This window comes from Pseudophaeobacter sp. A-200-2, assembly GCF_041008815.1.
Classification (GTDB): Bacteria; Pseudomonadota; Alphaproteobacteria; order Rhodobacterales; family Rhodobacteraceae; genus Phycobacter; species Phycobacter gallaeciensis_A.
In genome coordinates this window covers 1-57,671 of the sequence record NZ_JAXGFU010000001.1, presented here as the reverse complement: position 1 = coordinate 57,671, position 57,671 = coordinate 1, and the positions used below count along the sequence as shown (strand labels likewise).

Annotated in this window: 53 protein-coding genes and 1 pseudogene (1 of these 54 running past the window's edge); 32 read left to right on the top strand and 22 right to left on the bottom strand. The window is 58.4% G+C overall.

All coding sequences use genetic code 11. The features are described from left to right. The 7 genes from SM766_RS00270 to SM766_RS00240 all read left to right on the top strand — a co-directional run. Positions 1 to 1,161: the 3' portion of an ABC transporter substrate-binding protein gene (locus SM766_RS00270; RefSeq protein ID WP_368946535.1), read on the top strand. It extends 435 nt beyond the left edge of the window; 1,161 of the gene's 1,596 nt are visible here — the last part of the coding sequence; its start codon lies off the left edge, out of view; its stop codon occupies positions 1,159 to 1,161. Beyond that, positions 1,162 to 2,220, top strand: a complete 1,059-nt coding sequence (locus SM766_RS00265; protein ID WP_065270360.1) for an ABC transporter permease — start codon at positions 1,162 to 1,164, stop codon at positions 2,218 to 2,220. Further along, positions 2,217 to 3,134 carry an ABC transporter permease gene (locus SM766_RS00260; protein ID WP_065270361.1) on the top strand — a complete coding sequence of 306 codons (918 nt, stop codon included), beginning with the start codon at positions 2,217 to 2,219 and terminating at the stop codon, positions 3,132 to 3,134. The genes SM766_RS00265 and SM766_RS00260 overlap by 4 nt, the downstream gene beginning before the upstream one ends. Beyond that, a complete protein-coding gene (locus SM766_RS00255) occupies positions 3,131 to 3,988 on the top strand; it encodes an ABC transporter ATP-binding protein (protein ID WP_368946534.1) in 858 nt (285 codons plus the stop codon). The genes SM766_RS00260 and SM766_RS00255 overlap by 4 nt, the downstream gene beginning before the upstream one ends. Further along, on the top strand, positions 3,985 to 4,755 hold the full coding sequence (locus tag SM766_RS00250) for an ABC transporter ATP-binding protein (RefSeq protein WP_274866489.1): 771 nt from the start codon (positions 3,985 to 3,987) through the stop codon (positions 4,753 to 4,755). The genes SM766_RS00255 and SM766_RS00250 overlap by 4 nt, the downstream gene beginning before the upstream one ends. 5 nt (positions 4,756 to 4,760) lie before the next feature. After that, the gene (locus SM766_RS00245; protein WP_368946533.1) at positions 4,761 to 5,546 is read left to right on the top strand and encodes an N-acyl homoserine lactonase family protein; all 786 of its coding nucleotides are present in this window, start codon (positions 4,761 to 4,763) and stop codon (positions 5,544 to 5,546) included. 139 nt (positions 5,547 to 5,685) lie between these two features. Continuing rightward, positions 5,686 to 7,434 (top strand): sugar phosphorylase, encoded by a 1,749-nt coding sequence (locus SM766_RS00240; protein ID WP_368946532.1) that lies wholly within the window; start codon positions 5,686 to 5,688, stop codon positions 7,432 to 7,434. 21 nt (positions 7,435 to 7,455) lie between these two features. On the opposite strand, the gene SM766_RS00235 is transcribed toward SM766_RS00240, so the two are convergent. The 3 genes from SM766_RS00235 to SM766_RS00225 are packed head-to-tail and all read right to left on the bottom strand — an operon-like array spanning position 7,456 to position 10,452. After that, positions 7,456 to 8,676, bottom strand: coding sequence for a glycosyltransferase family protein (locus SM766_RS00235; protein ID WP_065270366.1), 1,221 nt, complete (start codon positions 8,674 to 8,676; stop codon positions 7,456 to 7,458). A gap of 14 nt (positions 8,677 to 8,690) precedes the next feature. Next, a complete protein-coding gene (locus SM766_RS00230) occupies positions 8,691 to 9,464 on the bottom strand; it encodes an HAD-IIB family hydrolase (RefSeq protein WP_368946531.1) in 774 nt (257 codons plus the stop codon). A gap of 13 nt (positions 9,465 to 9,477) precedes the next feature. Beyond that, positions 9,478 to 10,452 carry a DUF808 domain-containing protein gene (locus tag SM766_RS00225; protein ID WP_368946530.1) on the bottom strand — a complete coding sequence of 325 codons (975 nt, stop codon included), beginning with the start codon at positions 10,450 to 10,452 and terminating at the stop codon, positions 9,478 to 9,480. Positions 10,453 to 10,714: 262 nt separating this feature from the next. Between SM766_RS00225 and gap the strand changes: the two genes are divergently transcribed. Then, a complete protein-coding gene (gap, locus tag SM766_RS00220; protein ID WP_368946529.1) occupies positions 10,715 to 11,716 on the top strand; it encodes a type I glyceraldehyde-3-phosphate dehydrogenase in 1,002 nt (333 codons plus the stop codon). Positions 11,717 to 11,789: 73 nt separating this feature from the next. After that, positions 11,790 to 11,933 (top strand): hypothetical protein, encoded by a 144-nt coding sequence (locus SM766_RS00215; protein WP_165832660.1) that lies wholly within the window; start codon positions 11,790 to 11,792, stop codon positions 11,931 to 11,933. A 127-nt stretch (positions 11,934 to 12,060) separates the two neighbouring features. Here SM766_RS00215 and coaD read toward each other — a convergent pair whose 3' ends face one another. From coaD to SM766_RS00200, 3 genes are all read right to left on the bottom strand, one after another. Further along, positions 12,061 to 12,555 (bottom strand): pantetheine-phosphate adenylyltransferase, encoded by a 495-nt coding sequence (coaD, locus tag SM766_RS00210; RefSeq protein WP_065270370.1) that lies wholly within the window; start codon positions 12,553 to 12,555, stop codon positions 12,061 to 12,063. Positions 12,556 to 12,682: 127 nt separating this feature from the next. After that, positions 12,683 to 13,117 carry a CBS domain-containing protein gene (locus tag SM766_RS00205; protein WP_274829256.1) on the bottom strand — a complete coding sequence of 145 codons (435 nt, stop codon included), beginning with the start codon at positions 13,115 to 13,117 and terminating at the stop codon, positions 12,683 to 12,685. Positions 13,118 to 13,291: 174 nt separating this feature from the next. Beyond that, complete coding sequence (locus SM766_RS00200; RefSeq protein WP_065270372.1) at positions 13,292 to 14,188, bottom strand: LysR family transcriptional regulator; 897 nt, start codon at positions 14,186 to 14,188, stop codon at positions 13,292 to 13,294. A gap of 148 nt (positions 14,189 to 14,336) precedes the next feature. Here SM766_RS00200 and SM766_RS00195 point away from each other — a divergent pair, with 148 nt between their 5' ends. Together SM766_RS00195 and SM766_RS00190 are read left to right on the top strand one after the other, a co-directional pair. Further along, positions 14,337 to 15,836 (top strand): CoA-acylating methylmalonate-semialdehyde dehydrogenase, encoded by a 1,500-nt coding sequence (locus SM766_RS00195; protein ID WP_274833708.1) that lies wholly within the window; start codon positions 14,337 to 14,339, stop codon positions 15,834 to 15,836. A 255-nt stretch (positions 15,837 to 16,091) separates the two neighbouring features. Next, entirely contained in the window at positions 16,092 to 16,688 is a 597-nt protein-coding gene (locus SM766_RS00190; RefSeq protein ID WP_065270374.1) for a L,D-transpeptidase, read from the top strand. 20 nt (positions 16,689 to 16,708) lie between these two features. On the opposite strand, the gene SM766_RS00185 is transcribed toward SM766_RS00190, so the two are convergent. Then, on the bottom strand, positions 16,709 to 18,502 hold the full coding sequence (locus SM766_RS00185) for an O-linked N-acetylglucosamine transferase, SPINDLY family protein (RefSeq protein ID WP_368946528.1): 1,794 nt from the start codon (positions 18,500 to 18,502) through the stop codon (positions 16,709 to 16,711). A 236-nt stretch (positions 18,503 to 18,738) separates the two neighbouring features. Between SM766_RS00185 and SM766_RS00180 the strand changes: the two genes are divergently transcribed. The 5 genes from SM766_RS00180 to SM766_RS00160 all read left to right on the top strand — a co-directional run bounded on the left by SM766_RS00180 (position 18,739) and on the right by SM766_RS00160 (position 22,641). After that, positions 18,739 to 19,884, top strand: coding sequence for an acyl-CoA dehydrogenase family protein (locus SM766_RS00180; RefSeq protein WP_368946527.1), 1,146 nt, complete (start codon positions 18,739 to 18,741; stop codon positions 19,882 to 19,884). A gap of 8 nt (positions 19,885 to 19,892) precedes the next feature. Next, on the top strand, positions 19,893 to 20,933 hold the full coding sequence (locus tag SM766_RS00175; protein ID WP_368946526.1) for an enoyl-CoA hydratase/isomerase family protein: 1,041 nt from the start codon (positions 19,893 to 19,895) through the stop codon (positions 20,931 to 20,933). A 3-nt stretch (positions 20,934 to 20,936) separates the two neighbouring features. Continuing rightward, the gene (mmsB, locus tag SM766_RS00170; protein ID WP_274833716.1) at positions 20,937 to 21,809 is read left to right on the top strand and encodes a 3-hydroxyisobutyrate dehydrogenase; all 873 of its coding nucleotides are present in this window, start codon (positions 20,937 to 20,939) and stop codon (positions 21,807 to 21,809) included. Between the two features lie 134 nt (positions 21,810 to 21,943). After that, positions 21,944 to 22,135, top strand: coding sequence for a YgaP family membrane protein (locus SM766_RS00165; RefSeq protein ID WP_065270379.1), 192 nt, complete (start codon positions 21,944 to 21,946; stop codon positions 22,133 to 22,135). A 191-nt stretch (positions 22,136 to 22,326) separates the two neighbouring features. Beyond that, positions 22,327 to 22,641: an excinuclease ABC subunit A gene (locus SM766_RS00160; protein WP_274833718.1), complete on the top strand. Its 315-nt coding sequence runs from the start codon at positions 22,327 to 22,329 to the stop codon at positions 22,639 to 22,641. 30 nt (positions 22,642 to 22,671) lie between these two features. On the opposite strand, the gene uvrA is transcribed toward SM766_RS00160, so the two are convergent. The 7 genes from uvrA to SM766_RS00125 form a co-directional block, all read right to left on the bottom strand. After that, positions 22,672 to 25,533 carry an excinuclease ABC subunit UvrA gene (gene uvrA, locus SM766_RS00155; RefSeq protein WP_274829247.1) on the bottom strand — a complete coding sequence of 954 codons (2,862 nt, stop codon included), beginning with the start codon at positions 25,531 to 25,533 and terminating at the stop codon, positions 22,672 to 22,674. Positions 25,534 to 25,627: 94 nt separating this feature from the next. Next, complete coding sequence (locus tag SM766_RS00150; protein ID WP_274837127.1) at positions 25,628 to 26,803, bottom strand: MFS transporter; 1,176 nt, start codon at positions 26,801 to 26,803, stop codon at positions 25,628 to 25,630. A gap of 142 nt (positions 26,804 to 26,945) precedes the next feature. Further along, complete coding sequence (gene lpdA / locus SM766_RS00145) at positions 26,946 to 28,340, bottom strand: dihydrolipoyl dehydrogenase (RefSeq protein ID WP_368946525.1); 1,395 nt, start codon at positions 28,338 to 28,340, stop codon at positions 26,946 to 26,948. A gap of 374 nt (positions 28,341 to 28,714) precedes the next feature. Then, complete coding sequence (locus SM766_RS00140) at positions 28,715 to 29,293, bottom strand: DUF924 family protein (protein WP_368946524.1); 579 nt, start codon at positions 29,291 to 29,293, stop codon at positions 28,715 to 28,717. A 139-nt stretch (positions 29,294 to 29,432) separates the two neighbouring features. After that, complete coding sequence (locus tag SM766_RS00135; RefSeq protein ID WP_065270385.1) at positions 29,433 to 30,707, bottom strand: MFS transporter; 1,275 nt, start codon at positions 30,705 to 30,707, stop codon at positions 29,433 to 29,435. Between the two features lie 205 nt (positions 30,708 to 30,912). Further along, a complete protein-coding gene (gene queA, locus SM766_RS00130; protein WP_368946523.1) occupies positions 30,913 to 31,983 on the bottom strand; it encodes a tRNA preQ1(34) S-adenosylmethionine ribosyltransferase-isomerase QueA in 1,071 nt (356 codons plus the stop codon). A 65-nt stretch (positions 31,984 to 32,048) separates the two neighbouring features. Further along, a complete protein-coding gene (locus SM766_RS00125; RefSeq protein ID WP_368946522.1) occupies positions 32,049 to 35,564 on the bottom strand; it encodes a YhdP family protein in 3,516 nt (1,171 codons plus the stop codon). 47 nt (positions 35,565 to 35,611) lie between these two features. Here SM766_RS00125 and SM766_RS00120 point away from each other — a divergent pair, with 47 nt between their 5' ends. The 5 genes from SM766_RS00120 to SM766_RS00100 all read left to right on the top strand — a co-directional run bounded on the left by SM766_RS00120 (position 35,612) and on the right by SM766_RS00100 (position 40,718). After that, entirely contained in the window at positions 35,612 to 36,073 is a 462-nt protein-coding gene (locus SM766_RS00120; protein WP_368946521.1) for a peroxiredoxin, read from the top strand. Between the two features lie 192 nt (positions 36,074 to 36,265). Further along, positions 36,266 to 37,120, top strand: coding sequence for a ferritin-like domain-containing protein (locus SM766_RS00115; RefSeq protein ID WP_368946520.1), 855 nt, complete (start codon positions 36,266 to 36,268; stop codon positions 37,118 to 37,120). 215 nt (positions 37,121 to 37,335) lie between these two features. Further along, positions 37,336 to 38,670, top strand: a complete 1,335-nt coding sequence (locus SM766_RS00110; protein ID WP_065273469.1) for a M23 family metallopeptidase — start codon at positions 37,336 to 37,338, stop codon at positions 38,668 to 38,670. Beyond that, a complete protein-coding gene (locus SM766_RS00105) occupies positions 38,660 to 39,196 on the top strand; it encodes a bactofilin family protein (RefSeq protein WP_065270389.1) in 537 nt (178 codons plus the stop codon). Before SM766_RS00110 ends, SM766_RS00105 begins: the two co-directional genes overlap by 11 nt. Positions 39,197 to 39,455: 259 nt before the next feature. Further along, positions 39,456 to 40,718 (top strand): calcium-binding protein, encoded by a 1,263-nt coding sequence (locus SM766_RS00100; RefSeq protein ID WP_368946519.1) that lies wholly within the window; start codon positions 39,456 to 39,458, stop codon positions 40,716 to 40,718. 104 nt (positions 40,719 to 40,822) lie between these two features. On the opposite strand, the gene SM766_RS00095 is transcribed toward SM766_RS00100, so the two are convergent. Both SM766_RS00095 and SM766_RS00090 read right to left on the bottom strand, forming a co-directional pair. After that, a complete protein-coding gene (locus tag SM766_RS00095) occupies positions 40,823 to 41,371 on the bottom strand; it encodes a peptidylprolyl isomerase (protein ID WP_368946518.1) in 549 nt (182 codons plus the stop codon). After that, positions 41,364 to 41,870 (bottom strand): peptidylprolyl isomerase, encoded by a 507-nt coding sequence (locus tag SM766_RS00090; protein ID WP_368946517.1) that lies wholly within the window; start codon positions 41,868 to 41,870, stop codon positions 41,364 to 41,366. Before SM766_RS00090 ends, SM766_RS00095 begins: the two co-directional genes overlap by 8 nt. Positions 41,871 to 42,006: 136 nt before the next feature. Here SM766_RS00090 and SM766_RS00085 point away from each other — a divergent pair, with 136 nt between their 5' ends. The 3 genes from SM766_RS00085 (at position 42,007) to SM766_RS00075 (ending at position 45,929) form a co-directional block, all read left to right on the top strand. Then, positions 42,007 to 43,200: a phosphoglycerate kinase gene (locus SM766_RS00085; RefSeq protein WP_368946516.1), complete on the top strand. Its 1,194-nt coding sequence runs from the start codon at positions 42,007 to 42,009 to the stop codon at positions 43,198 to 43,200. 223 nt (positions 43,201 to 43,423) lie between these two features. After that, positions 43,424 to 45,262, top strand: coding sequence for a methyl-accepting chemotaxis protein (locus SM766_RS00080; RefSeq protein ID WP_368946515.1), 1,839 nt, complete (start codon positions 43,424 to 43,426; stop codon positions 45,260 to 45,262). Between the two features lie 367 nt (positions 45,263 to 45,629). Continuing rightward, the gene (locus SM766_RS00075) at positions 45,630 to 45,929 is read left to right on the top strand and encodes an FtsB family cell division protein (protein WP_368946802.1); all 300 of its coding nucleotides are present in this window, start codon (positions 45,630 to 45,632) and stop codon (positions 45,927 to 45,929) included. Positions 45,930 to 46,130: 201 nt separating this feature from the next. Here SM766_RS00075 and SM766_RS00070 read toward each other — a convergent pair whose 3' ends face one another. Both SM766_RS00070 and SM766_RS00065 read right to left on the bottom strand, forming a co-directional pair. Continuing rightward, entirely contained in the window at positions 46,131 to 46,859 is a 729-nt protein-coding gene (locus SM766_RS00070; RefSeq protein WP_368946514.1) for a hypothetical protein, read from the bottom strand. Positions 46,860 to 46,928: 69 nt separating this feature from the next. Further along, complete coding sequence (locus SM766_RS00065; RefSeq protein WP_368946513.1) at positions 46,929 to 47,435, bottom strand: hypothetical protein; 507 nt, start codon at positions 47,433 to 47,435, stop codon at positions 46,929 to 46,931. A gap of 219 nt (positions 47,436 to 47,654) precedes the next feature. Between SM766_RS00065 and SM766_RS00060 the strand changes: the two genes are divergently transcribed. The 5 genes from SM766_RS00060 to SM766_RS00040 all read left to right on the top strand — a co-directional run bounded on the left by SM766_RS00060 (position 47,655) and on the right by SM766_RS00040 (position 51,874). After that, entirely contained in the window at positions 47,655 to 48,518 is an 864-nt protein-coding gene (locus tag SM766_RS00060; RefSeq protein ID WP_368946512.1) for a hypothetical protein, read from the top strand. 137 nt (positions 48,519 to 48,655) lie between these two features. After that, positions 48,656 to 49,471 carry a hypothetical protein gene (locus SM766_RS00055; RefSeq protein WP_368946511.1) on the top strand — a complete coding sequence of 272 codons (816 nt, stop codon included), beginning with the start codon at positions 48,656 to 48,658 and terminating at the stop codon, positions 49,469 to 49,471. Between the two features lie 148 nt (positions 49,472 to 49,619). Further along, positions 49,620 to 50,183, top strand: a complete 564-nt coding sequence (locus tag SM766_RS00050) for a hypothetical protein (protein WP_368946510.1) — start codon at positions 49,620 to 49,622, stop codon at positions 50,181 to 50,183. A 481-nt stretch (positions 50,184 to 50,664) separates the two neighbouring features. Beyond that, positions 50,665 to 51,087, top strand: a complete 423-nt coding sequence (locus SM766_RS00045; RefSeq protein ID WP_368946509.1) for a hypothetical protein — start codon at positions 50,665 to 50,667, stop codon at positions 51,085 to 51,087. Position 51,088: 1 nt separating this feature from the next. After that, positions 51,089 to 51,874, top strand: coding sequence for a hypothetical protein (locus SM766_RS00040; RefSeq protein WP_368946508.1), 786 nt, complete (start codon positions 51,089 to 51,091; stop codon positions 51,872 to 51,874). Positions 51,875 to 52,167: 293 nt separating this feature from the next. Here the strand turns inward: SM766_RS00040 and SM766_RS00035 are convergent, their stop codons facing one another. Continuing rightward, the gene (locus tag SM766_RS00035) at positions 52,168 to 53,115 is read right to left on the bottom strand and encodes a hypothetical protein (RefSeq protein ID WP_368946507.1); all 948 of its coding nucleotides are present in this window, start codon (positions 53,113 to 53,115) and stop codon (positions 52,168 to 52,170) included. Beyond that, complete coding sequence (locus SM766_RS00030) at positions 53,063 to 53,473, bottom strand: hypothetical protein (protein WP_368946506.1); 411 nt, start codon at positions 53,471 to 53,473, stop codon at positions 53,063 to 53,065. The genes SM766_RS00035 and SM766_RS00030 overlap by 53 nt, the downstream gene beginning before the upstream one ends. Positions 53,474 to 53,884: 411 nt before the next feature. Between SM766_RS00030 and SM766_RS00025 the strand changes: the two genes are divergently transcribed. After that, positions 53,885 to 54,967 (top strand): FRG domain-containing protein, encoded by a 1,083-nt coding sequence (locus SM766_RS00025; RefSeq protein ID WP_368946505.1) that lies wholly within the window; start codon positions 53,885 to 53,887, stop codon positions 54,965 to 54,967. A gap of 547 nt (positions 54,968 to 55,514) precedes the next feature. Next, positions 55,515 to 56,075 (top strand): recombinase family protein, encoded by a 561-nt coding sequence (locus SM766_RS00020; protein ID WP_368946504.1) that lies wholly within the window; start codon positions 55,515 to 55,517, stop codon positions 56,073 to 56,075. 64 nt (positions 56,076 to 56,139) lie between these two features. Here the strand turns inward: SM766_RS00020 and SM766_RS00015 are convergent, their stop codons facing one another. Continuing rightward, positions 56,140 to 56,427: a hypothetical protein gene (locus SM766_RS00015; protein ID WP_368946503.1), complete on the bottom strand. Its 288-nt coding sequence runs from the start codon at positions 56,425 to 56,427 to the stop codon at positions 56,140 to 56,142. Positions 56,428 to 56,496: 69 nt separating this feature from the next. Continuing rightward, on the bottom strand, positions 56,497 to 56,979 hold the full coding sequence (locus SM766_RS00010) for a hypothetical protein (protein WP_368946502.1): 483 nt from the start codon (positions 56,977 to 56,979) through the stop codon (positions 56,497 to 56,499). Between the two features lie 20 nt (positions 56,980 to 56,999). Between SM766_RS00010 and SM766_RS00005 the strand changes: the two are divergent. Further along, positions 57,000 to 57,671, top strand: a pseudogene (locus SM766_RS00005) (transposase); the annotation flags it as partial.

Here is a 57,671-nt window from a genome sequence, read left to right as displayed (position 1 = left end):
GAAACGATCAAGGTGGACGGCAACACCGTCTCCATCACCACTGACAAGCGCTACGCGACCTCCTTTGTGCTGAACTGTCTGACCGCAACCATCGGCGCCATCGTTGACGAGAAAACCGTCATGGCCAACGAGGTCGACGGCGATATGGGCAACACCTGGCTGGCGACCAACTCTGCCGGTTCCGGCCCCTACACCCTGACCAGCTGGAAACCGAAGGAAAGCGTCACCCTGACCGCGAACCCCGATTTTTACGGCGGCGAACCGGCCATGAAGCGGGTGATCGTCCGCCACGTGCAGGAAAGCGCCACCCAGCGCCTGATGCTGGAACGCGGTGACATCGACGTGGCCCGCAACCTGAACCCCTCTGATGTCGAAGGCGTACGCGCCGCGGATGGTGTTGAAATCCTCGAAGAGATGCGCGGTCGTCTGATGTATATCTCGATGAACCAGAAGCACCCGGAGCTGTCCAAACCCGAAGTCCGTCAGGCGCTGAAATACCTGATCGACTATAAAGGCATGGAAAGCAGCTTCCTGAAGGGCGCCTATGTGGTGCATCAGAACTTCCTGCCGAAAACCTATCTTGGCTCGGTCAACGAAAACCCCTTCTCACTGGATCTCGACAAGGCCAAGGCCCTGCTGGCCGAGGCAGGCGTTGATGGCATGGAGCTGACCGTGGGCGTGCGCGAAGCGCAGGAACGTCTGGAAATCGGCCAATCGCTGCAGAACACCTTTGCTCAGGCCGGGATCACGCTGAACCTCGAAGTCGGCACCGGCAAGCAGGTGCTGGGCAAGTACCGCGCGCGCGAGCTGGACATCTACCTGGGCGCATGGGGCCCGGACTATCCCGACCCCCATACCAATGCAGGCACCTTTGCCTACAACCCGGACAATTCGGATGAGGCAAACGCCACCGGTCTTCTGGCCTGGCGTAACGCCTGGGATACCGCTGGTCTAACCGAGAAAACGGCTGCCGCCGTGGTCGAAGGCGATACCGAGAAACGCGCCGAAATGTATCACGAGATCCAGGCCGAGTTCCGCGACAAGTCGCCCTTTGCGGTGATGTTCCAGAAGGTGGAGCAAGCCGGTGTGGCCGAGAACGTCGAAGGTCTCAGCCTTGGCGGCGCCATCACCGCGGTGTCCTACTGGTCCGTGACCAAGTAAATGACCACGTCGAACACCTATGTGAAGAGGCAGCCACGGCTGCCTCTTCCGGCATGGCTGCGGGGCGTGCTGGTCACCCTTCTGTCCATTTCCATCACCATGCTCGGGCTGTTGTTCGTGACCTTTGTTATTGGTCGCGTGATGCCCATTGATCCGGTTCTTGCGGTGGTCGGCGAACGCGCCACCGAGGCGCAATACGATGCCGTCTTTATTGAACTTGGGCTGGATAAGCCCCTGATCGTACAGTTTTTCTACTATGTCTCCGATGTACTGCGCGGCGATTTCGGCACCTCGCTGCTGACCGCACGGCCGGTTGCCGATGATATCGTCCGCGTCTTTCCGGCGACCTTTGAACTCGCCACCATCGGCATTCTCTTCGGCTGCCTTCTGGGCGTGCCGCTGGGCGTCGTAGCCGCGGTGAAGCGCGGCAGCTGGATCGACCAGATCGCCCGGGTTGTGGCGCTTGTGGGCTATTCGATGCCGATCTTCTGGCTGGGCCTGATGGGCCTGTTGCTGTTCTACGGCATTCTGGGTTGGGTCGGCGGACCCGGGCGTCAGGGCATCTTCTACGAGGACATGATCCCCGTCGTCACGGGCATGATCCTCTTGGATTCTGTTCTTGCCGGGGACTGGGGCGCTTTCTGGGATGCCTTTTCCCATATCGTTCTGCCTGCCTCGATCCTGGGTTATTACAGCCTCGCCTATATCAGCCGCATGACGCGCTCTTTCATGCTGGAGCAGCTATCGGCCGAATATGTCACCACCGCCCGCGTCAAAGGCATGAGCGAATGGGCCGTGGTCTGGCACCACGCCTTCCGCAACATCCGGGTGCAGTTGATCACGGTGATCGCGCTGAGCTATGCCAACCTTCTTGAAGGGTCGGTGCTGACCGAGATCATCTTCTCCTGGCCGGGCATTGGCAGTTATATCACCACCGCGCTGCTGTCTGCGGATATGAACGCTGTTCTGGGCGGAACCGTCGTGGTGGGCCTCGTGTTCATCTGCTTGAACGTGTTTTCCGACCTTCTCTACAAAGTCTTTGATCCGAGGTCCAAATGAGCAGTCAAACCGGAACGCTGCGCGACTGGCTTCTGTCAGATACGCCAACCTCGCGTCGGCAGGCCCGCTGGGCCGCCGTATACAAAGGCTGGCTGACGCTGAAATCCAACCATATGGCCATGGCGGGCCTTGCCATTATCGTAGCCCTGATCGCGCTGGCGATCTTTGCGCCGCTCATCGCCCCGCATGATCCTTTCGTTCAGGATCTTGGCAACCGCCTGCAACCGCTGGGCAGCGAGGGGCACCTTCTGGGGACGGATTCCCTTGGCCGCGATATCCTCAGCCGGTTGATCTGGGGCGCCCGGATCACCCTTTATATCGTTGCGCTGGTGGCGCTGATCGCGCCCATCGCCGGGCTTCTGGTGGGCACCGTGTCGGGCTATGCCGGGGGCTGGGTCGATGTGATCCTAATGCGGATCACCGATATCTTCCTCGCCTTTCCCCGTCTGGTTCTGGCGCTGGCCTTTGTCGCCGCGCTGGGTGCGGGCATCGAAAACGCCGTGCTCGCCATCAGCCTCACGGCCTGGCCGCCCTATGCACGCATGGCGCGCGCCGAGACGCTGACGATCCGCTCCTCGGATTATATCAGCGCCATTCGTCTGCAAGGCGCAGGCCCCTTGCGGATCATTATCAAACACATCTGGCCGCTGTGTATTTCTTCGCTGATCGTGCGGGTGACACTGGATATGGCCGGGATCATCCTGGCCGCTGCCGGCCTTGGCTTTCTGGGCCTTGGCGCACAGCCGCCCAGCCCGGAATGGGGCGCGATGATCTCCGAAGGGCGCCGGTTCATTCTGGATCACTGGTGGGTTGCCACCATGCCAGGCCTTGCCATTTTCACCGTCTCGCTTGCCTTCAACCTTCTGGGTGATGGCCTGCGCGATGTACTCGACCCAAAGGACAGCGCCTCATGAGCACGCTTCTGGACGTAAAGAACCTCTGGGTGAAATTCCCCACCCGCAACGGCGTGGTCGAAGCTGTGCGCGGCATCTCCTTCTCGCTGGGCAAGGAACGGCTTGGCATCGTTGGCGAAAGCGGCTCGGGAAAGTCCATGACCGGCCGCGCCATCCTGCGCCTGATCCGCCCGCCTGGGGTGATCGAGGCTGACCATATTTCCCTTCATGGTCAGAATCTTATGGATCTGAGCGAAAGCAAGATGCGCGCAGTGCGCGGGCAAAAAATCTCGATGGTGATGCAGGATCCCAAGTTCTCGCTGAACCCGGTCATGACCATTGGCGATCAGATCATCGAAGCCCACCGTCTGCACGCGAAATCCTCGCGCAGCGAGGCGCGCGCGAAGGCCATCGAGATGCTGGAGGCGGTGTCGATCCGCGATCCCGAACGGGTAATGAAAGCTTACCCGCATGAGATGTCCGGCGGCATGGGGCAGCGCATCATGATCGCCATGATGCTGATCCCGAACCCGGAAATCCTGATCGCGGATGAACCGACCTCGGCGCTCGACGTCTCGGTTCAGGGGCAGGTTCTGTCGATCATGGACAAGCTGGTGAAGGACCGCGGCATGGGGCTGATCTTCATCAGCCACGATCTGAACCTTGTGTCGCAATTCTGCGACCGGGTGCTAATCATGTATGCCGGGCGCATTGTCGAGGTCTGCGATGCCGACAAGCTGCACGAGGCGCAACACCCCTATACCCGGGGGCTGCTTGGCTCCCTGCCCCGGTTCGATGCGCCCCGCGCGCGGCTGGACGTGTTGCAACGGGATCCCGCCTGGCGCGATGCCCCCAGCGTGGAGGCCCGCGCATGAGCACCCCTTCCAAAGACATCGCGCTGAAGATTGAGGACCTGAACGTTTATTTCGGCGATCACCACGACCTGTTTCAGGCGGTCAAATCCGCCAGTTTTACCGTTGAAAAGGGCGCCAGTTTCGGTCTTGTCGGCGAAAGCGGGTCGGGCAAATCGACCATCCTGAAGGCGCTGACCGGTCTTGCTCCGCAGTGGGAAGGACATATGCATGTCGCCGGGCAGGATCTGGGCCGCAAGCGCGACCGGACCTTCTATCGGACCGTGCAGATGGTTTTTCAGGACCCCTATGCCTCTTTGCATCCGCGCCAGTCGGTGGATCAGGTTCTGTCAGAAACGCTGCACCTGCACGGGTTCACGGATATCGACGACCGGGTGGATCAGTTGCTGCGGGATGTGGGTCTTGGCCCGGCCTTCCGCTTTCGCTATCCGCACCAGCTGTCCGGTGGTCAGCGCCAGCGTGTGGCCATTGCCCGCGCCCTGGCGCCAGAGCCGCAGATCCTGCTTCTGGACGAGCCGACCTCGGCGCTGGATGTGTCAGTTCAGGCTGAAATCCTAAACCTTCTGAGTGACTTGCGCAAGGAGCATCACCTAACCTACATCATGGTCTCTCATGATCTGGCGGTGGTGGCTCATATGTGTGACAGGGCCGCGGTGATGCAAAACGGCGAGATAGTCGAGATCCTCAGCATCGACGACATGCGGAACGACCGCTCCAGTCACGACTATACGCGGCACTTGCTGGCGGCCTCAGCCAACCGGGTGGCCTGACGACCATGGCGGAAATCGGAACTGTTGAACCCATCGCACAGGGCGGCCTGCTGAAAGGCCGCCCTGTGCGGCTGTATGTGCTCGATTTCGGGCTGTTCCGGGTCCATTCAAACGGGCGCAAGATCGGCATCTGTGGCTATCTGATCCAGACAGATGCGGGCGAGAACGTGCTGATCGATTCAGGGTTTCCCGCCAAATACGCCACGGACCCTGCGCAGGCGAGCGAGGAGGATCGGCTTTATGAGTTCGGCGAGGTGCTTGATTGTCAGCCGCACCACCTGCCCGCCGCGCAACTGGCCCTCGTCGACGTGCAGCCCAAGGACATTGACCTCTTCGTGCTGACCCACACTCATATCGACCATATCGGTGGCATCTCTGATTTCCTGCAGGCGCCGATGGTGATTTCGAAACGGGAACGCGACCTGCCGCAACCGCTTTACTGGGGAAACCAACGCCCGCTGGACTGGCCGGACCGTCGCTACCTTACGCTGACCGAAGATACCAAGGTCGGACCGGGCTTTGAGCTGCTGATGGCGCCCGGCCATGCACCGGGGCAAATCGCGGCGCTTCTGTCCCTGCCTGAGAGCGGCGACGTCCTGCTGACTTCGGATGCGATATCCCGCCCGGCCGAAGTTGATGAAGGCTTTGATACCGCACCTGATCCGCAGCTGGCCACGCAAAGCGCCCGTCGCCTGCTGGACCTTGCCACAGCACGCGATGCGATGGTGATTTATGGACATTGCCCGACCCAATGGCCCGACCTGAAAAAGGCGCCGTATTACTTTGCCTGACGGCGATTTTCACGCACGCAAAACATCGCACACGGGCTGCTGAAAAATTGGACGCCCCGCGCAGGGCGCGCCTGTTTTCCGGGCCTGCCAATCTGGATAGGCTTGGCCTTGCAGGCTGCAACATGTTTGACTGCCTGTCATGACAGAACCCACCCGATCCCTACATCGCGCAATCAGCAGCCGCATCGCGCGGATCTATCCCGGTCTCAACGCGGATAATCTTGCCACGCAGATCAACCAGGCCTTCTGGCCGGATCCGTTCAAACGCCGCAAACGCGCCCGCACCCCGGGCAACCGGATGTGGAGCGAAGCGGACGCGCTGGTCATCACCTATGGCAATTCCATCGTGGACGGGCAGCACAAGCCGCTGGATCTGCTGAATGATTTCCTGCGCCGCTATTGTGACGGCTGGCTCAACAGCGTGCATATCCTACCGTTCTTTCCCTATACCTCGGATGATGGCTTCGCGGTGTCGGATTTCTGCAGCGTCAATCCGCAGCTGGGCGACTGGAGCGATATCAACCGGATCGCAGATGAGTTCACTCTGATGTCGGATCTGGTGCTCAACCATGTCTCCAGCCAGGGCGCGTGGTTCAACGCCTACAGGCAAGGACAGGCGCCCTATGACAAGTACTTTTTCGAGGCCAGTCCAGAGGATGATCTGAGCGCCGTAGTCCGCCCACGCACCACGCCGCTGCTGCAGGAGGTCGAGACAAGCAACGGGACGCGTCACGTCTGGTGCACCTTCTCACACGACCAGATCGATCTGGATTTCCGTAACCCGGAGGTTCTGCTGGAATTCCTGCGTATCATTCGCCTGCATCTGGACAATGGCGTGCGGATGATCCGGCTCGACGCGGTGGCCTTCCTGTGGAAGGAGGTCGGCACCCCCTCAATCCACCTGCCCCAGACTCATGAGATCATCAAACTGATCCGGCTTTTGTGCGACAACACCGCGGAAAAGGTGGTGCTGATCACCGAAACCAACGTGCCCAAATCGGAGAACCTCAGCTATTTCGGCGCCCGTGATGAGGCGCATATGATCTACAACTTCCCGCTGCCGCCGCTGATCCTGCACGCGATGATGGCCGGGGATGCCACCCATCTGGTGCAGTGGCAAAAAGCGATGCCACCAGCGCCGCTGGGATGCGCCTATTTCAACTTTACCGCCAGCCATGACGGCATCGGCATGCGCCCCGCCGAAGGATTGCTGAGCCACGAGGAACAGGCGCGGATGATCGAAACGGTGCGCCACGCGGGAGGGATGGTTTCGATGCGGGCGCTGCCTTGTGGCGGCGAGTCCCCCTATGAGCTCAACACCACATTCTACGAGGCGCTCACAGAAACCTTTGACGGGCCGGATGCCTTTCATTTTGAACGGTTTATCTGCTCTCAGACCATCGTGATGTCGCTGGAGGGTATTCCCGCCTTCTATATTCACTCCCTGCTGGCGACGCCAAATGATCACGAGGCGGTGAAGAAACGCGGCATGAACCGGGCGATCAATCGGCACCGCTGGGACTACACCGAGCTGCGCGGCCTTCTGGACGATGAAACCAGCCTGCAGGCCCGCGTGATGCGAGAATTGCGCGCGCGGCTGGAACTGCGCAAGATGCAGTCCGCCTTTCATCCTAATGCCACGCAATTCACGCTCAATTCGGGGGATGACCGGGTCTTTACCCTGTGGCGGCAAAGCCTTGATCGCGGACAGTCCATGTTTGCCCTGCACAACGTCAGCAAGGATGAAATCGCGCTGCCATCCTACCATCTGAACCTGATCGAGGATGACACCTGGGTCGACATTCTGACAGGCGAGCATCTGGCGATGATGGATGGCACCATCACCCTCGCGCCCTATCAGTGCCGCTGGATTACAAACGTCAACTAACGCCCTGCAACCACGGCAATATCACTGAAATTCCGCCGTGTCCTGCGCCGCTGCGGCATGCATGTCCCGCAGGAAGGCCGGGTCTGCGGCATGCACCCGGCTCCATGTCGGGATGAAGGGCGTCTCATGCGGATTATCGAGAAAGAACTGCCCGGCCCGCATGATGTTCTCGGCAAAGAGCTCGATCGAGCGTTCCTCGCTGTGGCGGTCGATGCTGAGACCGTTCATCTTGGCATCGGCGTAATAGGCCTCTAGCAGGTCAAGCGCGCTGCGGTAATAGGTGGCTTTCAGGGTGCGGAAGACATTGGTGGTAAAGACCGTGCCATCCGCCGCCAGTTTGCGGAAGATCGATTTGCAGATATCCACCGACATCCGGTTCAGCCCTGCCTCAGCGTCTTCCGGGCTCAGCTCCTGATGTTTGTGATCATAGGAATCGGCGATTTCGACCTGACAGACGGCCTTGGGCGCCAGGTTGCGCCAGGCCTCGGAGAGCACTCCAATCTCCAGCCCCCAGTCCGAGGGGATCCGGAGATCCGGCAGAATGCTGGTGCGCATCGCGAATTCCCCGGACAAGGGATAGCGGAAGCTGCGCAGGTAATCGATGTAGTCGCGGTCCCCGATCACCCGTTTAAGCGCGATCAGCAGCGGGCTGACCAGAAGGCGCGTCACCCGCCCGTTCAGCCGGTCCTGTCCGACGCGGGCATAAAACCCTTTGGCCACCTGATAGGGAAAGTTGGGGTTCGCCACCGGGTAAACCAGCCGCGCCAAAAGCTCGTTCGTGTAGGTCAGGATATCGCAGTCGTGAATTGCCATGACCGAGCTGTCTTCGCAGCTCATCAGATAGCCAAGCGACGACCAGACGTTCTTGCCCTTACCCTGCTCGGTCGGAGCTAGACCCATCGCCTCCAGCCGCGCGCCAAGCGCCTTCATCCGAGGGCTGTCGTTCCAGATCACCACGTGGTTCTGGTTCAGATCCTTGAAGAACTTCTGGGCATGGCGAAACTGCGCCTCATCGGCCCGGTCCAGCCCCACCACGATGCGGTGCAGGTAACGGACCTTGGACAGCTCGGCCACGATATTGGGCATCGCCTCAGTTTCCAGCTCGGAATAGAGACAGGGCAGGATTAGGGAAATTTTTCGTGATTGGGCAAAGGTTTCCAACTCATAGTTCATTTCCTCCAGCGATCGGGTCCGCAGATTGTGCAGCGTCGTGATATTCCCGTTCTGATGAAAATCTACCATGCGGATGTCCGTTCCTATGCCTTGGTTTCTAGCCGGTTCAACAGGTCCATCATGGCCCTGTTCCAGCCCGAAGGCCCAGCCTCTTTTGTTCGAATTATGCGGCCTGTGCGCTCTGTGGCCAAGGGCGGCAATGCCGCACGATGCGGATTGGCGATGATGACGCCGAATTCTGCGGCTTCCAGCATCTCGACATCGTTTGGCGCATCCCCCAACGCCACAGTGTGCCGGGCAGGATAGCGTGACAGGACCTCGGCCATCTGGTCCGCCTTGGTGCCCCCAAAGGACAGGGTCAGGAACCGCCCGCCATATCGCGCAGAAACACCGAGATCCGCCAACGCTGTTTCAAACTGCGCCCGCTCCGCCTCGGTGCCGCTCCAGATCCCCGGTTCGGAAAACAGCCGCTCGGCAGCACGGGCAGCATCTGCCTGCGGCAGGCCGGTGATCTTTGCAATCTCCGCCACGGACATATCGCCAAACCCCCGGAACTTCTGGCGCAGGTCATCTGGAACCCGATCCAGCGCCGCGCGCAGATCACCATAGATCGGCAGGTCGTTCTGCCCCAGCAAGCCAGCGCCGTTTTCAACGATCGCGGGCCAGCTTGAAAGACCCATTTTCCGTTGTAAAACAGTTATTTCCGATGCAGTCTTGCTGCTGGCCAGAACCACAGCCGCGCCCATTTTCGCCAGTCGATCAAGGGCGGGAACAGCGGCCTGCCAGGAATAGCTGTCATGATCCAGAAGCGTCCCATCCAGATCGGAAAACACGACCAATGGCAGCGGTTCTTGCATCGGCTCCACTATCCTAGTGTCCGGCAGGCGATTTGCCGGTCACAGCCGCCAACAACGGCGCAATCACCTTGGTCGCCACAGGGATCAGCACCATGCCCAGAGCCACGCCAAAGACCCCGTCCATCGCGGCCTTTGCCGACCATTCCACTGCCCCGGTCCAGCCTGCAGGCACCGCGTGACCAATGGCATAGGCCCAGTCGTGGATCAGATGCCCCACCCCGCCAAAGCCAAGCTCCTCCAGCCCATGAATAACGATGGAGCCGCCCACCCAGAGCATTGCAGCGGTCCCCACGATAGTCAGCAGCTTCATGAAGCCGGGCATAGCGTGGACCAGACCGCGCCCCAGCGCCTGCGTCAGGCCCAGACGCCCATTCTGCGCCATGTAAAGCCCCACATCGTCTGCCTTCACGATCAGCGCGACCGAGCCATAGACGGCCACGGTAATACCAAGGCCCACCAGCGCCAGCGTCGCCGCCTCCATCCAGATCGTTCCCTCCGGAATGGCCGAAAGGGCGATGGTCATGATCTCAGCCGAGAGGATAAAATCGGTCTTGATTGCACCAGCGGCCTTTTCTTCTTCGAGATGCGCCGGATCGCCCGGCTTATCCTCGGGGAAGACATGGGTTTCGTCATGGGGCACAAGGGCATGATAGATCTTCTCGGCGCCTTCAAAACAAAGATAGGCACCGCCAAGCATCAACAGTGGCGAAATCAACCAGGGCGCCAGATTGGCCAGCAGCAGGCCGATGGGCAACAGGATCACCAGCTTGTTCTTGACCGAGCCCTTGGCGATCCTCCAGATGATCGGCAATTCGCGTTCGGCGGCAAAGCCATGCACGTATTTCGGAGTCACCGCGGCATCGTCGATCACCGCCCCGGCAGCCTTGGCGCCCGCCTTGGCTGCCTGCGCCGCAACATCGTCGACCGAGGCCGCCGCCACCTTGGCAATGCCTGCCACATCATCCAGCAGCGCCAGCAAACCGCTCATCGAACATCCCCTCGTAAACCTGCCTTTATTTGCACCCTATCCGATCCACCAGCACAGGCAAGCCGAAGCCCGGGCACGACAGCCCGGGGATTCCCGGCGCATGGCGGCCTGCCCAAATCGTTATCGCCACCGGTCGAAAACCGTTAACGCCACCGGTCTAGTTTTGCGCTAACATGCTGTCATTTCGGCCTTTTTGCCTCTTTAGGGATTTACATAACGGGTCTATATCCGGCGCAAGTTTTGCTCGCCAGGAGACACAGGAATGACCATCAAAGTCGGGATCAACGGTTTTGGCCGCATCGGCCGCTGCACCCTGTCACACATCGCAGCCTCGGGCCGTGACGACATCGAAGTGATCAAGGTCAACGCGACCGGTCCGCTGGAAACCGCAGCCCACCTGATCAAGTACGACTCCGTGCATGGCCGTTTCCCCGGCGAGGTCAGCATTGGCGACGGCACCATGAACCTGGGCCGCGGCGACATGCAGATGTTCTCGACCTACGACATGAATGAGCTGGACTGGGACGGCTGCGACGTCGTTCTGGAATGCACCGGCAAATTCAACGACGGTGAAAAAGCCAAGGCGCACCTGGAGCGCGGCGCAGGCAAGGTGCTGCTCTCCGCCCCCGGCAAGAACGTCGACAAGACCATCGTCTATGGCGTCAACAGCGACCAGCTGACCGCCGCGGACCGCATGGTGTCGAACGGCTCCTGCACCACCAACTGCCTAGCCCCGATCGCCAAGGTCCTGGACGAAGGTGTCGGCATCGAAAGCGGCATCATGACCACGATCCACGCCTATACAGGCGACCAGCCGACGCTGGACCGCCGCCACAAGGATCTGTACCGCGCCCGCGCGGCAGCCATGTCGATGATCCCCACCTCCACCGGTGCAGCCAAGGCTCTGGGTGAGGTTCTTCCCAACCTCAAAGGCCGCCTGGACGGTTCCGCCATCCGCGTGCCCACGCCGAATGTTTCCGCCGTGGACCTGACCTTCCGCGCTGCCAAGGAAGTGACCGCCGAGGAAATCAACGCGCTGGTCGCCGAAGCCTCCAAGGGTGCGATGGCCGGTGTTCTGGGCTATGAGCCCGCGCCGCTGGTCTCCACCGACTTCAACCACTCCAGCGAAAGCTCAATCTTCGCACCGGATCAGACCCGCGTGGTCGAAGGCCGCATGGTGCGCGTCCTGTGCTGGTACGACAACGAATGGGGCTTCTCGGTACGTATGGCTGACGTGGCAACCGCGATGGGCCGCCTTAGCTAAGCCCCGTCACGGACTTGAGATTTAGCGCCCGGTCAGGCATATCTGACCGGGCGTTTCTTTTTGGCGGACAGCTATGACCAATCAAATTGCTATTGTCATGGGGATTATCCTGACAGCCGCCATCGCCATCGACGTGGCGCTGTTCGGCAGCGAGCACATGGTGTTTCTCGGCAAGAAGCTGTTCGAACTGATCGACTGGGTTGCGTTCTGGCGCTAAGGCGCGCGTCACCCGCTGCACAGCATTTGACCCATTGGCCCAATAGAAAAAGCCGGGCGAGGCGCCCGGCTTTGTAATTTCGCGGCGGAGCAATGCCCCATGCCCTATCAGAAAACTTCAGACCAGCCTATTTCGAAAGCCGCTTACGAAGTTCGTCGTTGACCTGGGGCGTTACGAATTTCGACACATCGCCATCCAGCCGCGCGATTTCCTTCACCAGTTTCGAGGCAATCGCCTGATGACGCGCCTCGGCCATCAGGAAGACCGTTTCAATCGAGCTGTCCAGGGCCCGGTTCATGCCAACCATCTGGAATTCATACTCAAAGTCCGCAACCGCCCGCAGGCCCCGCACGATGATCTGCGCGCCAACATCGCGGGCGCAGTGGATCAGCAGGTTCTCAAACGGGTGCGCGACGATCTCGGTGCCGGTTTCCTCTGACAGGGAGGCACATTCGGCCTCGATCATGGCAACACGCTCTTCCAGATCGAAAAGCGGTCCCTTGTCCCGGTTGATCGCCACACCGATCACCAGTTTGTCCACCAATGCGCTGGCGCGGCGGATGATGTCGATATGGCCCAAAGTGATCGGATCAAATGTGCCGGGGTACAAGCCTATACGCATTGGGGGCCCTCCTGCCTCCTCAGAACTCGCGCGCACGCAAACATATTTGCGCCTGTCCTGACAAGAGGGGGAAAATACGGAAACACCAGTTCCGGCACGTCATCTGGCAAGAAAATTTCGCCGAGGCTTAATGCCCCATGATCATGCCTTCCAGAGCGTCCTTTTCCATCGCGACTTCGGCCAGCTTGGCCTTCACCACATCGCCCAGCGAAATCAGACCGACCATCTTGCCGCCTTCGACCACAGGCATGTGGCGGAACCGGCCCTCGGTCATCTGCTGCAGGATATCTTCGACATTGGATTCGCTGGTGCAGGTCACCAGCTTGCTGGTCATGTAGTCCTTGACTTTGCAGGTCAGGCAGCCAGACCCACTTTTGCCTAGCTCACGCACGATATCGCGCTCGGACAGGATCCCCTCAGCCGTCTCATTGTCGGAAGACACCACCACGGTCCCGATGCCTTTCTCCGCCAATAGCTTGGCCGCGTCAGAAACCGGAGCCTCAGGAGAAATCGTTACCACCCCGGCGCTTGCCTTGGATTTCAAAATCGATTGAACCAGCATAAATTCTCCTCCACTCGTAATTTTCTTGCGTAAATACAAGCGTTGCCGCAATGCAGATCCAAGTCAAGAACATGTCCAGTCAGTTTTGGAAATAGCTGCGACAATTTGGCAGGAAAGCCGCGGCAGATCCAGCGTCAGGGCAGCAGATCCAGCGTCAGGTCAGCAGATCCAGCGTCAGGTCAGTGCCTCCAGCCGCGCGACCTCGTCGCGGATCCCCTTGGACAGCGCCTGCGCAAACCGGTTCAGACGCTCGCTGCGCTGATCACCCTGATGGCGCACCAGATAGAAACTGCGCGACAGGCTGATCTTGTCGGTCAGCACCTTACGCAAGACCCTATGCGCAGGCAGTGAAAAATCATGCGCCACACAAAGCGCAGTGCCCTCGGCCGCCAGTTTGATTTGTACCGAGACCGAGTTGGAGGCCAGCGCCACCCGCTCCACACCCAGATCGCTGAGGTAATCCAGCTCCCGGTCAAAGATCATGTCCGGGATATAGCCGATCATCCGGTGCCCCTTCAGATCCTCAAGTTTTTCCAGCGGCGGGTGCTCACGCAGATAGTGACGCGACCCCACAAGATGAAGTTTGTAATCCGTGATCTTCTGAACCAGCAGCTGCCCGGCAGTGGGCGCGCTGACGGTCACGGCCATATCCGCCTCGCGGCGCGACAGGTTGATGACCCGCGGCAAGGCAACGATCTGAATATCGAGATCGGGGTTTTCGGCGCCAATCGCGGCGCAGACCTGCGGCAGGATATAATTGGCGCTGCCATCCGGCGCCCCGATGCGGATCTGCCCCGACAGCGTGTCGCTGGGACCGCTCAGCGCCTCCTGCCCGGCGCGCATCGCCTGTTCGGCGGTCTCTGCATGGGTCAGCAACCGGTCCCCAGCCGCACTCAGCGCATAACCCTGCGGGGATTTGACGAACAATGGGGTGTCCAATGCAGCCTCGAACCGGGCGATACGCCGCCCGACGGTCGCGGGGTCCATCTTGAGCACCCGCCCGGCACCGGACAGGCTGGCCTCGCGCGCGACCGCGAGAAACACTTTCATATCATCCCATTGTGGGTCCATGCCGGGATCCTCCTCGACGTTCCTGTACCTTATGTTCTTGCCCTGCGATTAACACTTGCGTTCTTGCAAAGCCTTTTTGAAATCTTTCCCCTTTTCCGGTGTTTTTTGCAAGTCTATGTTGCCGCCAAAGCGTATAGGGAGGAATCCGATGCAAGAACTCACCCATTATATCAACGGCGAACACGTCAAAGGCACGTCCGGCCGTTTTGCAGATGTCTTCAACCCGGCAACCGGTGAAGTGCAGGCCAAGGTGCCGCTGGCCTCCAAGGACGAGATGGAACAGGCCGTGGCCATCGCAGCCGCCGCACAGCCCGCATGGGCCGCCGTCAACCCGCAGCGCCGCGCTCGCGTCATGATGAAATTCGTCGGCCTGCTGAACCGCGACATGGACAAGCTTGCCGAAGCGCTGAGCCGCGAGCACGGCAAGACCCTGCCCGATGCGGCTGGTGATGTGCAGCGTGGTCTGGAAGTGGTCGAATACTGCATCGGCGCGCCGGAGCTGCTGAAAGGTGACTACACCGACAGCGCCGGGCCGGGCATCGACATGTACTCCATGCGTCAGGCCCTGGGCGTCACCGCGGGTATCACCCCGTTCAACTTCCCGGCGATGATCCCGATGTGGATGTTTGCCCCGGCCATCGCCTGCGGCAACGCCTTCATCCTGAAACCGTCCGAGCGTGATCCCTCCGTTCCGCTGATGCTGGCAGAACTGATGGAAGAAGCTGGTCTGCCCAAGGGCATCCTGCAGGTCGTCAACGGCGACAAGGAAGCCGTGGACGCGATCCTTTACAACGACACCATCCAGTCGGTCGGGTTCGTGGGGTCCACCCCGATTGCCGAATACATCTACGGCACCGGCTGTGCCCAAGGTAAGCGCGTACAGTGCTTTGGCGGCGCCAAGAACCACATGATCATTATGCCCGATGCGGACATGGATCAGGCCGCAGACGCGCTGATCGGCGCAGGCTACGGTGCTGCTGGTGAACGCTGCATGGCAATCTCGGTTGCGGTTCCTGTCGGTGAAGAAACCGCCGACCGCCTGATCGACAAGCTGGTTCCGCGTATCGAAAAGCTGAAAGTCGGCCCCTACACCGCAGGCAACGATGTGGACTATGGTCCCGTTGTCACCGCCGCCGCCAAGGAAAACATCCTGCGGCTGGTAGAATCCGGTGTCGAGCAAGGCGCAAAGCTGGTGGTCGATGGTCGTGACTTCAACCTGCAGGGTTATGAAGACGGCTTCTTTGTCGGCCCGCACCTGTTCGACAACGTCACCACCGACATGGATATCTACAAGAAAGAGATCTTTGGCCCGGTTCTGTCCACCGTGCGCGCCAAGACCTACGAAGAGGCGCTTGGCTATGCCATGGACCACGAGTACGGCAACGGCACCGCGATCTTTACCCGCGACGGCGACACCGCGCGTGATTTCGCCAACCGGATCAACATCGGCATGGTCGGCATCAACGTGCCGATCCCGGTTCCGCTGGCCTATCACACCTTTGGTGGCTGGAAGAAATCCGCATTCGGCGACCTGAACCAGCACGGCCCGGACGCGTTCAAGTTCTACACCCGGACCAAGACCATCACCTCGCGCTGGCCCTCGGGCATTCGCGAAGGCGGCGAGTTCAACTTCAAGCCAATGGACTGATCTAGGATCTCATACCGACATGCAAAGCCCTGGCCGAAACGCCGGGGCTTTGTTTTTTGCTTTCCTCCACGGGAGTGCCGCGATATCGGGCAGCGGCAAGCAATTGTTGCGCCAGGCCCCGGACCGCATGAACACAAATTCGTGAGGCCACCAAAACCCTCCGGAAACCACTGGCCAAATTCGCTGAAGTGAATATGTTCCCGGACAGACCCCGAACGAAACCGAGCAGTTTCGAAACAGAATACAGGAGGCACCATGACACAACGGATCACCCGCCGGAGCACAATCCTTGGGCTGGCAGGGGCTTTGGCGACCCCGACACTCCTACGCGCGCAATCCACTGATGCCTTCCCCGCCGATGAGGCACCGATCCGCGATCAGACAGCGGTAAAAAGGAACATCTCGGCCTTTACGCAGCAAAACTGGCAGGATCATTTCGACGAGCTAGGTGTGGGCTGCCTACTGGCGGATGTTGCCTCGCGTGCGGTGCATTACTGGGGCGGGGACGGCGAAAGTTACCGTCTCTTCCCCTCTTCCGTGCCGATGAGCGACGAACTGACCAAGCGCGGCTATACCAAGGTCGTGCGCAAGGCAAAGAATCCCGGCTGGACCCCGACCGCCAATATGCGCGAACGCGACCCCACTCTGCCCCGATATATGGAAGGCGGCCCAGGCAACCCGCTGGGCACCCGCGCCATGTATCTGACTTGGCCGGCCTATCTGGTGCATGGCACCCATGACACCCGCAAGATCGGGCGCCAAAGCTCATCCGGCTGTATCGGTCTTTACAACCAGCACGTCGAGGAGCTCTACGAACTGGTTGAGATCGGAACGCAGGTGCGGATCCTTTAGGATCCGCACAGCGGCCTCTGTCAGTTCAGGGACAGGTGCTTGGGCTTGTATCCTTCCTCATAGCGCAGGATTGCCTTTTCCATCAGGTTCTCGAAGTCGCGAACATACTGCTCCGAGTCATACAGCGGAGTTGTCCACAGATTGTCCTTGAGACGCTGTTTAATCGCGTTCAGAGCCTCACGATCCGTCGCTAGTTTGTACGCGAGGTCGTAGTACTCCTCTTTTGTCTCGGTCACCAGATCCGGGCACCCTATTGCGGTGACGATGCTGGCTGCGACACGTGCAGCGAACTGTTTGCCAGCCTTGGTCACGATTGGCAGCCCGGACCAGACCGCCTCACTTGCGGTGGTATGGGCGTTACAGTTGAACGCATCCAGGAACAGATCTGCCCGCCCCATCCGGCTCACGTGTTCTACCATGGAAACCCTTGCCGCAAACACCAGCCGTTCGGGTCCGATCCCGCGTGCTTTCGCTTCCCGTAGCAGGTTCTCCTGAATGGTGATGGTCGGCGCAAAAAGCCAAAGCACACTGTCCGGCACTTTGTGGAGAAGCTTCGTCCAGACATCGAACTCGGCCGGTGTGACCTTGTTCGGGTTGTTAAGGCTGCAAAACACAAACGCATCTTCCGGAAGCCCCAGTTCAGCGCGAGTAGGCATATCCGGCGAATGCTCCCTTGTGTTGTCATTCACCTGATAACAGTTGGGCATATAGAGAATTTTTTCACTGAAGTGCTGACGCAGCGATGGCGGCACCGTAATTTCATCCCCAATGAAATAGTCCATCGTCGGCAAGCCGCTCGTTCCCGGATAGCCGAGGAAAGCAACCTGAACCGGCGCCACCCGCTCTGCAAATGCAGCCAGCCTGGCGCCTTTCGTATAGGTTTTCATGTCGATTGCGATGTCGACGCCATCCTTGCGCGCCAATTCAGCCATTTCATGATCACTGATATCGCGCACGTTGTGATAGATATCCGCGCTCTCTTCCACTTGCAGTCGCACGGCACTATTTCCCGAACTGCCATAGTCATAGATGATAACCTCAAAGCGCTCACGATCTATTAGATCAAAGAACCGTCCCATCAGGAGCATTGTGGCGTGATCCCTGAAGTCGTCGGAAAAGAAACCGATCCGGATTTTCCGTCCGTGAACGCTGGTCCGGGAGAAACGCTTGTTTTCCTTAATCCGTTTCATCAAATCTCGACACCGCGCTTTGACGCGCACCTTGTGCAACGCCGGATCGTCCGTCAGACCCAAAAGCGTAAATGGCTGCACATCCAGGGGACACCTATCGCCCAAGCGCAAAATCTGCGGCAGCCGGTCAAAGAAACTCCAGTCGCTGTCCTTCATACTGTTATGAGCCCAGTTATAACCAGAATAGGCATCACTCGGATCGGTATTATGTGCTGCCTGGAAAAAACCTTTGGCATCGTGGGAGTTCCCCATGAGCCCCAGCAGGCTTCCGATCGAGTTCAACACTTGAGTGTCCAGAGGGTTGACACCCATTGCAGTCATGTAGGTTAAAAGCGCGTTATCCCTATCATCCTGCTGCAGGTAAACATCGCCTGAAAGCCGAAGAAGGACGATGTCTTCGGGATAGATCGACAGAGCCTCGTCAAGCATGGCACGTGCGGCGTTGTAGTCGAGCGAGACCACCAGATCCATCGCGTCGTCAATGTACTTCCGCGCAGTTTTTACCGTGCCAGCCTGACTGCCTTGCTGAATTCCAGCCTTCTTTTGCGTTTCGAACATCGCCAACCCTGCTGTTACCGACTGATTCGACGCGTTTTTCTGAAATTGGAAATCGAATTTTGACATGGATCTCTTCCGAAGTTCTGACAGTTCTATGATACCGTTCGCCGGCACATGGGCTTGACTGCACTCTATGGCCGCGGTTCCTAAGAATTGGTTTCCGAAATCAAAATTCGCCTTAAAGGTGTGCCGCCGCCATTCCTGCAGCACGGCTTTGCAATTGCACAGCTTGCTCTGAGAGGCGCCTGCGGATAAGTAAATAAACAACCGTTCAATTCACACCGCGCCAGGGAGGACACGACGTGGATTTCGCTTTGACAGAAGAACAGACCGCCATTTTTGACATGGCTCATGCCTTTGGTCAGGACAACATCGCCCCCTTTGCCCGCCAGTGGGAAGCTGAAGGCACCATTCCCAAGGATCTGTGGCCCAAGGTCGGTGAGTTGGGCTTTGGTGGGCTTTACGTCAGCGAAGAAGGCGGCGGATCCGCTCTGACGCGTCTTGACGCCACGCTGGTGTTTGAGGCGCTGTCGATGGCCTGCCCCTCGGTCGCGGCCTTCCTGTCGATCCACAACATGTGCGCCAAGATGCTGGACACCTTTGCCAGCGACGAAATGAAGGCCCGCGTGATGCCCGACGTTCTGACCCTCAACACGGTGCTCTCCTACTGCCTGACGGAACCCGGTTCCGGTTCCGACGCGGCCGCGCTGAAGACCCGCGCTGAAAAGACCAACGAAGGCTACACGCTGAACGGCACCAAGGCGTTCATCTCGGGCGGCGGCTATTCCGATGCCTATGTCTGCATGGTGCGCACTGGCGGGGATGGTCCCAAGGGGATCTCTACCGTCTATGTCGAGGACGGTACGCCAGGCCTGTCCTTTGGTGGGCTTGAGGACAAGATGGGCTGGAAAAGCCAGCCAACCGCGCAGGTTCAGTTCGACGATTGCAAGATCCCCGCGAACAACCTTGTCGGCGAAGAAGGCAAGGGGTTCAAATACGCCATGATGGGCCTTGATGGCGGACGTCTGAACATTGCGTCTTGCTCGCTCGGTGCAGCGCAGACCGCGCTCAACATGACCCTGCAATACATGAGCGAGCGTAAAGCCTTTGGCCAGTCGATCGACCAGTTTCAGGGCCTTCAGTTCCGCCTTGCGGATATGGAGATTGAACTGCAAGCCGCGCGCACCTTCCTGCGTCAGGCGGCCTGGAAGCTGGACCAGGGCGCACCGGATGCGACCAAGTTCTGCGCCATGGCCAAGAAATTCGTCACCGAAGCGGGATCGAAGATCGTCGATCAGTGCCTGCAACTGCACGGTGGTTATGGCTATCTGGCGGATTACGGCATCGAGAAACTGGTGCGTGATCTGCGGGTGCATCAGATCCTTGAGGGCACCAATGAGATCATGCGCGTGATCGTGGCCCGCCACATGCTGTCTGAAAACCGCTGAGGTCTGGGATGAGCGATATCGACATTCGCGTGACCGGCTCAGCGGGCCGGATCACCCTCTCCCGCGAAAAGGCCCTGAACGCCCTGTCCTATGACATGTGCATGGCCATTGATGCGGCATTGAAGGACTGGGCAACCAATGATGCGGTCAAAATCGTCGTCATCGATGCAAGCGGCGAAAAGGCCTTTTGCGCCGGTGGTGACATTGCCGAGCTTTATGTCACCGGCACCAAGGGCGATTACGGCTATGGGCGCACCTTCTGGCGCGATGAATACCGCCTGAATGCGCGGATCTTTGAATACCCGAAGCCGGTGGTCAGCTTCCTGCAGGGCTTCACCATGGGCGGCGGCGTCGGCATCGGCTGCCACGGCACCCATCGCATCGTCTGCGAGAGCAGCCAGATCTCCATGCCCGAGACTGGCATCGGCCTGATCCCCGACGTGGGCGGCACGCTGATCCTGGCGCTGGCGCCGGGGCGCTTAGGCGAATACCTCGGTCTGACTGCGGGCCGGATGAAGGCCGCCGACGCGATCTACGCCGGTTTTGCCGACCACTATATCCCGCAGGAGAAATGGCCTGGGCTAATCACCGCGCTGGAGCAGGACGGCAACCCTGATATTCTGGCCAACGCCGCCGACGCCGCGCCCGATGGCACACTGGAGGCCAAGCAGGGTGATATCGACCGGCTGTTTGCCGGGGAAACCCTGAGTGACATCCTGACCGTCCTTGAACAGGACGGCTCGGAGTTCGCCGCCACCGCGCAAAAGCCGCTGATGCGCAATTCGCCGCTGTCCATGGCCGCGACTGTGGAAATCCTTCACCGGCTGCGGGGCGCGACCCTGACCATCCGCAAGGCGCTGGATCTAGAGTATCGCTTTACCTACCGGTCGATGGAAAAAGGCGACTTTCTGGAAGGCATCCGGGCCCAGATCATTGACAAGGACCGCCAGCCCAAGTGGCAATACGCGGACCGCTCCGTGCCAGCCGTTGCCGTCAGCCAGATGCTGATGCCGCTGGGCGCAGACGCACTGACATTTGAGGAGGAGTAACCCATGAAGATCGGATTTATCGGCCTTGGCAATATGGGCGGCCCGATGGCGGCCAACCTTGCCGCTGCAGGCCATGATGTCACCGGCTTTGACATGGCAGAGGTCAAGGTCGAGGGCGTCACCATGGCCCCATCTGGGGCCGAAGCCGCCAAGGACGCCGACGTGGTCATCACCATGCTACCCAACGGCCAGATCCTGCGCAGCGTTGCGGATGAGATCATCCCGGCGATGAAAGCGGGCGCGGCCTTCGTGGACTGTTCTACCGTGGACGTGGATTCCGCCCGCGCCGTAGCAGAGCAAGCCGCCGCGGCAGGCCTGTTGCCCGTGGATGCGCCGGTTTCGGGCGGCATCGGCGGCGCCGCGGGCGGTACGCTGACCTTCATGGCTGGCGGCTCGGCTGAGGCCTTCGAGAAGGCAAAGCCGCTGTTTGACATCATGGGGCAGAAGGCCGTGCATTGCGGCGATGCGGGCGCCGGTCAGGCGGCCAAGATCTGCAACAACATGATCCTTGGCGTCACCATGATCGCCACCTGCGAAGCCTTTGCACTCGCCGACAAGCTGGGGCTGGACCGGCAGAAAATGTTCGATGTGGTCTCCACGTCCTCGGGTTACAGCTGGACCATGAACGCCTATTGCCCGGCGCCGGGCGTCGGCCCGCAATCGCCCGCCGACAACGATTACAAGCCCGGTTTCGCGGCCGAGTTGATGCTGAAAGACCTGCGCTTGTCGCAGCAAGCTGCAGACAGCGCCGATGCGGACACACCGATGGGCCAGCTCGCACAGGCGCTTTATGCGCAATTCGTCGAGAACGAGGACGGCATGGGCATGGATTTCTCGGCCATGCTGCCCCGGTTCGAAAAACGCAGCCGCGACTAGGGCACAGCAACAGATCAGTTGCCGATCAAATACAGGGGCGGACCGGATGGTACCGCCCCTTTTCATTGACCCACATCATGTTCGACGGTCCAGACGCCGGGTATTCTCTGCCCATAACGAGGAAAGGACATGCCATGTTTGCAAACAACGTTGGGGGTCTGGACAAGATCCTGCGCATCGTCATCGGCGCATTGCTGATCGTAGGCGCGCTGATGGGCTATGGCTGGTGGATGTGGATCGGCGTGGTGCCGCTGGTGACGGGTCTGCTCGGGACCTGCCCTCTGTATTCCATCCTTGGCGTCAATACCTGCCCGATGAAGAAATAGCGACCGCTGGGGATTAGGTCGACTGGTCGCCCGGATTTGGCTGCAATCTGCCGCTTTGATCCAGCCAATCGGCAAGATCAGGCTGAACAGATGCGCCCAGATGGTTTCGCAAGGAAGGCACCGGCTTGGAGCGCTATCCTTTGCGCTGACCGCCAATCAACGATTGGCACAAAGCACAGGAAAGGAGCGTCATGCGTTTCATCATCACTGCTGTCATTCTCGGCCTCAGCCTCCCCGCCGCCAGTTTCGCCGCGCCGAAGGGCTGCCCGCCGGGGCTGGCCAAGAAATCCGTTCCCTGCGTGCCCCCGGGTCAGGTGGGCAAGCACCGTGGCCCGTACGCGGTGGGGGACAGACTGATGAACTACATCATTCTGCGCGACCCCAAGCGGTACAGGCTGGACCCGAGGTACACCTATTACCGCAGCGACGGCTACCTCTATCGGGTCGATCCTGAAACCCGCAAGGTTCTGAACCTGATCGGTGCGGTTGCGGACATCCTTGAATAGTCTGAGCCGCGCCCACAGGGAGAGGCTGCCTTACTCGGCAGCCACCCTGCCCGCTTGCTCCAGCATCGGTTTCAGATAACGCCCCGTATGGCTGCGCGGTTCTGCGGCCACCTGTTCCGGCGTGCCGGTGGCGACGATTTCCCCGCCACCATCACCGCCTTCTGGACCGATATCGATGATATGATCGGCGGTCTTGATGACGTCGAGGTTGTGTTCGATCACCACCACGGAGTTACCCTGATCCACCAGTTCGTGCAGCACTTCGAGCAGCTTTTTCACGTCTTCGAAATGCAGACCGGTGGTGGGTTCGTCCAAGATATAGAGTGTCCGACCAGTGGAGCGTTTCGATAGCTCCTTGGACAGCTTCACCCGCTGCGCCTCACCGCCTGACAGGGTGGTCGCCTGCTGGCCCACCTTGATATAGCCAAGACCAACCCGCATCAGCGCGTCCATCTTGTCACGGATCGAGGGCACCGCAGCAAAGAACTGCTGCGCTTCCTCGACGGTCATATCCAGCACATCCGCGATGCTCTTGCCCTTGAATGTGACTTCAAGTGTTTCGCGGTTATAGCGCTTGCCCTTGCAGGTCTCGCATTCCACGTAAACGTCCGGCAGGAAGTGCATCTCGATCTTGATGACCCCATCGCCCTGGCAGGCCTCGCAGCGCCCACCCTTGACGTTGAAGGAGAACCGCCCCGGTTTGTAGCCGCGCGTCTTGGCCTCGGGTAGGCCCGCGAACCAGTCGCGGATCGGGGTAAAGGCACCGGTATAGGTCGCCGGGTTCGAACGCGGTGTGCGCCCGATGGGGCGCTGATCGATGTCGATCACCTTGTCCAGGTGCTCCAGCCCCTTGATGGTCTCACACGGCGCCGGGGTCTGCCGCGCCCCGTTGAGGCGCATCGAGGCGGTCTTGAACAGGGTTTCAATCGTCAGGGTGGATTTACCGCCCCCGGATACGCCGGATACGCAGACAAATTTGCCAAGCGGGAATTCGGCTGTCACCTCTTTCAGGTTGTTGCCGGTCGCCTTGACCACTTTGATTTTCTTCTTGTTGCCCTTGCGCCGTTTGGCGGGGATTTCGATTTCCCGCACGCCTGACAAATACTGCCCGGTGACCGAAGCCGCATCTGCAGCGATCTGCTGCGGCGTCCCGTGGCTCACCACCTGCCCGCCATGCACCCCGGCACCGGGGCCGATATCGAACACATAGTCGGCCTGACGGATCATATCCTCGTCATGCTCGACCACGATCACCGTATTGCCCTGATCACGCAAGTTTTTCAGGGTCGTTATCAGCCGGTCGTTGTCGCGCTGATGCAGGCCAATGGACGGCTCATCCAGAACATAGAGGACTCCGGTCAGGCCTGAACCAATCTGGCTGGCCAGTCGGATCCGCTGGCTCTCGCCGCCCGAGAGCGTGCCGGAATTCCGGCTGAGCGTTAGATATTCAAGGCCGACGTTGTTGAGGAAACCCAGCCGTTCGCGGATTTCCTTGACGATGGCGCGGGCGATTTCCTGTTTCTGGGTGCTGAGGTGATCCGGCACCTCCTCGATCCAGGCGAGTGCCTCGCGGATGGATTTCTGCACCACTTGACCGACGTGGATATCGGCGATCCGCACCGCCAGCGCCTCTTCTCGCAGGCGGTAGCCGCCGCAGGCACCACAGGGGCGGTTGTTCTGGTAGCGTTCGAATTCTTCGCGGATCCAATTGCTGTCCGTCTCGCGATAGCGGCGTTCCATATTGGGAATGACGCCTTCGAAAACGCGGGTCACGTTGTAAACCCGGCCGCCTTCGTCATAGCGGAACGGGATTTCCTCATCGCCCGAGCCATAAAGGAACACCTGCTTCACATGGGCAGGCAGATCCTTCCACGGGGTGTTCTTGTCGAACTCATAGTGCTTGGCAATCGCCTCGATGGTTTGCAGGAAATAGGGAGATTTTCCCTTGCGCCAGGGCGCCAGCGCACCATCATAAACCTTGAGGCTCTGATCCGGCACCACCAGACGTTCGTCAAAGAACAGCTCCATTCCCAGCCCGTCACATTCCGGACAGGCCCCAAAGGGCGCGTTGAAGGAGAACAGGCGCGGCTCGATCTCGGGGATAGTAAAGCCACTGACCGGGCAGGCAAAGTTTTCCGAGAAGGTAATGCGTTCGGGATCGCCTTCGCGCGGGGCGGTTTCCAGAATGGCGATGCCATCGGCCAGATCCAGCGCGGTGCGCAAGCTGTCCGCCAGCCGGGTTTCCAGCCCTTCGCGTACAACGATCCGATCAACTACAACGTCGATGTCATGGCGGAACTTCTTGTCCAGCGTCGGCGGTTCGTCCAGCTCATAGAATTCGCCGTCCACCTTGACCCGCTGGAAGCCCTGCTTCCGAAGTTCAAGGAATTCCTTTTTGTACTCGCCCTTGCGATCCCGCACGATGGGCGCCAGCAGGTAGCCGCGCGTGCCCTCCTCCAGCGTCATGACACGGTCGACCATATCCTGCACCTGCTGCGCCTCGATCGGCAGGCCGGTCGCCGGGCTGTAGGGCGTCCCTGCCCGCGCGAACAACAGGCGCAGGTAGTCGTAGATTTCGGTCACGGTGCCAACGGTAGACCGCGGGTTTTTCGAGGTGGTCTTCTGCTCGATGGAGATCGCCGGAGATAGGCCGCTGATGTGATCCACATCGGGTTTTTCCATCATGTCGAGGAACTGGCGCGCATAGGCCGAGAGCGATTCCACATAGCGGCGCTGCCCTTCGGCATAGATGGTATCAAAGGCGAGCGACGACTTGCCCGAGCCGCTAAGGCCGGTGATCACCACCAATTCGTCGCGCGGAATGTCCACGTCGATGTTTTTCAGGTTGTGTTCGCGCGCGCCGCGCACCTCGATGGACTTCAGCTCAGCCATGGAACCCCCGTTATCCGCGCCCCGGCCTGCACCGGTCGCCCGACCCTACAGATAGGCAAAGCTTTCCGAGTCTCCAACCCAAAATCGAGAACGTTCAGCGAACATTTGATTTTCTGCGCAGTGCCGCCAGCCAGCCATGCACCAAACATCCGCAGATGAACACAATGACGCCGGTCACGATCATGCCATTATAGCCCGCCAGCCCCAGCACCCAGACCATCAGCGGCGTGCCGATGGTATTGCCAAGATTACCGGCCATGGCGAGGGCGCCATTGGAGCTGGCCTGATCGACCGCCCCGGAATTGAGCTGCGCCACCGAGGCAAAACTCGGTCCCTGCACCAGCCCCAGCGCCCCGGCCAGCGCCAGACAGGCCAGCGGCGCGCCGGGATCGGCCCACATCCAGACCAGCGCCAGCGCGCTGAGCGCAAAGCCCGCCTGGATCAGTGGCACGGCATGGATCCGCCGCAGCAGGAACACCCCCAGCGTCATCGACACCGCGATGCTGGTCAGCGGCATCGCACCCATCACAAAGCCACGCACCTGCGGCGCCAGATAGGGCGGCAGGACGGTCAGGATCGCAACGAAACAGATGGTGTAGAACAGCCAGCCCGCCGCAGGTGCCGCCAGCCAGGGAGAGCGGAAAATCTCCAGATGCAGACGCGGTAGATCGGCGAACCGGGGTAGCGGCTGGCGCGGCGGCACCGGCACATCGCGCAGCACCCGCAGCAGCAACAAAGCCAGCGCTGCCATGATCACGGCGTGGGTGGCAAACAGCGCCTGAACCCCAGCCATCCGTGCCAGCGGAACGCCAAACCACGAAAGGAACGCAAAGGCTACCGCGAAAAACGTGCTCCACAGCGTCAGCGCCGCGCCCCGGTGCCGATTGGAACTGATCTGGGCAATCAGGGTCGGTGCCGCCACCACCACGCCCAGATGCGACAGGCCTTCGATCACGCGGGTGGCCAGAAACAGCGAGAAAGGAAGATCTAGGCTTTGCAGGGCGGACATCGCAGCGCCGCTGGCCAGGGCCGCCACAAGCGTGCGACGGAAGCCGAAAGAGGCCACCACCATGCCCGCAATGACACCCAGCCCGATCCCGAGGAACCCAACCAGCGACACCGTGAATCCGATGGCGCTGCCCGCATCGGGAAACAGCTCGGCCATCTCAGCGAAGACCACGCTCACCTTGCCATATTGCGCTGCAGCGCCAAGGCCAGCGCCCCAGATCAGAAGGATCACACTCCAGCGGGTGTCCTGGCTCGGTGTCATGCTGAAATCCCGTCTGAATAGGTCATGATAAATATGCCTCGCCGCAATACCCCGAAACAATTGCAGCGACCAGCCGCTCAATAAAAAACCGCCCAAAGCCGCGAATGGCTCTGGGCGGTGCGTGTGTCACATATCGCAGCGCTTAGAAGTGAATGGTGCGATCAAAGGCGTTCAGGACGCTTTCATGCATCATCTCGCTCAGCGTCGGATGCGGGAAGACGGTGTTCATCAGGTCTTCCTCGGTGGTTTCCAGCTGGCGGCCCACCACATAGCCCTGAATGAGCTCCGTCACCTCGGCGCCGATCATATGCGCGCCCAGCAGTTCACCCGTCTTTGCGTCAAAGATGGTTTTGACCAGCCCTTCGGGTTCGCCAAGCGCGATGGCCTTGCCGTTGCCGACAAAGGGGAAACGACCAACCTTGATGTCGTACCCAAGCTCCTTGGCTTTCGCCTCGCTATAGCCGACCGAAGCCACCTGCGGATGGCAATAGGTGCAGCCCGCGATGCTTTCTGGTTTGACCGGATGGGCGTGTTTGCCTGCGATCAGCTCTGCCACCATAACGCCTTCGTGGCTGGCCTTATGCGCCAGCCAGGGCGCACCGGCGATATCCCCGATGGCATAAAGCCCCTCGACGCCGGTGCGGCAGAATTTATCGGTCACCACATGGGTGCGGTCAACGTTGACGCCAAGCGCCTCCAGACCCAGCCCTTCGGTATTGCCAACGATGCCAACGGCCGAGATCACCGTGTCGAATTCCATCTTCTGGACCTTGCCGCCAGCCTCAATATGAGCGGTGACCTTGCCTTTTGCACGATCCAGCTGCTTGACCATGGATTTCTCCATGATCTTCATGCCCTGCTTCTCAAAGGCCTTCCTGGCCATGCCGGAAATCTCGGCATCCTCGACCGGCAGCACCCGGTCCATCACCTCGACCACGGTGGTATCGGCGCCCAGCGTGTTGAAGAAGCTGGCAAATTCGATGCCGATGGCGCCAGATCCGATGACCAGCAGCTTTTTCGGCATCCGCGGTGCGGTCAGCGCGTGCCGGTAGGTCCAGACCAGATCACCGTCTGCCTCCAGCCCCGGCAGCTCCCGAGCGCGGGCGCCGGTGGCCAGGATGATATTCTTGGCCGCCAGATCCTCGGTGCCCTTGTCGGTCTTGACCGAGACCTTGCCCTTGGCGGGGATCGTCGCCTCGCCCATGATCACGGTGACCTTGTTCTTCTTCAGCAGATGAGCGACGCCCGAAGACAGCTGTTTTGCCACCCCGCGCGAGCGTTTCACCACCGCGTCCAGATCGTAGCCGATGCCATCGGCGCTGAGCCCGAATTCCTTGGCCCGGTGCATCAGGTGGAACACTTCGGAGGAACGCAGCATCGCCTTGGTCGGGATGCAGCCCCAGTTGAGGCAAATACCGCCCAAGTTCTCACGCTCGATGACCGCGGTCTTGAGCCCCAGCTGGGCCGCGCGGATGGCAGCCACATAGCCGCCGGGGCCTGCGCCGATTACGATCACGTCATAGGTTTGTGCGGCCATGATATCCCTCGCCAAACTGGATCTGAAACTAGTTTACCGTTAAACCAATTTTTTGCACGCCGCAATCTCGCAGTGAGAAAAGCCTTTGGGAACGTGGTGGGCATTTTCACCGACCGGTATCCACCGCGAGACCTGCGCGCTGGAACAACCATATGCACAGTCCCTGCTACAGGCCACAGAAAATCCCGCTCCAGCACAGTCATCCCGCGACGACCGTTTCAAGAAGATGTGATCACGGCTGGCCGCATAGGGGGATGGTAAAGGGATTGTCTGGGGCCGAAAGCCCGACACAGAAAAGGCGCCGTCCGACCGGCCAGACAGCGCCTTTAGAATGTCAGTGTCGGGGATGCCCCCGGATAGTCGCTCTCCTCGGTTCAGCTGGCTTGCTGGAAGGTCCGGATCGTGGCGCCATAACCACCGGCTTCGACATAGTCGCGCTCCGGCTCGGTGCTGTGGCGCAATAGCGCCTCGTTGCGATAAGGGAAGCGGCCGAATTTGCGGATCACGTCGCGATGGGCGCGCGCGTGCAGCAGATTGGACGCACCATATTCCGGCATCCGTTCCTTCAGCAGGCGCACGCAGCGCTCCTGATCGCACAGGTTTTCCGAATGCATCAGCGGCAGATAAAAGAACTGCCGCGCCGGTTCATCGATCTTCAGATCCCATTTCTTGTTCAGCGCGTTCTTGGCCACTGCCAGCGCAATCTCATCCGAGGCAAAGGCCTGACCTTCGCCGCGGAACATATTGCGCGGGAACTGGTCCATCAGGATGATATAGGCAAGGGTTCCGCTGGGATAGGTCAGCCAAAGCGAGAACTTGCCCTCGCAAGCCTCCTCCCAGGCCTTTCCAAAACGTCTGCGGATAGTCTCGTCCAGATCATCATCCTGCAGATACCAGCCCTTTTCTCCGACCTCGTCGAGCCAGAATTCAAGGATTTCTTCGGGGCCAACCATCCCATTTACTCCACATGTGTTGCCTACCCCCAAGTTCAGAGGATTTTACCCCCTCATGGCAAGTCATAGAACCGTCACAAATTGCAACAGGAGCGGCAATTGGTGAAATATTGCTCACGTTTCCTGCAGGTTAGCGCAATCACCCCGCCTCATGCGCGGCTTCCTGCTCTTCCATCTCGGTTTCGATGACGTATTCCTGTGCAAATTCGACCGCCACGGGCGAGCCTGTCGGCGCCATCGGCGCGAAGGTGCCCGAATCTTCGGCTGCGATCGAGGCGCGCTGCGTCGTCCGGTAAAGCGCGTATGCCGCCAGCGCAAAGGTCAGCACCGCCATGATCAGGAAGAATCCCGGCGGGCCAAAGACGCTTTCGCCCATAAGCCAACCGGTGATCAGTGGCCCGGTAATGGCGCCAAGGCCGTTGATGAAGACCAGCCCGCCCGAGGCCGCCGCCATATCGTCGTAATCCAGATAGTCGTTGGTATGGGCGATCAGAAGCGAGTAAAGCGGGTTGGTCATCCCGCCGATAAAAAAGGCCGCCAGCAGCAGCATCCAGAAATTCGCGCCCATCGCCATACCCAGAACCGCCGCCGCGCCACTGAAGGCCGCCGCGAACAGGATCACCACGCGCCGGTCCATGCGGTCGGAAATCCATCCCAGCGGATATTGCAGCACCAGCGCGCCGACATAGAAGGTCGCGACGAACAGCGAAATCTGCGGCAAGGTCAGCCCGGCCGAAGCCGCGTAGACTGCGCTCATCCCGAACTGGGCCGAGAAGACGCCGCCCAGCAGAAACATACCCACGCAGCCCAGAGGCGATGCATCCATCAGCTGGCGCAAGGTCATCGGTTTCGTAGTGTCAAAGGCAGGCGTCGGCGAAATCGACAGCAAAATTGGCGCAAAGGACACCGAAATCACAACCGAGGCAATGACGAAGGTTTCATAGCCCGACGGATTACCAAGCAGCATCAGCGCCTGCGCCGAGACGATGCCCAGCATCTGTACCAGCATGTAAAGCGACAGTGCCTTGCCGCGGTTGGCATTGTCTGCCGCATTGTTCAGCCAGCTTTCAGCGGTGACATACACGCCGGAAAAGCAAAACCCGATCAGCACCCGCCCGGCCATCCAGGCAAAGGGATTGGTGATCGCGGGATAGAGAATCATCACTGCAGAAATCAGCGAGGCCAGCGCCGCAAAGACGCGGACATGGCCGACCCGCCGGATCATCTCCGGCGCCATCCGCGAGCCGCCCAGAAAGCCGACGAAATAGGCGGACATGACAAAGGACATCTGCAACGTCGAGAACCCTTCAAGGTCGCCGCGCACCCCAAGAATGGTGCCCTGAAGACCGTTCCCGATCATCAGCATTCCCATCCCCAGAAGCAGCGCCCATGCGCTTGAGAGTACCTGCAGCATTGCCCGTATCCTTTTGCATCCGCCGCCTGCCCCCGGTTTTGGATCCGGCAGGCGGTGTTTCATTTCGCATCTTCCGCCCTTATCTGCGGATGCGGTGTGTGGAAAGAACTATCGCAGATCGCAGAGACGATTTCATCCCGCCGTCACGTTTACAGCGGAATTCTCTGCATTTTCTGAAGGTCTGGCGCTGGCGATCTGGCGGGGCTCAGCTCTGCCGCGATCCCGCGCCAGAGGGTATCAGAAGCGACGCATCGCCATAGGAGAAGAACCGGTAACCGCTGTCGACCGCGTGGGTATAGATCTGCCGCACGGTCTCCTGCCCCATCAGCGCAGAAACCAACATCATCAGGGTGGAGCGCGGCAGGTGGAAATTCGTCATCAGCGCATCGGCAACATGGAAGGTAAAGCCCGGGTAGATGAAAATATCGGTCTCCCCTTCCCATGGCGCGATCGCACCGCTACGTGCGGCGCTTTCGATCAGACGCAGCGCTGTGGTGCCCACCGGGATGATACGCCCGCCTGCAGCCTTAGTCGCCGCGATCTCGGCGGCAGCTTCGGGGCTGACCCGCCCCCATTCGGCGTGCATCTTGTGGGTGGTCACATCCTCGACCTTGACTGGCAAGAAGGTGCCTGCGCCCACGTGCAGGGTGACATAGCTGAACGCGATCCCGCGATCCTTAAGCGCCTGCAGCAGCGGTGCATCAAAGTGCAGCGAGGCGGTCGGCGCCGCTACGGCGCCGGTGTGGCGCGCCCAGACCGTCTGGTAATCGGTCTTGTCCTGCGCATCCGCCGGGCGTTTGGCAGCAATATAGGGTGGCAGCGGCATGGCGCCTGCCTCGGCCAGGGCCGCCTCGAATTCGTCGCCTTCCAGATTGAACCGCAGGGCGCCCTGCCCGTCGGCAACCCCCTCCAGCACGGCGCTGAAACCATCGGCAAAACGGATCGTCTCGCCCGGTTTTACCTTTTTCAGGGGTTTCAGCAGGGCATTCCAGGTACCGTCTGCGCCCGGCTCCAGCAAGGTGACTTCGATGCGGGCGGAGGTATCGCCTTGCGCACTGCTGCGATGGCGCTGCCCCGACAGGCGCGCTGGAATAACCTTGGTGTCGTTCAATACCAGACGATCGCCGGGCTGGAACCACTCCGGCAGGTCTGAAACCCGCGCATCGGTAATCCGTTCCCCTTCGGCCACCAGAAGACGGGCCGCGCTGCGCGGAGAGGCAGGGCGGGTTGCAATCAGATTCTCGGGGAGATCAAAGTCAAAATCGCTAAGTTTCATGCGGCGGCATATAGGAGCTTTGTGATGCCTTGGCTATGGCAATCTGCGCCAGATTGCCTGTGTACTCAGCGTTCGCCGGCCTGAGGAGCGGTCGGGGCGGCTGGCACCTCTTCGGGCGCCAATGGCCCGCTGGTGGGCGGCGGCGCGGCGGGGGTCTGCCCCGGCACCTCCGGCGCCCGGCCCCGGAACAGCTCGCGGAAGATGCCCGGCGCCAGGCCGGACAAAGGATTGACTTGCACCTTGGGATCATCCGCCGTGCCCCGCAGCCGGTAGGAAAAGCCGATCAACCCTTCGCCCTTGCGGGTCAGGACGCTGCCGATGGCGTTCAGCACATAGATCGGAGAAATTACCCCCCGCATATCCAGTGCCGTGGTCTCGAGATTGTAATTCCCGTCCATCGACAGACCGATCGACGGACCCACTGCACTGCTTTCGTGAACGATCAGATGGGTGGCGCCAAGGCGGAACTTTGCTTCGACTTCCGAAAACTGAATTCCCTGCCCGGCGAGTTCATTGACCAGACCCACCAGGCTGATCGCGTTGACCAGCGCTGCCATGGAGGGCGCGTCCTTCACCCGCGTGTTGCGCACGGTCATGCGGCCATCGTATTCACCCGGCGTGGCTGCAGGCACCAGCGTCATGTCAAAACTGCCGCCCTGACCGTGCCGCAGCACCCCGGCCGAGCGGAAGATCCCGCCGGCATCCTCGGACTTGATCCGCGTCGCCGTGCCGCCCTTGTCCGGGACCACAATACCGCTCAGCGGGGTCTGACCATTCAGCCGCGCGGTGAACTTGCCATTGAAGCCGCCCGCCGTGGAAAACCGCCCCTGAAAGCCATTGAGGGCGATACTGTCAGTCACCTGCAGCCGATCAAGGCTCAAGAGGATCGGTCCGGTGCCGCCCGACCCGGAGCCACTGCTGCCGCTGGAACTGGTAAAAGGCACCCGGCGCATATCGATCACGCCGCCGCCAATACGGATTTCCGGTGCCGCCACCCCGCGCCCGACAAATGTCACCGGTCCGCGCAGCCAGCCATCCAGCGACACCGCGCTAAAGGCCGCTCGGTCCAGCCCGCCATCTTCCCGCGTGGTCACGGTGCCCTCGGCCTTCAACCCCGCAGCCTCGACCCGCAGCCGGTCCACCGAAGGCTGCGCCCGCAGCGTCACCACGAGATCCAGAAGGCCCGTATCCGACTCCGGCTTGCGCCAGCTCAGCGCCGGAATACGCAGACCGATCCCTTCGAGCGCCGAGCGCAGGTTCAACTCGGGTGGCACCCCGGGCGCAAGGCGCAGCACGAATTCGCCCTGACCGGTTCCAAAGACGGACCCCGTTGGCAAGCCGATATTGAACCTCTCCACCACCGCGTTCGAAAGCGCCACCTTACCGGTGACATAGCTGGTCGGATCGGTACCGGGGCCAACCGGCTGGCGCCATGTTGCCGTCAGCGGCACATCCGACAGGGTCGCAGCACCAGAGAGCTGCACGTGGCTTTGATCCCCCGACAGTTCCAGCCGCTCTGCGGCGACCGGATGTCCCGGCACCAGAACCCCGCTACTGACGCCGGTCACGCTGCCCGTGTAGTGATAAAGGATCTCTTCTGGCGGCACGCCCGCGCGCAGGGGCAGCGACAAGGTTCCACTAACCTGCACCTGGCCCTCTGCCAGCTTCACCGGCAACCCCGCCTTGGACATGATATTGAGCGGCGGACGTTCGAGCAGCGACAGGCCCGCCGTTACCGCACCCGAGGCCTTGACCCGGACGATCCCCGGCGCGCCGCCTTTGATCGAAGTGTCGGGAATGATGAAAGACGTGCCCGTCACATCCACAGCGCCACCGTCATCGGCGGTCACCGTGCCCCGGCTGGCGATCACCACCAGACGCGTGCCGTGGATGCTGAAATGGCCATCAGCGCCCCGCACCGGCGGCAGATGTTTCTGAAAGCGCGCATCGACCCCGGAAAAGGTGGTATCCAGATGCAGAAACGGCTTTTCCAGCCCGGCGCCACGCAACGCCACATAGGCATCGCGGGCAGTGCCTTGATAAAGGTTATCCCGCACCCATTCGCGCGGTTTCGGCGGCGCCGCTGCTGGCCACAGTTCCTTGATCCGATCCACCGACATCTGATCCACATGACCGTTCAACGCATAGGTCCATCCTGCTTCTTCGGCGGAGACCTTGCCGTCGAGCAGGATGTTCGAATCCCCGTCCTGGATCAAAACCTCGCCCAGGGTCAGGCTGAAGGGTTCCGGCTCCAACCGAAAATCCACCCCAACGCCCGCCAGTTCCAGCGGCTGATCGTACAGGTCGCGCGGGTTGAGGCTGAGGTCGGAAAACTGCAACTGCCCGACCAGTTCCGTGAGCCGCCCGTTCTCGATCCCGCTCAGATGGGCGCGCCCCTCCATCGTACCTGAGACCCAGCCGCTTTCGACTTTCAGCTCATCGAACTGCAGGGCCTGCTGATCAGGGTAGTAGGTGAAATAGCTATGCGCGCTTTGGATCGGCACGGGGCGGGTTTCTTCCGACGGCTGGATCACGCCACGCCCGATTTGCAAGCCCGCGGAAAGGGTCAGCAGCTCGCCTTCGCTGCCCAGGCCACCGCGGAGCGAGCCGGAAATCGGTGCCCGCAGCGCCTGAAGCCAGCCAAGCGCCGGCGCCTGAACCGCGATATCCTCGCTCGCGATCTCTTCGATCAGGAATCCGAATTCGGCTGAGGCATCGCCGATGTCGGATTTGTAGTTGGCCTCAATGGTGCCGACATACTGCCGCCCGCTCAGCACCGAAAAGCCGCCAGACAAGGCCAGTGATCTGCCCTCACGCGCCAGCCGCACGGTGCCGCCGTCCAGTGTCCAGACCCGGTTCAGTCGGCCGTCTTCATAGCGCAGCGTCAAACCTTCGGTCTCAACCTCGGACAGCGCCGCAAGGACCGGGCGTTCAAATTGAGTATCCCAGTGTTCGATCAATTGCGGCAGGTCGGATGCTTCGCGGAACGGCGATCCCGCCTCGGAAAGGCTGAGTTCGAATTTGCCATCCGTGCCGCGCCGCAAAGAGGCAAAAAGCCCGCTGAGCCAGATCTTGCGGGGCTGAAACTTTCCACTCAGCAAGGGTCGCATCGCCAGCGACACCTGGGCATCCGCCAGCCGCGCCACCGGCGCTCCATCCGCCTGCGCTAGAGATACATCGCGCAGCCCGAGCCGTGGGCGCCAGCCCTTGTTCACCACAAGGTGAATTTCCCCAAACTCGATCTGAAGACCGCCAAGGCTCTGTTCCAGGCGCGTTTCGACCTTCTGGCGCAGCCATTGCGGCGCATCGATGCGGGTGCCGATCCCGAAATAGACCGCGCCCGCCCCGAGAAAGCATAGGACGGCCACAACACGCACCACGGCTTTCAGCCGCCGCCAGCGCCGCCGGTCTTTGGGGCGCGCCGCAAGCCCTTCCGCGGCCTCCGCATCAGCAGGACCAGCGACCTGCTCGGCCCGTGCAGCCTCCTGCCCGGACGCCGCCTGTTCGACAGCCTCGGGTGCCGCGACTTCCTCCGGCTGATCCGCTGACCTCGCGATCTGTGCTTTTCCTTTGCTCGCCATAGCCTATTTATGGCACCCAATGATGCAAAACCAAGCGGAGACCCCATATGCTCGAACCATCCGATCTCGCCCCGATGTTCACCCTGCCCCGTGACGGCGGCGATGAAATCTCGCTTGCCGACCTCAAGGGAAGAGCCGTCGTCCTGTTTTTCTATCCGCGAGATGATACCCCGGGCTGCACCAAGGAATCCATTGGATTTTCAGGCGCTTTGCAGGCTTTTGCCGATGCCGGGGTCGAGGTTTACGGGATTTCCAAGGACACCGTCGCCAAACACGACAAATTTGTTGCCAAACATGACCTGACCACGCCGCTCCTCTCCGATGCCGAGGGCACCACCTGCGAGGATTACGGCGTGTGGAAGGAAAAGAACATGTACGGCAAAAAACACTGGGGCATCGAACGCTCCACCTTCCTGATCGACGCCGAGGGGCGCATCGCGCGGGTCTGGCGCAAGGTCAAGGTGGACGGACATGTTGAGGAGGTTCTGGAGGCCGCCAAAGCCCTGTAACCCGAAACGGATTGCCGCCACACCACCCGGCGCGGTGCGCAACGCGCAGCGCCGGGCCCAACGGGAGGCGATCACGTCACAAGTGATCGACGACGGGCGGGAGCGCCCCAGCTATCCCCCAGACAAATCCGTTGCCATGGCGCGCGCCACAGGGCAGGAACGCGGCGCAGCACGAAACCTGACGGAGGCGAGATGACCGACACCCCCAGTTCTGAGGCCGAACTTTCCCTCGCCGAAATGGCGACAGAAGTTCTGACCACTGCCGACGGGCGCCAGAAAACCGCCCTTTCCCGCCAGCACGCGGCCCGCTGGTTCGCCTATCGTCGCGGTGAGGCACCCGAGATCCCGGTCGGCACCGCCAGCCCGCCACTGCGCCCGGCCCGGCCCGAAAAGCCGGAACTCCTTGATCCCCGCGACGTGCCAAAGCGCAAACCCGGCTCGGAGGCGGGACGTATCGCTCTGCTTCATGCGGTGGCCCATATCGAACTCAACGCGGTCGATCTGCATTGGGATATCATCGCGCGGTTTTCCCATGTGCCGATGCCCATTGGTTTCTTTGACGACTGGGTCAAGGCGGCGGACGAAGAATCCAAACATTTCAACCTGATGTGCGATTGTCTTGAAAGCCTCGGTAGCCATTACGGCGCCCTTCCGGCCCATGCTGGCATGTGGCGTGCTGCCGAAGACACCGCCGAGGACCTGATGGGCCGTCTTGCCGTGGTGCCGATGGTGCTTGAGGCCCGGGGTCTTGATGTCACCCCCGGCATGATCAAGATCTTCCGCCAGGCAAAGCTGACCCAGGCAGTGGAGGCCTTGGAGGTGATCTACAAGGAAGAGCTCGGCCATGTCGCCTATGGCTCCAAATGGTTCCATTTCCTTTGCGGGCGCGAGAACCTCGATCCCAAGGATGTCTTTCACGATCTGGTCCGAACCTATTTCCACAGCACGCTGAAACCGCCCTTCAACGAGGAAAAACGCGCCGAGGCCGGGCTGCCGCCCGATTTCTACTGGCCGCTGACCGACACCGGCGCACAGCCCGCAGGCTGACAAAGCGGCAGGGCGGCGCGTGACCGCCGCCGCCCTGCCGCTACCCGGCAAAATTCCGCCAATATCCTGCCTTGCAGGCACAAATTCCTTACTGATTGGTCAACAGACTTGCCCAATGAAGCCCGGCTAGCTATTCAAATGGGCCATGGCGCCTGGGCTCACAGGGATGTGAGTGGCCCTGCGCCATGCAATTGGGATGGGACAAGGATCAGCGCGTGCGCACACGTCTGACAATCAAAATTCACGCGTTTCTCGAACGGCGCTTCCCCGAACGGCGCGTTTTCCTCAAATCGGATGACGACACCAGATTCATTCGGCTCAGGCCGGAAACACAGCTTATTGCCGTTGCCGGTATCGTTCTGTTTGTCGCCTGGTCGATCATGGCAACAGCCATTGTGCTGATGGACGGGATCGGCGCCGGAAACTTCCGCGAGCAAGCCAAACGCGATCAGATGAACTACCGTGCCCGGCTCAACGCCCTGTCGCTGGAGCGAGACAACCGCGCCGAAGAGGCGTTGGCGGCGCAGCAGCGGTTCAACGCAGCTCTGGCGCAGATTTCCGACATGCAGTCCGAATTGCTTGCCTCGGAAACCCGGCGCCGGGAGCTTGAAACCGGCATCGAAGTCATTCAGGCCACGCTGCGCGACACCATGACCCAGCGGGACAAGGCGCGCGATGCCCTTGCCGAATTGCGCAAGGAAACCGAGGAAGACAGCCCCGTCCAGATGATGGCCGCTGTTGCCCCGGTGCAGATGGAGTTCCTCGCCGACGCGCTCGCAGAGACCGCCGCCGAGCGGGATCAGGTCATGGCAGACGCACAATCGGCGCTGGAGCAGCGAGATTCGCTTGAGATGGAAATCAAGCTGATGGACGAGCGCAACAACCAGATCTTCCGGCAGTTGGAAGAGGCGGTTACCGTTTCCGTAGCGCCGCTGGACAAGATGTTCCGCAGCGCCGGTATGCCGCCGGATCGGATCCTGGAGCAGGTGCGCCGCGGCTATAATGGACAGGGGGGTGGTCCCCTCACCCCTTTAGCCCTCTCGACCCGCGGTGAAGAACCCACTGCGGAAGAGCGTCGGGCCAACAGCATTCTCAATGAGTTGGACCAGCTGAACCTTTATCGCATGGCCGCGCAGCAGGCGCCTTTTGCCACGCCGGTGAACCTTGGCCTCGTGCGGCAAAGTTCGGGCTTTGGCTATCGCCGCGACCCTAAAACTGGCGGCCGCCGGCTCCACAAAGGATCGGATTTCGCCGGCCGCACCGGCACAGATATCTACGCCACTGCTGATGGCGTTGTGACCCATGCGGGCTGGCAATCCGGCTATGGCCGGCTGGTCACGATCCGCCATGCCTTTGGTATTGAGACGAAATATGCCCATAACTCAAAACTCCGCGTGAAGGTCGGTCAAAGGGTCTCGCGCGGGGATCACATTGCTGATATGGGTAACACCGGACGGTCCACCGGGACCCACCTTCATTACGAGGTTCGGGTCAACGGAAAACCCGTAAACCCTATGATCTACATCAAGGCTGCGAGAAATGTTTTCTAAGAGCAAAATCAATGAGCCCGGGCCGAAGCAGGCCGAAGCAACTCCGGCGGCTGCAACGCCGAGCGCCCCGCCCTCTGCGCCCGCGAGCGATTACAAGGCCACGCCGCCCAAGGCAAAACCGCCGGCATCCGTGCTCAGCTCCGATCTGCATATCACCGGGAACCTGAAAACCACCGGCGACATCCAGGTTGAAGGCACCGTCGAAGGCGACATTCGCGCGCATCTGCTGACCATCGGCGAAACCGCGACGATCAAGGGTGAAGTCACGGCTGATGACGTCGTGATCAACGGCCGTATCGTGGGTCGCGTGCGCGGCCTGAAGGTCCGCCTGACCTCCACCGCCCGTGTCGAAGGCGATATCATCCACAAGACCATCGCCATCGAGAGCGGCGCCCATTTCGAAGGCTCCGTGCAGCGTCAGGACGATCCGCTGAATCCCGGCGGCAAGAAAGCCGCTCCGGCTGCCGCCGCTCCGGCGCGCCCTGCTGCCGCACCGGCAGGCTCGGCCCCCAGCTCCGACAGCTAAAAGTCACAGGGACCTCTCGGTCGCTGAACTGAATAGAAGACCGTAAACGCCGCAGAGCCCTGCGGCGTTTCGCATTTCAGGGCAAGGTTCAGGTTGTGCTCCTTCCCCTTCCTTCCCAGTTAGCCAAAACGTAACCCACTGGGATTCAGCTCCTTTACCTTCCATCTTTCTACCGCCATGGTTGATACTATTATCCGTTCCGAGGCCGCGCCTTTCAAACGCAGCCTGGAGCGGGCCTGGTTCATAGGGAAATTTGAAATTGGCAAATGTACGCATCCAGGACTCCAACGGCACCTGGTCCATCAATGATTTGAACTCGGCGGATTTTGCGGATCCGGTTATTACCCAGCAATCCGCGACGTCGATCAGTATGAGCGGAACCAACGGGCTGTCGCTCCGGTTTAACGGCGATTTTTCAAACGCCTCCCCCTATGTGTGGGAACTCACAGATCTCTACCTCTACAGCTACGGCAACGAGGTCTTCTCGATGACTGAATTCAGCGAGAGCTTTTACGATCTGGCTACGATGAGCGGCGCCGCGCTGGAACGCAGTATTCTGGCGGGAACTGATACCATCACCTCAAACAGCACTGTCGGCAACCTGTGGTACACCTATGGCGGCGATGACACCATTACACTTGGGAGCGGCGATGACACCATTGACGCCGGAACCGGGACCGACACGCTGGTTCTGAATACGCATTCAAGCCGGGCCACGCTACAGGGGCTGGACGATCTGTTCTCATCCTACTCTTCGGTTCAGGTCAGCAGCGCCATGGGAACCGACCGGATTAGCAATATCGAAATTCTGAAGTTCATAGACCGCAGCGTGGCACTGTCCCTTGGCAACGCTGGCAACGACCGGCTTCTCGGCGACGCACAGTCCGTGACCAATAGTGATGTCATGGCCGGCGGCTTTGGCAATGACACGCTTGATGGCGGCCTGCAGGACGACCTGCTCTACGGCAACGCAAACGATGACCATCTGAGCGGCGGCAGCGGGCGCGACACGCTGTTCGGTGGAACCGGTGATGACCATCTGACCGGGAATACCGGCTCCGACCGGCTGGTGGGCGCCGCAGGCGACGATGTGATCGAGGGCGGCAGCGGCCGGGATCGGGCCCTTGGCGGCACGGGCGCGGATGAAATCACTGGCGGCAATCACCGCGACATTCTGAACGGCGGTGGCGGCAATGACACCCTCACCGGCGGCGCAGGCGATGATCGGTTGATTGGCGGCAATGGCCGGGACCGGCTGATGGGTCACAAGGGCGACGACAAACTGACTGGCGGTGGCCGGGCCGATATCTTTGTCTTCAAAAAGGGCCACGGCGACGACACCATTTCGGACTTCACTGTCGGTACCGACAGGATCGAAATCGGTCGCGGAGCTTCCCGTTTTGGACAACTGGACATCGAGCAACAGCAAGACGATGTGCTGGTCTCCTTCGCCAATGTCACCATCCTGATCGAGGACGCGGAGGTGCAGGACATCGCGCAGGCGGACAATTTCCTGTTCTAAGGCATTTGCAGGCCAACCCGACGCACGAGAACAGCAAAGCCCGCGCGGATTGGCGCGGGCTTTGACGTATTTGAAAGATCGGCAGGGCCGCAGCCCCGGTTGGCTTACTCGGTCACGGTGACCTTGGTCATGACATCGGGCTGGCCCTTGACCGAACCGCTCTGCCCCGAGCCGCGCTTGATCGCGTCGACCACATCCATGCCTTCGGTAACCTTGCCAACGACGGTATACTGGCCATTGAGGAAGTGACCCGGCGCGAACATGATGAAGAACTGCGAATTGGCACTGTTCGGGCTCTGCGAACGGGCCATGCCGACGACACCGCGGTCATAGGCAATGTCCGAGAACTCCGCCGGAAGGTCCGGACGTTCGGAGCCGCCCATACCGGCGCGGCGCATGTCTTCGCCAAGCTTGCCGAACTGGACGTCACCGGTTTGCGCCATGAAGCCTTCGATCACGCGGTGAAACACCACGCCATCGTATTTGCCTTCGGCGGCCAGCGCGGTGATCTGCTCCACGTGCTTCGGCGCAACATCCTCGAAGAGGTCGATCTTGACGGTACCATTGGCGCCCTCGCCTTCGATCTGGATTTCAAGGCCAGAGGCAAAGGCGGAGCCCGCGAGCAGGGAAAATGCAGCAGCCAGCTTAAGCATCTGCGGCCACCTTGACGCTGATCATACGGTCAGGGTTCGCAGGCGGCTCACCACGGGTGATCGCATCAACGTGCTCCATGCCTTCGATGACCCGGCCATAAACGGTGTACTGGCCGTTCAGGAAGTGGTTGTCCTTGAAGTTGATGAAGAACTGCGAGTTTGCCGAATCCGGGTTGGCAGAGCGCGCAGCGCCCAGGGTGCCACGGTCGTGCGGCAGTTTGGAAAATTCCGCCGGAACGTTCGGCAGGTCAGAGCCGCCAGTACCCGCCATACGAAGGTTGAAACCGTCTTCCATGTCTCCGTGCTGCACGTCGCCGGTCTGCGCCATGAAACCGTCGATGACGCGGTGGAAGGCCACGTTGTCATATTCACCGGCACGGGCCAGTTCCTTCATCCGCTCGCTGTGCTTGGGCGCCACATCGGGCAGCAGCTCGATCACCACATTGCCGCCTTTCAGCTCGACGATGATGGTGTTTTCCGGGTCCTTGATCTCGGCCATCTGGCTCTCCTGTCGTGTTTGCTTTGCCAGATACCTAAGGGCAGCGGTCGCAATTGCCAAGGGAGCATTGACTGGGCGCACAAAAGCCCCGAAACAGCACCAAACACACTCGCCAATGACCGGAAGGAGCCTGAGGATGGGCTGGAATACCCTTGATGACATGGATCTCAGCGGCAAACGCGTTCTGGTACGCGTGGATATCAACGTGCCGATCGTGGATGGCGTGGTAACCGACTCCACCCGGATCCGCCGCATCGCCCCCACCGTGCGCGATATTCTGGCGGCTGGCGGCAAACCGATCCTGCTGGCACATTTCGGCCGCCCGGGCGGGGAGCGCCGCGAAAACCTGTCGCTGAACCAGCTGATCCCGACGCTGGAGCGTGCCTTTGAAACCAAGGTGCTGTTTGCCGCCGATTGCGTTGGCCCCGGTGCCGAGGCTGCCGCCGCCGCCCTGCAACCGGGCGAAGTGCTGCTGCTGGAAAACACCCGGTTCCACGCCGAGGAAACCAAGAACGACCCCGATCTGGCCGCAGGCATGGCGCGGCTCGGCGATGTCTACTGCAACGACGCCTTCTCCGCCGCACATCGCGCGCACAGCTCGACCGAGGGCATTGCCCGCCTCCTGCCCGCCTGCGCGGGCAGGTTGATGCAGGCAGAGCTGTCTGCACTGGAAAGCGCCCTTGGCGCGCCGAAACGTCCGGTGACCGCCGTTGTCGGCGGCGCCAAGGTTTCAACCAAGCTGGAACTGCTCGGCAACCTGATCAAGAAGGTCGATTACCTGATCATCGGCGGCGGCATGGCCAATACATTCCTGGTCGCCAAGGGGATCGATGTCGGCAAATCCCTGGCCGAACGGATCATGAAGGACACCGCAGCCGAAATCCTAGCCGAGGCTGAAAGCGCAGGCTGCAAGATCATCCTGCCGAGCGACGTTGTGGTGGCCGAGGCCTTTGCCTCCCATGCGCCGCATCAGGTGCTGCCCGCCGACCAATGCCCCGCAGAGGGTTTGATCCTGGATGCCGGTCCTGACAGTATCGCCACGATCAACGAGATCTTCGAGCAGAGCCAGACCCTGATCTGGAACGGGCCGCTGGGCGCCTTTGAACTGGAGCCCTTTGACGCGGCAACCAATGCGGCCGCGCTGAAGGCGGCGGCCCTGACCCGGGCAGGCAAGCTGATCTCCGTTGCTGGTGGCGGCGATACCGTTGCGGCACTCAACGCCTCGGGTGCGGCGCGGGATTTCACCTATATCTCCACCGCAGGAGGCGCCTTCCTTGAATGGATGGAAGGCAAGACCCTGCCCGGCGTCGCCGCGCTCGACCAGGATTGAAATCATACGTCCCGGCAGGGGCTTCTCAACACATGAAATCAACAAGGCCGGGCGCATCATCGCCCGGCCTTTTTCGTGATCTTTCAATTGATTACTCACATTAATTTGTGTTTTCTTGAGCGCCCTTTCCGACCGCTCTTAAGACTTCATTGACCCCTGCCTTCCTAGGGCTGGCCGCGCGTATTAACGCCACGGAACACACCCTCAGGAGCACCACTCAGCCATGAGCCGTTTTTCACTCCGCAGCCAAGTGCTGCTATTCGCAACCGCCTTCATAGTCATGCTGCTTGCCAGCACCACTGTCGCCTGGCTCACCAGCCTGAAACTCACCGGGGCCATCTCTCAGGCCAGCTACGTCAACGCTCAGGTCAAAAGCCTTGATGACATGAAAGAGGATATCGAGCAGGGAATCGGAGACCTGCTTGCCTATGCTCTGGGTCGCGGCGCCAGTATCGGCGACCTGCGCGGAAATATCGAAGAGGTCGAGACCGAAGTCGCAATGGCGAAGGCCCGGTTTCTCGACATTCCTCTGCCCATCGCCCGTCAGCCGGAGGTCTATGAGACCATCATGACGCTGCCCGACATATTGACCACACTGCACGGCCAGGTACAGCAACTGGAAGCGGCGAGCCTTGAGATGCGCCAGCGCATGGCCTTTGCTACAGTCCTGCCAACCGTTCAGAAACTCCGCGACACGGTGAACGACATGCAGGACATGCTGAGCGCCACCCACGACGAGGTCAGCACCCGCATCGACGACCTTGCGGCCTTTGCCGAGCTGCCGCAGCTGATCGTCGGCCTGGTGGCCGTTCTGATCTCCACCGGCATCGCCTTTGCCTTTGGCCGCCAGCTCAGCGGGCCAGTTACCGGCGCCGCCCAGGCGGTTCAGCAGATTATGGACAAAGACTATGACCAGGAGATCCAGGGCCTCACCCGAAAGGACGAAGTCGGCAGCATCGCCCGCAACCTGCAAGAGCTGAAGGAAATCCTGCGCTCGGCAGAGGAAACCGACGCAAGAAACCGCGCCGAAAACGACCGTCGCGTGGCGTTGTTCCAAACCATGGGTGCAGCCATGAGCGGCCTGACGCGCGGAGATCTGGGGCAACAGATTGACGCCGAAGACTGGGCCGACCTGGGCGACACCTACGTCACCCTATGCGAAGATTTCAACGCGCTCTCAAGCAGCCTGTCCGGACTGGTGGAAGAACTCAAACAAAGCTCCGCCGCAGTCGAGCGCAACGCCCGCGAAATGGAGCAGATGTCAGACCAGATGTCGCAGCGCGCCGAAACCCAGGCCGCGACGCTGGAACAATCCGCTGCGGCGCTGGAAGAAATGTCAGCCAGCGTCCAATCCAGCGCAGCCCAGGCGCAGGATGCCGACCGCGAGGTCAAGGAAGGCCGCCAGCACGCGGAACAGGGCGGCAAGGTCATGGATCGCGCCCGCGAAGCGATGAGCGCCATCGCGCACTCGTCCGAGCAGATCAGCCAGATCATCACCGCCATCGACGACATCGCGTTCCAGACCAGCCTGCTGGCCCTCAACGCCGGGGTCGAAGCAGCCCGCGCAGGCGAGGCAGGCCGTGGCTTTGCCGTCGTTGCCTCCGAAGTCCGCAGCCTCGCGTTGAAGTCCGCGCAATCGGCGAACGAAATCAAGGAGCTGGTCACGGAAGCCGCGCAACAGGTGAGCGCAGGTGAGCGTCTGGTGCAGGACACTGGCGACACCCTCAGCCTGATTGCCAGCAGCGTTACCCGGGTCTCCGGCATGGTCTCGTCGATCGCCAATTCCTCCAGCGAACAGGCCCAGGGCATCAAGGAGATCAATTCCGGCGTTGCCCAATTGGACCGGGTCACTCAGGACAATGCGGCGATGGTACAGGAAAGCTATGGCGCCAGCCGCCAGATGCGCGCCGAGGCAAGCCGCCTGAGCGAGCTGCTGCTCAGCTTTACCGGGCAGGCGCAGGAGGAAGCAGCCGTGGCTGGTGCGCTTGGTGAGGCGAGAGAATTCGCTGAAACCGCTTGGCTTGATGAGGCCGATGACGACGAGCTGCTTTCCGCCGCCTGAACGCGGAAACACCTGATTGCGGCCGGACCTGCACCGCGACGCGTCAGTCAAATCAAAGAGACCATACAAGCCGACCGGGACAACAGTCCCGGCCGGTTTTTCATTGCGCAGCGCCGCCCGCAGTCTGTCGACGGGTCTCTCATTGGAACACGGTCTGTCCTGCGCTGCAGTCCTGGTCACAGCACTCCCCACAAGCCCTGGCTGCCGTTGCGATCATGACACAGGCGCGGACTGCGAAACAGAAACTGCCCGCGTTAATCATTTTTGGGATTCACAGAGTGATTCGGTTGTGGCATACAGGATGCAGACACCGAAACAATCGGTGCAAAAACAATACTTTGAGCAGTATCATACAGGCAAACTCAACGTGACCCGAAGCAATAAGCCGTCTCTCGGCGCATTCGCCTTCTTCTCCATCGCATTCGCGCTGAGCGCGTATTTTACCTTTGCGGCGGTGCAGGGCGATTTCGGGTTATTCAGAAGGGTTGAGATCCAGGCAGAAGCCGAAGAGCTTCGTCAGGATCTCGATCTCCTTCAGGTTGACATCGATCGGATGGAAAACCGCACCCGGCGCCTGTCTGATGATTACCTTGATCTGGATCTTCTCGATCAGCAGGCCCGTTCCGTTCTGGGCATGCTGCGCGCCGACGAAATCGTCATTCGCTGATCCAGCACCTGCCTCACAAGGCTTACCCTCCCTTTACCAGTGCATGAAACCGGTTGTTGCTGCAGGCTCTTTGCCGTGCAACCATGGCGTCACGATGCTGTAGTCAATTAACCGAACCCACTGGGCAATTCCGTAACTTCCTCATCCCCTCCCACTGTTACTCGCACTCAAGCGTATGCACGCCAGCCGAACAAATCCTGTTCAGCCAAATCGCTGCTTAAATACGCGTGCATACATTCCGATTTCATCTTGGAAGCTCTCCCAGTGGATGTGGACCGGAAGGTTTACACTCAGCGCGTTTCTGATCGCTTCCTCATCAACCTCACCAAGCTCACCATCTTTACGAGCAAAATCATAGAGGGAGCCGCAGATCGCACCAAGGTACGCCCAGGATACTGTTCTACTCCTCTTGTCAGCGTCCTCAACGATCATCGGCCATGCAAATTCATCGAACTCACCGACCCAGCGGGAAAAAAATATCTGGTACTCGCGCAGCATAGCCGAAAGCCGCTCCGCAATCAGAAGGTTGTCAAGGTTCTCAATCACGTGAATGATGTCATGAACCGTACTTTGATCTAGGGTTAATGCACCGACGGTCTCATCACGCATCGCTTCTTTGCCCTTTGCCGCACACAAAGTATCGAACTCTGCTGAGTAGCAAATCCCAGCTTTGCAAAGCTTTGATATTGCGGAGAGCGCCAGTGGAAGCTTTGCCCGCGCCGCCAACAGTCTGCGCTTTCTGTCGTCGTGATCTTCTCCTCTCTGACTTGCGATGCTCGAAAACACACCAGCTACCGCGAAAGAAGCCACCAACAGCGAGAGGACAGCCGAAGCCAAATATGTGTATCGCTCTTTCACCTCTTCGGCGAAATTCGCATCAAACAGCCAACCAAGCCCACAGGTAAACATGATCCCGATGGCTACCCCCATCGGCGTATTCAGTAGATACGAACGGAAGTGTCTAAAAAGAGGGTATCTCAACAGACGAACTCTCCGAAGCTAGTCAAAATGGCCTTCAATCAGCCCCCAGTTCGCTTCGTAGGCTTGCAAATGTTCCAGCCCAACCGACGCATGAGTGGATGCATGGTTCCTTGGTCTAACACCGTTGTGCTTGTCTAGAAAACTCACATATCCGGCCATGATACTGCGCGCAAGATCACCCTGCCTCAGTACGTAGAACTTGTCATGTCCCAACACCTGCGAAATGTTCACGAAGACATAGATTAGGTCTTCATCCAGATCGTCCGAAAGGCCATTTACTGTCTGCGTCCCTTTAGCTTCATTGATCGAAATATCTAGGAATCGTGAAGCGTTGACACTCACAGCCCCACTCCTCCAAGCCTTCACTTGAAGATGCAACGTCTTACCGTCCTTGTATGCTAGTATGTCGATATCCGGCACGTTGCCTGCAAAAGCAGTAGCGACGATCCTTCTTCGGCCAAGCTCAGCGACAACCAAACTTTCGCCGATTTGACCCGCAAGCTGATTTGAGAAATTTTTTGCCACATCCATGTCCTGTATCGAAATTTCAACTATTTACACGGTGATCGTGCTATATGACGATGAAGTCAAACAAGGCATTTTTTCAAACAAATGCGGCGCCATAGTCACGATGCTGTAGTCAAATAACCACGCTCGTATCTCCGTGCTATAACAAAAAGCATTTTCACCGGGTTGCTTAGAAGCACCGGCAGGTTAGTCTTCACTGACAACTGAAATTCCTTTTTGGACCCAATCACATTGCAAGCCTTGCATCGCTACATCAAAGACTTAACCGTTTTTTACTCTCAATGTGTTCGCGCATCTCTAACTCAAACATATTATGCATTACTGGGCTGGATTTCTTTCTTTGTGACCGTTGTTGCCAGCATCGTTCAATACTTGGGAAGTGACCTGCCCCCCTTTCTACAGATTATGAACTCAGATGCTGCCGTTCACCTACCCTTGCTCTTAGCCGGGTCGGTGTTCGGAATTAGGCTTCTCGACGCACCCTACAAGCGTTACCGCGATGAGCATCAAAGGCGTTGCGAACTAGAAGAGAGGCGCAAACCGCGTCTTTCAGTTCAAGTGACAGAACCCAACGGTTCAGACCAATGCACAACCATCGTGAATGAAACCGAAGGCGGCTATCGCTTCCCACATGAGCGACTGGAATACAGAAACGCCCTTTACCTCACCGTCAAAAACAACAGCGAAGTGCGAGTCGGTCCCTGCGTCGCCATTCTAACGAAAGTAGAACGGAAAACGCCTTCTGGCTTCGAACGCATGAATTTTGCGGAGGGCATCAGACTGCCTTGGAACATTGACAATCTAGAAGGCTCTCTTGAACAGACGATTGAGGCAGAAACCCATGGTAGAGTTTGGATTGCTAGTGTTGATTACAACGGGAACGCATGGCTTCTCAGGGACACAGAACAGTTGCAGTCCGACCAAAGATTGATCTTTGGCGAATCAGGCACGTATCATGCAAAAGTACAAGTCAGCGATGGATCATCACGCGCTCAATCCGTTTCGCTTGAACTTGAGGTCGGTCCATCGCCAAACCAAAGTTATACGGAACCGGGGTTGGCTACCCTCAGGATAACTTAAGTGTCGTCAAGCCCTTCGCACCGTCTTTTTTTCAAACAAATGCGGCGCCACTGTCACAATGCCACAATCAATTAACTACACTCTTTCAGACGGACTACATCTGCTTTGTTCTTGATTTGTTTCGAGACAAGGGTACGTTGGCTTTTATGGCTAGGAAGACCAAAAGACGGCAGTTGCTCCAGAACAACCGTTATTGCATCTACTGCGGTGGCGTAGAGAAGAGCACTACTTGGGACCACATGCCCAATAAAGGGATGTTCCCTAAAGATCGTCCAGGCGGTCTGGAATTCCCATCCTGCGAAGCCTGCAACCAAGGCTCGAAATGGTTCGAAGACATAGTCTCGTTCATTGGAAGCATAAGATTTGATGATAGTTCTGACAGTGCAACAGAGCACTTTGACAAAAAGCTCGCACACCTTACCAAGACACAGCCAGAAGTAATCGAAGAACTTAGACCAACCCGCCGACAACTACGTCAGGCCGAGTCTGCTCTTCACGATGGCGGGGCGCTGAATCTGCAAGGTGAAATCGCATCCTCGGCATTGTCCCTGTACGGCGCCAAGCTGGCCATAGCTCTACATTGGAGGAAGACGCAACAGATACTTCCCAAGAACGCTCAGATAGCTGTCTACTGCATTTCCAATGAACGGTTATTTGACAACAGCGTGCCACCCCATCTTTTTGAACTTCTGCCGGATGGGGAGGAACTACGCCAAGGCAAAAACAGGTCCAAATACCCCTTCTTCTTCGCCAGCGGTAAGGCAGAAGACACCTCTGCTACCGTTCACTGGGCGACCTTCGGGCAGGCGATTGCCTACAACCTGTTTGTAGGCGGAAACCTTGACTTAACATCGGTGCCCGCCAGACAGCTTTTCTTTCCCGGATGCCTACAGACCGTCAAACCCAAGCCGCGCCTGCAATCCATCCCTTGGCCTAATAGGCTTACCTTTTGAACCAATAGACCTTTATTTCAAATAAATGCGACGGCATAGTCACGATGCTGTAGTCAATTAACTACACACTAGACAGAACACACAGCTTGAATTCCCAACCTCGAAATGTTGATATTCCACCATTGTTACAAACTGTTAGGACTGAGCATTGGAAGAACTTAAGAAAAAATGTCAGGCAATAATCACCGAACATGCTAAAGTCTTGAACCAGCTTGAAAAGTTCACAAAGATAGGCCATACAATCTCAGAAATTCGATATATCTTGCAGCGCTTAGATGAGCTTGGCCCTTGGAAGCCCGCTGAACTGACACAGGATGCGGTCTACGAAATTGTGATGCTCCAAACTGCCTTAGCCGTTTGTTACGGAAGGTTGTTTACCAGCGGCAACACAACAAAGATCAACCCGAAGGACATCCCTGAAGAACTCCAAGAGGTTCACTCCGAACTTATGAGCCTTAGACACAAAAGGTTTTCACACCACGACGATCACCAATCCATCACCACGGATTTAGAGTTTGGTTTTGACGGTAAAACAATGCTTGTGTACCACAAATTGAGCATTCAAATGACTCTTGGTGTACCTGAAAAAACTCCTGAATTGATTGACTGGATTTCGGGCCACATGAAACAGAAATCCGAAAAAGCACTTAAGCACCTAAACGACAAGTCGGGTTACGATTGGAAAACCGCCCTACCGTCAGACGATGAATAGAGCGGAATTCTACACCCACCAGCTATCAGCCTCATAATCGACCGGGTTCACGGCATTTTGCTTCAATGCCCTCGCGGCAAAGATGTGGTGACGTGTGTGTTCAGCGGTTGCACTCGCCATTGCCAGACAGTCGAAAGCATCCATCGCAACAGTCGCCAGTTCTCCTCGGCCCTAGTGACAGCAATGGACCATTCTTGAGGCTTGTTCCCCTAGGAAGGGGAACTTTCCAAAGGGGACTTTCTGCATCTAGCGGACCTAGGTGATCAGATCAGGGCTGTCCGGTCGCCGGTCGTCTGCTTCCAGCCCGAAGCGGACACGGTGTTTCTACACCCAGAACCGAAAGAAGACATTCGCGCCTCCTGCAGCACAAAAGCACTTTGTTTTCTATCGGGCCTCTGACAGATCAGCAGGCCAGAATTGACCTTCACGAAATGGAGGTAAATGCTTACATTGAGCCGATCAACATCGCGAGGACAGTGTATTGAGCCATGACAAGCCGGAAACCGGTGGCGCAGCGAAAGAAGACGCTGACCTGCACGCCGTCGTGGCGCACAACACCGAGCAAACGCCGTCAGTAATAAGCAAAGAACTTCATACGCAAATTCAAGGCGTCATAGACGGCAATAATCGTACGGAGTTCTTGTTGATGGGCGGCACCGCCGTTTTGTTTTTACTCGGGGCCGGTGCAGTCATTGTTGCGTTGGCTAGCGGCCAGTATATTTGGACGCTGCCTTCTGCGGGAATATCTGCGTTCCTGTACTGGCCCTACCTGAGGATCGAAAAACTTAGGAACCGTAATATAGCGTTAGTATCTGCTGCCGCACTTATCTCCAACCTGCCTCCTGCAGAATCCGCAAAAGAAATTCAAAAGCTGATTGAGAAGCTGTTCCAGGAGGAAAAATAACGTGGCCTTTGAGGAAGACAAAACCAAAGCGCTTTTGGAGAAGCTGTTGGTTGACCTATATGGCGCCGCCTCTAGTGATGCTGCGACCATACCAGAAAAGCATGGGGGGTCTTACCTCGAAGCTGATGACAAACAGTTTTTGGGGAAAGTCACTAGCAATAAATTTGACACGGAGTCCATTCTAAATCAGTATGGCCCGTACGGCAGTAAGTATAGCAATACGAGCATTTTCAATCCGTATTGCCCTTACGGAGGACAGTATGGTCGTTTTAGCCCGGAAAACCCATACACGACAACCCCACCAAAGCTAATTATCAACAACAAAGAGATTGGTAGGGTGTCGGCAAATAGCTTTATTCCAAACAGAATTCCTGTCGAGGCTTTTTTGTTCAGTCTACGAAATGATATACATGGTTTGCTACAGGGAAATGTGTCACGCAGTGACACTAACTCTCACGCAAGATCTGGTGAAGCTTTCATTCAAGCCGCCGATGGCACGTTTCTTGGAAACTTGAACCCAAACAAATATGACACGAACTCCATATTCAATAAGTATGGAGAATATGGTAATAAATTTAGCTCCCTTTCTATATTCAACAAGTATTCCCAATACGGTGGGCGCTTCTCTGAGTTTAGCCCATACAATCCTTCAAGCAATCGTCCTCCAGAAATACTCGTTGGCAATAAGCGTGTCGCATTCTTGACAGTGAACGGTTCTATATTTCCGAGAGTAGATCCTGACGAGATATTAACTTGGGCAGAGACAAATGTGCGCAAGCGTTATTAATCACACAAATTCATCTTTGGGCTGGACCGTTAGCTTAGCTTTACATATCCTGCTATCTCCACTTCGCTAACCTTGAAGTAGGGCGCAGCGCAGGCTCTGCTGTAGGCGCGAGAGGTGTCTCAAGAGCGGACCTTCTGGTCCGCTCGATTGACTTAGGGGATGCTACAATCAGTGCAGAAGTCAGCGAAGCGCAAAAAGCCGAGTATGCAATGTTACGGATGTTTTACGTGTCTAAGCGGCGTGGGCGGCTCGGTTCAGAAAATCTTGATCATTACATTCGCTGTATTGGGGGGCTACCAGTCATTTTCACCACGAAATTCGGCCGCTTTTGAAAGCAGGCCGAGCCGTCTTTCATACTCAGACCTCATGCTGAGCCGGTCGTGCCTCTGCGCAGGAAGATCGAGAAATTCCCAGAATTCCTTTGGCGAACTGAAATTAAATCCATTTAAAATATACCGCACCAGAAACGGAGCCACAAACTGAAGCATCTGAAATGCTAGCGTTTCTTCATCATCCGCTTTGATGGCATGGCCGTGCGCCAATAAATTTCGACGAAGAGCCAAATGCTGCCCTATTATTAGGTATTCAGTGTTCTCCGCAAAGATGTTCGAGGCACGAAGAATCTGGTCTTTGATTATCTCGTGTCGTGAACCTGAGATGTTTTCGAAGAGTCGCCATCCTTCAAGAAACGATTCCTCGAGGTTTGGGTTTGAGAACGCCTTGAAATAACGTGCAGCAGCAGATTTGCAATGTCTACGCCAAGGGGACTTAGAAATTCTCTGCACAAATAGCTGTACGCGTTTTTCCCACTCAGCCATCCGCTCGGCACTCAGAGTTTTCTCGCTCGGCCCGCCAACCCAGTTTTCGTGCCAGAAACCGTCATGCGTCAGTTTTCCGTTCTCAAAGTGAGTGGTGGTGTGTGGCCCAATCAAAACGCCCGAAACCGGTAGTTTTCCAGCCACGCGGGTCGATGAGCGCCAGGTTTTTCCGCCATCTGCGGCAAGATTGACCAAGCCAAGAATTTCATAGAGCGCTTCGGAAGCTTGTTCGTTTGCGTCTGCATGACTGTTAGCTCGAACATAGGCCAGACAGATCGAGCAACGTTGTAGATCGTTTAGCCGGTCTTTCGTGAAAAAGGCTTTGTAGTAAGGGTTGTTTTGCTGGGTTTCCCTTTCCTTGATAATGGTATTAAATATCGGTGTATTTCGGGATGGCGAAAAATTCAAGGTTATGTCGCCCACCTTCCTCGTTCCCCGAAGAAATTTTCGGCAGGTTCCAGACCGGAAATGCGACACGGTGGATTTTTTGGTTTTCATTTTTGTAAATTTGGCGCAACTTCCATACCACACCACGGAAGTCTTTCTCAGTGAAGCCAGCGACCAATTCAGGGGAAGAGAGTGCCGCCCTAACAATTTGGTTTCTGAGAGCGTCGCTCTTTACCTCAAGTTCAATGGCCGAGACCAAAACAGCGAACCAGCCATCGTAAGCTCCGCCCTTGAAACTGATACGTCCATCGTCTCCAACGATGCGAATTTCCTTAACTTTTTCAAGAATGAAACTCACTTGTTTTTTTGAAAAATCTTTACGCCAAAAATCCACGCCCTGTCCAATCCCTGCTGGTTTTCAGCTGGCAAATCGGTAGCTGAAAGCCTGTATCCACATAGCCACTCTAGTACTAAAGGATTTGTGGCATCGGCGACAACTAGGAGTATGGGAGTTTCCAGACATAAATGACTGCTTTGGGTTGCTGATGTCATCTGACGGCGGGGACCAGGTGCGATGTCGCTGCAACCTCGGTGACGCAGCGCAGCATGGCGGCTGTGAGCCCAAAATGACTATTGCCGTAAGGTGCTAGGATGGCGGCAATGCGGGAATTGAGTATTGCAAAACCGCGCCGCAGGGATCACGCTGAGTTTTTGAAGTCTTCACTTTTCAAATCCCATTCGTTTGCCCGCTTGTCACCAACGGAGCATGCTGAAAATCACTAAAAACTGCTTGTGGTAACCCTTCGTGAACATATCGACTGATGAATTCTCGGCACGGCTAACGCCTACTTTTCGGAACTATCGAAAACTGAACGGTAGTTTCCATGTGGGCGGTATTGAGCCCGAAATTCATGCAACACACCTCCACTACGCCTTTGACGACGACGTTCCGTTTCTGGAGGCATTGCTGCCAACAGCCGACACCTTTGCCTCGAACGTCTCTGGAAGGAGGAAGAAGTTCCTGGCGCGCGGGCATAGTGACGCTGAGGGGTATTCTCTCAGCCCGACGATATTTCGACGCCCGGCGGGATTTCATGCTGGGGAGCAATACGATGGCTTCATGAATGGATACATTTCCGGGACAAACATCGACTACGAGACCAGCGTTTTTGCGTCGTTCTTGTCAGGCTTGAACGACAGTTCAGCACTCCTTTCAGAGGAAAGTGTCGCGTTGCTTCAGTCGCATGAGAACATGGCAGCGACTGAAGTTGTAAATATCCTAGGACCCCGCTGGCAGGTCTTTCACGTGCGAAATTTTCCAAACGAAAATCTGCTCCACGAACTGGCCATCGCCCAACACCATGGCGTCCCGACCCGGTTGCTGGATTGGTCGACGAACCCGCTCAAAGCGCTTTTCTTTGCCTGTGTCGGAATTGGACCGGTCCCGAAGGAAGAAAACAAGCGGATCGGTGTTTGGCTCTTCCCTCTGGACTATTTGGAAATGTGCGAGCTGCTTGGTGTCGTCAAAGTGGTCAGGGCCGCGAGTTTTCAAAATACCTACATCGCCCGACAAAATGGCGTATTCACGCTTCACAACATGAGGTATCAATCTGACGGTATGTGGAGCGACGTGAATGAAGATAGCAAGACGGTGATGCCTCTTGATGTGTATCTGACGGCCAACCCAGACGGCAAAGACTACATTGACCTTCTGATAGAACACATCGGCAAACCACTCCTCATGACGTTACCCCACCGCGATGCGGTACGTATCCCCGAACGGCTAAGGGAGTTCGATATCAGCTATTCGACGCTCATGCCCGGCCCGCATGGAGCCGCTTATGAGGCTATTCAACGCCACAAGCACTTTGGTATCAGCTATGGCTGAGTGTGCCGTTTCTGAGACGCTTGGGTTTTGTGGATGGACCTGTCAGCTTTCCGCAGATGACTGCTGATTATTCGCTCCGTTTAAATGGCAGCTTGGCCCCTCAAGCGGCCTATCGACAGCGGACCGATGTTGCGACTGTAGCGAATGGCGTCTTCTGAATGCGGCGTAGCAGTGCCCGTGGCCGAAGTAGGCAAATGGAAGGCTGAGTTTGCAAAGGGCGGTTTCTGCGCTTCGCAGACCTTTGTGCTGATCGCGGTTTTACCCAGGACGGTGAGGTCAAGTTGCATGTCCGTTTCGGGCCAGTCGATTGCTGCGTTGCACGGAGACAATTCACGTCGCGTCTTTGTTCGGGGCAACTACTGCCTGCCCAAGCATGACGTGTATTCCTGCACCGACGCCCTTAACCACCGAAAGGGTGTGCTTATAGGCTCTACCCTGCCGAGACATGGGACACGGCTCATACAATTGTGCTTTTTGGGTCGTTCTTTGACAAATGACACGAATCTCGTTAGGGCTTAGAGGCAAAAAATACAAACAGTGAGATTGCATGCGTATCGGTTATAAACGTGTTTCTTCCATCGATCAAAACCTAGACCGGCAGGACCTTGGAGAACTCGATAAATTGTTTGAAGAGAAGCTATCAGGGAAGTCAGCTTCTAGTCGTCCCGCGCTACAGGAACTGATTAGTTTCTGCCGTGAGGGTGACGAGGTAGTTGTTCACTCAATCGACCGGCTGGCCCGCGATCTGGCAGATCTTCAAGACATTATCCAGACCTTGAACAGCAAGGGCGTCGCAATCAGGTTCAACTGTGAAAACCTCACCTTCGCAGCCGAGACGGATGACGCTTTTGCCAAACTTCAACTTCAGATGATGGGGGCGTTCGCGGAGTTCGAGCGCAATATCATCCGGAAGCGACAGGCTGAGGGTATCGCTAAAGCCAAACAGCGCGGCGTTTACAAGGGTAGGAAGGCAACGATCGATCCAACGATCATCAAGGAATTAGCAGAACAAGGGCAAGGTGCGACGGCCATTGCATCAGAGCTTGGCATTAGCCGAGCTTCCGTCTACCGTCTGCTCAAAGAACAGAAGGCACAGGACTGCGTCTAAGGTCCTTCGAAACAACGCACTATGGGACCCATCGGCTATTTATTGTCAGAGGAAAGCGAAATATTTACCCAGAAGACTGAGCAAACACTTTTTCCATGCAAAAATCCCAACTGTCGGCAGACAGTGTCGCTTCAGCGCCTGAAATTTCGGGCACTCCCAAGCGAGCACGTCGAAGATTGACAGGTTTGAGGTAGTCATCGGACATTGGGCTGCCTCCTTGCCGTCTAATTTTTAGGTCGACACCAGAGTCCAGCATGAAATCGTACTCTTCTGGAAACAGTTCCAAATGAAGCGCTGATACTTTCGAGACAAAATCGTCATCAGTAGCAGCGGGCGACACGATATCATTCACGTCAAGCCGCCGCTGTATTTCCTTTTTGAATCTATTCAATAGATTTTCACCTCCGGGGTCATGGTTGCGTTACTTGACCTTAAAATGGTCAAAACCAACATTACGACCAGCCTCTGATCCTGTCACATGCGAAGCCCAGTATTTCATGGCATATTCTAGCTCTTCTTTGAAATCTGCGGGCACCAAAAAGCTGTCGTGCATCGATAAACACGGAACTCCTTTCGCATGCATGCTCTCGATCACATGAAGGGCAATGTCGCGCTCCAATTTCATCAGCCGTAAGCCGTACCCAGTGTAGAAATACTTCACCACCCAGGGAAAAGCTTTGATCAGCGCCTTTCGAACCTTTTCAACATCTTGAGCTGTCAGAGAAATGCCCAAGTCCTCTTTGACACGTGCGCGAATAGCACCAGTGGACTGACGTTTTGATGAGCTGTTAAGGCAGGTATTGTACGCCAGCTTTGTAATGGATATCGCATTTTCATGACCGACTTTCAGCACGTCTGACCTGCCCCCCGAAATCTCCCGCACTTTAATGTAGAGTTTGCTCAACCTCTTGATGGAGCAAACAGATGCGAAAGAGCCGTTTTACAGAAGCACAGATCATCGGAATGATCAAAGAACAGGAAGCCGGGATGCCGACGGCGGAGGTGTGCCGCAAGCATGGCCTGAGTCAGGGCACATTCTATAAATTCAAATCCAAGTATGGCGGCATGGAAGTGTCTGATGCGGCCAAGCTGAAGGCTTTGGAGGATGAGAATGCCAAATTGAAGCGTCTGCTCGCGGATCAGATGCTGGACAACGTCGTGTTGAAGGACTTGCTGGGAAAGAGCTGACGACGTCGAATGAGCGGCGCGAAGCAGCGCTCCGGGCGATGCGGGATCATGACATCTCGCAGCGCCGGGCCTGCCGACTTGTCGGTGTCGATCCAAAGACTGTCCGGCGTGAGCGCCCGCCGGACAATCCTGAGATACGCAAAGAGATGAAGGCCATCGCGGCCAAGCGGCGTCGGTTTGGCTACCGCCGGATCGGTGTGATGCTAGAGCGTAAGGGTATGATCATGAACCACAAGAAGCTCTATCGCCTGTACACAGAAGAAAAACTGGGCGTCAGGCGACGAAGGGGCAGAAAACGTGCCCGTGGATCGCGGACACCTATGCCAGAGGCGCTGAGACCTAGTGAACGCTGGTCTCTGGACTTCCTATCCGACACGTTCGGTGCATCCCGAAGGTTCCGCATTCTGG

Bases quoted from the DNA above. Each gene is read 5' to 3' on its own strand.
- SM766_RS00245 (WP_368946533.1), top strand. From the start codon at position 4,761: ATGGCGGAAATCGGAACTGTTGAACCCATCGCACAGGGCGGCCTGCTG.
- SM766_RS00230 (WP_368946531.1), bottom strand. From the start codon at position 9,464: ATGCAAGAACCGCTGCCATTGGTCGTGTTTTCCGATCTGGATGGGACG.
- SM766_RS00080 (WP_368946515.1), top strand. From the start codon at position 43,424: ATGAGCCGTTTTTCACTCCGCAGCCAAGTGCTGCTATTCGCAACCGCC.
- SM766_RS00115 (WP_368946520.1), top strand. From the start codon at position 36,266: ATGACCGACACCCCCAGTTCTGAGGCCGAACTTTCCCTCGCCGAAATG.
- SM766_RS00195 (WP_274833708.1), top strand. From the start codon at position 14,337: ATGCAAGAACTCACCCATTATATCAACGGCGAACACGTCAAAGGCACG.
- SM766_RS00205 (WP_274829256.1), bottom strand. From the start codon at position 13,117: ATGCTGGTTCAATCGATTTTGAAATCCAAGGCAAGCGCCGGGGTGGTA.
- SM766_RS00085 (WP_368946516.1), top strand. From the start codon at position 42,007: ATGGGCTGGAATACCCTTGATGACATGGATCTCAGCGGCAAACGCGTT.
- SM766_RS00255 (WP_368946534.1), top strand. From the start codon at position 3,131: ATGAGCACGCTTCTGGACGTAAAGAACCTCTGGGTGAAATTCCCCACC.
- SM766_RS00070 (WP_368946514.1), bottom strand. From the start codon at position 46,859: ATGGGGGTAGCCATCGGGATCATGTTTACCTGTGGGCTTGGTTGGCTG.
- SM766_RS00095 (WP_368946518.1), bottom strand. From the start codon at position 41,371: ATGCTTAAGCTGGCTGCTGCATTTTCCCTGCTCGCGGGCTCCGCCTTT.
- SM766_RS00200 (WP_065270372.1), bottom strand. From the start codon at position 14,188: ATGGACCCACAATGGGATGATATGAAAGTGTTTCTCGCGGTCGCGCGC.
- SM766_RS00020 (WP_368946504.1), top strand. From the start codon at position 55,515: ATGCGTATCGGTTATAAACGTGTTTCTTCCATCGATCAAAACCTAGAC.
- SM766_RS00260 (WP_065270361.1), top strand. From the start codon at position 2,217: ATGAGCAGTCAAACCGGAACGCTGCGCGACTGGCTTCTGTCAGATACG.
- SM766_RS00185 (WP_368946528.1), bottom strand. From the start codon at position 18,502: ATGTCAAAATTCGATTTCCAATTTCAGAAAAACGCGTCGAATCAGTCG.
- SM766_RS00225 (WP_368946530.1), bottom strand. From the start codon at position 10,452: ATGAGCGGTTTGCTGGCGCTGCTGGATGATGTGGCAGGCATTGCCAAG.
- SM766_RS00090 (WP_368946517.1), bottom strand. From the start codon at position 41,870: ATGGCCGAGATCAAGGACCCGGAAAACACCATCATCGTCGAGCTGAAA.
- SM766_RS00175 (WP_368946526.1), top strand. From the start codon at position 19,893: ATGAGCGATATCGACATTCGCGTGACCGGCTCAGCGGGCCGGATCACC.
- uvrA (WP_274829247.1), bottom strand. From the start codon at position 25,533: ATGGCTGAGCTGAAGTCCATCGAGGTGCGCGGCGCGCGCGAACACAAC.
- SM766_RS00125 (WP_368946522.1), bottom strand. From the start codon at position 35,564: ATGGCGAGCAAAGGAAAAGCACAGATCGCGAGGTCAGCGGATCAGCCG.
- SM766_RS00105 (WP_065270389.1), top strand. From the start codon at position 38,660: ATGTTTTCTAAGAGCAAAATCAATGAGCCCGGGCCGAAGCAGGCCGAA.
- lpdA (WP_368946525.1), bottom strand. From the start codon at position 28,340: ATGGCCGCACAAACCTATGACGTGATCGTAATCGGCGCAGGCCCCGGC.
- SM766_RS00140 (WP_368946524.1), bottom strand. From the start codon at position 29,293: ATGGTTGGCCCCGAAGAAATCCTTGAATTCTGGCTCGACGAGGTCGGA.
- SM766_RS00240 (WP_368946532.1), top strand. From the start codon at position 5,686: ATGACAGAACCCACCCGATCCCTACATCGCGCAATCAGCAGCCGCATC.
- SM766_RS00135 (WP_065270385.1), bottom strand. From the start codon at position 30,707: ATGCTGCAGGTACTCTCAAGCGCATGGGCGCTGCTTCTGGGGATGGGA.
- SM766_RS00150 (WP_274837127.1), bottom strand. From the start codon at position 26,803: ATGACACCGAGCCAGGACACCCGCTGGAGTGTGATCCTTCTGATCTGG.
- SM766_RS00190 (WP_065270374.1), top strand. From the start codon at position 16,092: ATGACACAACGGATCACCCGCCGGAGCACAATCCTTGGGCTGGCAGGG.
- SM766_RS00250 (WP_274866489.1), top strand. From the start codon at position 3,985: ATGAGCACCCCTTCCAAAGACATCGCGCTGAAGATTGAGGACCTGAAC.
- SM766_RS00160 (WP_274833718.1), top strand. From the start codon at position 22,327: ATGCGTTTCATCATCACTGCTGTCATTCTCGGCCTCAGCCTCCCCGCC.
- mmsB (WP_274833716.1), top strand. From the start codon at position 20,937: ATGAAGATCGGATTTATCGGCCTTGGCAATATGGGCGGCCCGATGGCG.
- coaD (WP_065270370.1), bottom strand. From the start codon at position 12,555: ATGCGTATAGGCTTGTACCCCGGCACATTTGATCCGATCACTTTGGGC.
- SM766_RS00165 (WP_065270379.1), top strand. From the start codon at position 21,944: ATGTTTGCAAACAACGTTGGGGGTCTGGACAAGATCCTGCGCATCGTC.
- SM766_RS00265 (WP_065270360.1), top strand. From the start codon at position 1,162: ATGACCACGTCGAACACCTATGTGAAGAGGCAGCCACGGCTGCCTCTT.
- SM766_RS00120 (WP_368946521.1), top strand. From the start codon at position 35,612: ATGCTCGAACCATCCGATCTCGCCCCGATGTTCACCCTGCCCCGTGAC.
- gap (WP_368946529.1), top strand. From the start codon at position 10,715: ATGACCATCAAAGTCGGGATCAACGGTTTTGGCCGCATCGGCCGCTGC.
- SM766_RS00235 (WP_065270366.1), bottom strand. From the start codon at position 8,676: ATGGTAGATTTTCATCAGAACGGGAATATCACGACGCTGCACAATCTG.
- queA (WP_368946523.1), bottom strand. From the start codon at position 31,983: ATGAAACTTAGCGATTTTGACTTTGATCTCCCCGAGAATCTGATTGCA.
- SM766_RS00215 (WP_165832660.1), top strand. From the start codon at position 11,790: ATGACCAATCAAATTGCTATTGTCATGGGGATTATCCTGACAGCCGCC.